This is a genomic window from Granulicella rosea (genome assembly GCF_900188085.1).
Classification (GTDB): domain Bacteria; phylum Acidobacteriota; class Terriglobia; order Terriglobales; family Acidobacteriaceae; genus Edaphobacter; species Edaphobacter rosea.
Map to the genome: position 1 here is coordinate 229,576 of NZ_FZOU01000005.1, position 57,671 is coordinate 287,246.

Consider the following 57,671-nt stretch of genomic DNA (forward strand, 5'->3'; position numbering starts at 1 on the left):
AGAGGCGCGGTTCGATGGCGACGCCGGAGCGCTGGCTCATGCCGATGCTCATGGCGTGGTCTTTGATGTCGATCAGCGCGCCCGATTCGCGGAGGTCGGCGACGATCTTCTCGCGGGCCGCGTATCGCTCCAGGCCGTCGTAGGGCGAGCCGGGCAGGGCGATGTGCGCGGTCTTGTCGAGGATGGTGATGTTCGGCAGCTTGTGGCGCTGGCCGATGGCGAAGTCGTTGGGGTCGTGCGCGGGCGTCACCTTCACGGCGCCGGTGCCGAACTCCGGCTGGGCCCAGTCGTCGGCGACGACGGGGATCTCGCGGCCGACGAGGGGCAGAATCAGCAGCTTGCCGATGAAGGCGGTGTAGCGCTCGTCGTTGGGGTTTACGGCCACGGCGACGTCGCCCAGCATGGTCTCGGGGCGCGTGGTGGCGACCGTGATGGAGCCCGTGCCGTCGGCGAGGTCGTAGCGGATGTGGTAGATCTTGCCGATCTTGTCCTCGTGCGTGACCTCGAGGTCGGAGACGGCGGTCTGCTGCGCGGGATCCCAGTTGACGATATATTCGCCGCGATAGATCAGACCCTGCTCGTAGAGGCGGACGAAGGCCTCCTTCACGGCGATGGAGAGATTCTCGTCCATGGTGAAGTACTCGCGCGACCAGTCGACCGAGGCGCCGAGGCGCCGCATCTGGCTGGTGATGGCGCCGCCGTACTCGGCCTTCCACTTCCAGACGCGCTCGGTGAAGGCCTCGCGCCCGAGCTGCTCGCGCTTCAGGCCTTCGGCGGCGAGCTGGCGCTCGACCATCATCTGCGTGGCGATGCCGGCGTGGTCGGTGCCCGGAACCCAGAGCGCGGTCTCGCCCAGCATGCGATGCCAGCGGGTGAGGATGTCCATCTCGGTCTGGTTGAGCATATGGCCCATGTGCAGGCGCCCGGTGACGTTGGGCGGCGGCAGGAGCTGGGTGAAGGCCTCGGCCTTCTTGTCGGATGCGGCGACGTCGAAGAGGCGCTCGTCGACCCAGTACTTCGCCCACTTCTCCTCAATGGCGGAGGGATCGTAGGCCTTGGCTAGTTCGTTCGGATTCGGGGTCGTCGGTTGCGTGCTCTTCTCGTCGGTCATGGAACCTTAAGCCTAGCATCGCGGAGGGCGATTGAACGAAAAGGGGATGCAGCCGAAGCTGCATCCCCTTTGTTATGAAGCGGCCGCAGTCTAGAGCGGATCCAGCTTCTTCAGGCCCTTCTTCTTCTTGTGCTTGCTGGAGGACTCGTCGGCCTTGTCGAACTCCGGCTTGGCGTTCTTGCCGTTCGCGGCCGGCTTCTGGGCCTCCGCCTGCTTCGTGCCGGCGACGTCGTTGACCGAGCTGGGCGCCTCGGCGGGCTTTTCGATCGCGGGCAGGCTGGTCGTGTTCGCCGGGCCGACTGTCTTCAGACCCTCGTAGGCCGTAGGCGCGGCTGCGGGTGCGGTCGCCGGCGCAGTTGCGGGAGTGGTGATGATCTCGCCGCCGACGCCCGAGCCGTTCGAGTGATCGACACCGCCGCCGCCAGCCGGGACCGTCATGTTGATGCTCGATCCGGTGGGTGCGTCGGAGCTGGGAACCTCGTTCAACTGCAGCGGAGCGGGCGCGACCGGCGCCGTAACGGCTGTGGACCCGTCAGCCGGAGGCGCGGCAGCATCGGGCGCAGCCGCAGCCACGGGCTTGGCCATGGCAGGATTGACGGCTGCCTGAAAGTCCGCGACCACCTTGCGGCTGACCATCGGGGCCAGCGTCGGCTTGGGGTCGAGCAGCGTGGGTTCGCCGATGCGGGCCGAGGTGACGGTGTCCGGACGGTGCAGGATGAACAGGCCGAGACGATCGGTCAGCTTATAGGTGTGGCGGCTGTTCTCCATCGCGATGGAGGCGGCGACCTGCTCCTGCGACGGCACGGGAATCTCAAGGTTCATCGCGGCGAGACGATCGCGCGCATCCTCGACGTGCGCGGCGGCGGAGTGGTCGAGCACGACCTTGCGGTAGGCGTCGGCGGCGTTGCCGTCGTAGATCTGCTCCAACTGGGACCGGGCGGCCTCGGGCAGCGACTTCAGGCTGCGGATGTAGCGCGCCTCTGCCTCGTAGGCGTCGCCCAGACCGATGAGGGTGTCGTCCATGTGGCTGTACTGCGGATAGGTGTCGACGACGGTCTGGTAGCGCGCGATGGTGGCGGCCCAGTTCTCGTGGGTGGAGTAGAAGGCGGCGATCTCACTCTCGCGGGTGGCGAGAACCTCCTGCACGTCGCGCAGCTTCTGCTTGGCCTCGGGCACGAGGATGGAGTTGGGGTAGTCCGTCAGCATGCGGCGATACTCCTCCTCGGCGTGCGTCGCTTTGGAGTAGTCGCGGTCGGGCTTATCCATCTGGCGGAAGTAGATGTCGCCGATGCGCATCTGCGCCTCTGCCGCCTCGGGCGCGTTCGGGAAGAAGACGCGGAAGTCGGCGTACTCGCTCTCGGCCTGAGTAAGAGCCGCGGTGCCGCCCTCGTGGTACCAGCTATCGGCGATGGCGAGCTTGGCGCGCATCTGATACTGCGAGTCGGGGTAGGTGTTCAGCATCGTCTGGAGGTCCAGGCGTGCGACGTCGAAGTGACCCTTCTTGGTGGCCTCGATCGCCTTGTCGTAGAGCGCCTTGTCGGGCAGGGTGGAGTCCACGCCGGCGAGCACGTCGCTCTTGCGGGTCTTCTGCAGGCTCTTCTTGGTGTCCTTGGACTGGACGACCTTTTCATCCTTCTGCTGCTTGCGCTTCTTGCCGGTCGGCGCGGTCAGGGTCTCGCTCGCCTGCGGGGCTGCGTCCGGCGCCTGAGCAGCGGCGGGCGCGGGTGCCGGGGCGGCATCCTGTGCGCGGGCTGCGGTCGAAAGGGCCAGCAGGCCGGCGATGGCAAGGCTTGCGGCGAGACCGGCGCGGCGCGTGGGGAAGAACGAAGCGGTTGAAACGAAAGAAACTGCTGCCATATATCCAGAAACCTCTTCCAGCGCGCAGGGTCTGCGGCCGCCGGTGCCTTTATTTTATCCCGGCGGAGCCGGTTGCGCCGCCGTCTCCGGTGCTACTTCGCCGCCGCGCGCGCCAGCTTCAGAAACTCCTGCGCGTTGGCGATGGTCTTGTCCGGATTGCCCGGCGCGAAGATCGCCGAACCGGCCACAAGCATGTCCGCTCCTGCTTCGACCACCTGAGCGACCGTATCGTGAGCAACGCCGCCGTCGACTTCAATGCGAAAGTTCAGCCCGAGATCCTCGCGCAGCTCGACCAGATGGGCGATCTTGTCGAGCGCGAGGGGCAGAAACTTCTGCCCGCCGAAGCCCGGGTTGACGCTCATGATGAGCACATGGTGAAGCATCGGAAGGACTTCGATCAGCATCTCGACCGGCGTCGCGGGGTTGATGACCACCGCCGGCTTCATGCCGTGGACCGCGATCTGCTGGAGCGTCCGGTGCAGGTGGCGGCAGACCTCCTGGTGGACGCAGAGGATGTCGGCGCCGGCGGCGGCGAAGTCCGCGATGTAGGCGTCGGGGTTCTCGATCATCAGGTGACAGTCGAGCGGCAGCTTCGTGAGCGGCCGGATGGCCTTGACCACGGGCGGGCCGAAGGTGATGTTGGGGACGAAGTGTCCGTCCATCACGTCCACATGGACGATCGTGCCACCGCCGCGCTCGGCCGTGGCGATCTCTTCGCCGAGGCGCGCAAAGTCCGCCGCCAGAATCGAAAACGCAAGCTCTACCATGCTGAACAGTCTATCAGCGGCCGGCCGAATGCAAGACGGAAGCGGATCCTCGGCGAGAAGGACAAACCAGAAAAGCAGCGACAAGGCTAAAAACAAGCAGGTCTGCGGCGATTGGCCGGACAACTTAGAGTGATTGGAAAATCCATCGCAAATCGAAAGCGAAAGTTGCGACATCTCATGTTTGGACAGGACGGTGCGGGTATGATCCTCTAAAGATTTCAAATCATATCTGACACCGCAATCATTTCAAACCCGACATTCGCCGGAGACCAAGAATGCAAGTCGAATCACCCCACGCGCAGGCGAGCTACGCCAACGAGCTGGAAGGCACCAACGTCCGAGCGATGTCCATTGCGACAACGCTCTTCTTTATGTGGGGCTTTCTGACCTCGCTGAACGACATCCTGATTCCGAACCTGAAGGGCATCTTCGACCTGAACTATACGGAGGTGATGCTGGTCCAGTTCGCGTTTTTCTCGTCGTACTTCCTGTTCGCGCTGCCGGCGGGCAAGATCGTGGAGCTGGTGGGGTATAAGCGGACGATGATCATCGGGCTGTCGACGATGACGGTCGGCGCTCTGATGTTCCTGCCGGCCTCGCGGGTGCCGTCGTTCCCGCTGTTTCTGAGCGCGCTGATCGTGCTGGCGGCGGGCATTACGGGGCTGCAGGTGGCGGCGAATCCGTATGTGGCGAATCTTGGACCGCAGCGCACGGCGTCGAGCCGGCTGAACCTGGCGCAGGCGCTGAACTCGTTCGGTACGTTCCTGGCGCCGATCTTCGGCGGGCTGGTGATCCTGTCGAAGCCGGCGGCTGTGGGAAGCGCTCCGCTGACCGGCGCGGCGAGGGCGGCGCAGCGGGTGCAGGAGGCGGCGACGGTGCAGCTTCCGTATATCGGCATCGCGGCGACGCTGGCCGTGCTGGCGATCGCACTGGCGCTGGTGAAGCTGCCGCCGATGAATTTCACCCAGGACCTGCGTCCGGGCGAGGCCAATCCGGGGACGGAGGACAAGCTGCGCAATCATCCGCAGTTGTTTCTCGGGGCGCTGGGCATCTTTCTGTATGTCGGCGCGGAGGTGGCGATCGGCAGCTTCCTGATCAACTACTTCCAGATGCCGGAGATCGGCGGCCTGTCGGCGAAGACGGCGAGCTTCTGCGTGTCGCTCTACTGGGGCGGCGCGATGCTGGGTCGGTTTGCGGGCGCGGCGATTCTGCGCTTCTTCTCGACCGGCAAGGTGCTGGCGGTCGCGGCCGCGGTGGCCGCGCTGCTGGTGATGACCTCGATGCTGAGCTACCACATGACGGCGATGGTCGCGATCATCGCGGTGGGGCTGTTCAACTCCGTGATGTTCCCGAGCATCTTCACGCTGGGGCTCGAAGGCCTGGGCCCGCTGACGGGTCGCGGGTCGAGCCTGATGGTGGCGGCGATCGTGGGCGGAGCGATCGTTCCGCTGCTGCAGGGCAAGCTGGCGGACGGCTCGCTGGGGCTGCACCATGCGTTCATTCTGCCGGTGCTCTGCTATGCGTATATCGCGGTGTTCGGCTTTACGCGGAGGCCGGTGGCGCTCGAAACGGCTTAACAGGCCGAACGCAAATACGAAAAGAGACCACGGATTTCAGGGAGGAGCGGATTCGATCCGCATTTCTCCTTGAAATCCGTGGTTGTCGTTTGGGCATGGGTGGGTGGGGGAAGCAACCTGAGCCTTCATTCGTGCAACTATCCTCGTAGGCCGTAGACTACGTGTAGACCACCAAGTCAGCGCGAAGAGCTTTCCATCCATGCAGGTCTCCGGACTGCACCAGCCCTCTCGACGAGCGGAGTGAATGAACGAATCGCAGGCAAAGCAACAGAGCCCCTGGAGCGAGCGGTTGCGCGCGCTGCGCAATATGCCGCCCGTGCTGGGCATACTTTGGGATTCGGGCAGGGCCGTGGTGACGTGGGGGCTGATCCTGCGGGTGCTGGTGGCGGTCGCGCCGTTCGGCATCGCGAAGGTGGCGCAGTACATCATCACGGACATCGCGGCGCATCTGCGCGGACAGCCGCTGCCGGCGAACTTCTGGCAGATCGTCGGGGCAGAGGTGGTGTTGAACGTCGCGCTGGGTCTGCTGACGCGCGCGGTGGACTACTCGGACTCGCTGCTGGCGAATCGCTATACGCAGCATGTGAGCGTGCGGGTGATGGAGCAGGCGGCGCGGCTCGACCTGACGACCTACGAGAATCCCGTCTTCTACGACCGGCTGGAGCGGGCGCGGGTGCAGGCAACCGACCGGCTGGCGATGATCCAGCAGATGGGCCGGCTCTTCCAGCAGGTGATCACGACGCTGGTGTTTTCGGTGGCGCTGGTGATGGCTTCGCCGTGGCTGGTGCTGCTGCTGGCGCTGGGCGTGCTGCCGTCGTTCCTGGGCGAGACGCACTATGCGTTTCTGGGCTATGCGAAGAACTTCCGCCAGACTCCGGCCAAGCGGCAGATGGACTATCTGCGGCAGGTGGCGGGCAGCCGCGAGGGCGCCAAGGAGGTCAAACTCTTCGGCCTGAACAAGTTTTTCACCGATCGCTTTCAGGCGCTGGCCGACCAGATCTACGTCGAGGATACGGCGCTGTCGCGTTCGAAGCTGATCGTCGGCGGGCTGCTGGGGATCGTCGGGACGCTGGGTTACTACGGCGCGTACGTGTACGTGATCTGGAAGACGATCGGCGGCAACTATGACATCGGCCAGTTCACGTTCCTGACGGCGGCGATTCAGCAGGCGAGCAGCAATCTGCAGCAGGTGTTTTCGACTGCATCGGGCATCGCGGATCAGGCGCTGTTCCTGACCGATCTGCTGGCGTTCTTCGAGATGGAGCCGACGGTGATGTCGAAGCCGGACGGCAAGCTGCTGCCCGATGTGATCAAGCGCGGCTTCGAGTTTCGCAATGTGACGTTTACCTATCCGGGTACGAATCGCACGGTGCTGAAGGACTTTACGCTGCACCTGAAGCCCGGCGAGCGCATTGCGCTGATCGGCGAGAACGGGCAGGGCAAGACGACCATCGTGAAGCTGATCACGCGGCTCTACGACCCGACCGAGGGGCAGATTCTGCTCGACGGCGTCGATCTTCGCGACTACAAGATCGAGGATCTGCATCGGCACATCGGCGTCATCTTCCAGGACTTCATGCGCTTCGAGATGACGGCGCGGGAGAACATCGCGGTGGGCCGGATCGAGATTCCGCATAAGCAGGAAGAGATCGAGGACGCCGCGCACAAGAGCCTCGCGGACACGGTCGTCGCAAAGCTGGGCAACGGCTACGACCAGATTCTGGGGCGGCGGTTCGAGGGTGGCGTGGAGCTATCCGGCGGGGAGTGGCAGAAGATCGCACTGGCTCGGGCGTATCTGCGCGACGCGCAGTTGCTGATCCTCGACGAGCCGACGGCCGCGCTCGATGCGCGCAGCGAGCTGGAGGTCTTCGAGCGTTTCGCCGAGCTGACGCAGGGTAAGATGGCGCTGCTGATCTCGCACCGCTTCTCGACCGTGCGGATGGCGGACCGGATCGTCGTGCTCTCCGGCGGACGGCTGATTGAAGAGGGCGATCATCGGCATCTTATGGAGAAGGGCGGCGTCTATGCAGGCATGTTCGAGATGCAGGCGGCGAGTTATCGATGAGAGGTTATTCGGGTTCGCCACACGTGCTTCTGTAGCAGGAGTCTGCTTGAGAGCTTTAGCTTGGAGCTATAAGCTGGCAGCCTGAAACGTGATTTGCGGGACGGCGCTCTCGGCTCTGAACGCGAAACGTAGTTGCTTCACCAAAGGGATAACGATGATGGCAGAGACTTCGGAAGAGTTCGCACCGCACGCGCTGACGACGGCGCAGGATCTGCCGGTCGCAGGACTGCCGGAGGCGCCCTCGGTATCGGACGCCGCGTTGCGTGAGCATGCGGATGCGACCGCACGTGGCTGGCATCGCTGGGCGCCGGTGAAGACCGGGGACAAGACGGTGGGCCTGGAGCTGCGTTTGAAGCGGCTCTCGGCTCGGTTGAAGGATCGGCTGGCGGTGTGCAAGGCGCAGGCGACCAAGGAGTTGACGCCGCAACTGGAGCTGCTCGAATCGACGCGCATGATGCAGGCCGCGGTGACCTCGGTGCAGGACAACATCTCCGCGTTTGCCGACCTTCCGCGCATACGGCTCGAGAACGGCGACGACCTTCCGCGCGTGGCGAATCTGTCGGAGGAGTATCTCTCGATCGCGGGCGGCATCTGGTCCGGGCCTTCGCTTACGACGTTTGTGAATCAGGCGCAGGCGCATGATCCTCTGCTGGCGAATGAGATCGCGGTGTTGCCGCAGACGTTGAAGCTGGCGCAGTTGGAGTACATCCTCGACCGCGCGGATGAGGTCTTCGCCTCGGGTGAGATGCCGCCGATCGAGCAGTCGCCGTTCTCGGCTCCGCTGCACAGCATGCGGCGCATGAACCAGGTGCAGTGGCGCAAGGTGCTGGAGCCGATGATCGCCTTCGACGCGATCCTGCGGCAGGATCCCGCGGGCGTCTTCGCATATATGGAGGACGAGACGCGCAACAACTACCATGTGCGCATCTCGGAGCTTGCGCTGCACGCCGACTTCAACGAGGTACAGACGGCGCAGGCCGCGCTCGACCTGGCGCGCGAGGCGGCGGGGCATCCGCATGCGGACCCGCGCTATCAGCGGCGTCTGACGCACATCGGCTACTATCTCTTCGCCGAAGGACTTAGCGAGCTTGAGGATCGCATCGGCTATCACATGCCCGCGGATGTGCGGTTGCGCAGATTGCTGAAGCAGTGGAACGAAGAGGTCTACATCCTCGGCAACTTCTCGTTATCGCTCTTCCTGATCGTCGCGGTGATGCTGCCTCTGGTGCCGAACCATGCCTTCTGGGCGATCGCGGCGACGCTGCTGCTGGCGCTGATTCCGGCGACCCAGGGCGGCGTGGAGGTGGTGAACAGCACGGTGCTGGCGCTGCTCAAAGCCGAATCGCTGCCGAAGCTCGACTATCTGAAGTCCGTGCCCGCCGACGCCGCGACGCTGGTGGTCATTCCCACGCTGCTGCTGCATGAGAAGCAGGTGCGCGAGCTGCTCGAGGAGCTGGAGGCGCGCTATCTTTCCAATCAGGACGAACATATTCACTTCGGCCTGTTGACCGATCTGCCGGACTCGCCCGTGCAACCTCCGCCGGACGATCTGAACCCGCTGGTGCAGTTCGCGATTCATCGCATCGAAGAGCTGAACGCGAAGTACGCGCATGAGTCCGGCGGCGTGTTCCTGCTGCTGCATCGCTATCGCGTCTATAACCAGCGGCAGGGCGCGTGGATGGGCTGGGAGCGCAAGCGCGGCAAGCTGCTCGATCTCAACAAGCTGATACTCGGCGAATACGACAGCTTTCCCCTGAAAGCCGGCCCTGTGCAGGCGCTGCGCGGCGTGCGCTATGTCATCACGCTCGACTCCGATACGCAGCTTCCGCGCGGCACCGCGGCGCGCATGATCGGCACGATGGCGCATCCGTTGAACGAAGGCATCATCGATCCGAAGCTGAAGATCGTGACGGCGGGCTATGGCATTCTGCAGCCGCGTGTGGGCGTCAGCGTGGCATCGGCTTCGGTGTCGCGTCTGTCGGCGCTGTACTCGGGCGAGACCGGATTCGACATCTACACGCGCGCGGTGTCGGACGTTTACCAGGACCTCTTCGGCGAGGGCATCTTCGCGGGCAAAGGCATCTACGAGGTGTCGGTGCTGCACAGCGTGCTGGACAAGCGGTTCCCGCGCAACTCGCTGCTGTCGCACGATCTCATCGAGGGGTCTTACGCGCGTGCCGGCCTGTTGACCGATGTCGAGATCATCGACGACTACCCTTCGCACTACTCGGCGCATACGAAGCGCAAGCATCGCTGGGTGCGGGGCGACTGGCAGGTGGCGCGGTGGCTGTTCAACAAGGTGCCGGACGACTCGCGGCACCTGGTCGACAACCCCATCAGCAACATCTCGCGGTGGAAGATCTTCGACAACCTGCGGCGCAGCCTGGTCGAGCCATTCACGTTCCTGATGCTCTTCCTGGGCTGGTTTATCCTGCCGGGCGGGCCGGTGTATTGGACCATCGTGACGATCGTGCTGCTGTTGCTGCCGGTGGTCTTCCAGCTTGCGTTCAACTTCGGCCGCGCACTCCTGAAGCTGAGCTTCGTGGGCATGCGTGAGAGCGTCGTCGGCTTCGCCGGCTCGTTCGGCTTCACGATGCTGAACCTGACCTTCCTGCCGCATCATATGCTGCTCTCGATGGACGCCATCGTCAGGGCGATCATCCGCACCTACTTCTCGGGCCGGCAGATGCTGGAGTGGGAGACGGCCGCGCAGGCCGAGGCGGGCGCCCGGTCCGGCAAGACGACGCCGGTCGACATCTATCTGCAGGTGCAGCCGGCGATGTCGCTTGCGATCGCGGTGCTGCTGTCGTATCGCTCGGCGGCTGCGCTGCTGTCGGCTGCGCCGGTGCTGATTCTGTGGGCGCTGGCGCCGCTGATCGCGCAGTGGCTGAACGCCGCGCCGCGCAAGCCCGAGGGTCCGCTCGAGTCCGAGGACCGGCTCTTCCTCGAGGCGCAGGCGCTATCGATCTGGCGGTACTTCGCGGAGTTCGGCGACGAGCGCAACCACTGGCTGATTCCGGACAATGTCGAAGAACGCAACATGCACCAGGTGCGCAAGCTGTCGCCGACGAATCTCGGCATGCTCTTCAACGCGCGGCAGGCGGCCTACGAGTTCGGCTTCCTGACGCTGCCGGAGTTCGCTCGCGCGACGCTTGGCACGCTTGCGACCTACGACGCGCTCGAAAAGGTGCGCGGCCATATCTATAACTGGTATGACATCGAGACGCTGAAGGCGATTCCTCCGTTCACGGTGTCGGCGGTCGATAGCGGCAATCTTGCGGCGGGGCTGTATACGCTGCATACGGGAGCGCTCGACCTGATGGAGCGGCCTTATCTTACGGCTGACACGCTGGCTGGCGCGTCCCGCATGCGCGAGGCGGCGAAGCTGCCGGGCGTATGCGACGACGGGCAGTGGATCGAGGCAGAGGCGGCGCGGCGCGATGCGGAGGTTGCCAGCGTCATCGAGCAGTATGCGCCGTGGCTGATGCCGCAGTACGATTCGTATCGGGTTCAGTTACAGATTGAAAAAGACCATGTGCCTGCCTTGCAGGAGGCGCCGGAGCGTGTCTCTGTGTATGCGGAGAAGCTGGCGCAGACAGAACCCGACGGCGCTTTCGTGACGCTCTTGCGCGAGGCGGGGGATCGGTTGATGAAGCTGCGCGCCGATCTGCAGACGATTGCGTCCGAGGCCTATCGTCATGCGGACGCGATGGAGTACGGCTTCCTGCTGCTTGAAAAGCGCATGCTGCTGTCGATCGGCTACGACGGTCCGACGGGCGTCTTGCATGATGCGTGCTACGACCTGCTGGCGTCCGAGGCGCGCATCGCTTCCTTCCTCGCGGTGGCCAAGGGAGACATTCCGCAGCAGTGCTGGTTCAAGCTGGACCGGTCGCATGTGCTGGTGGATGGACGGCCCGCGCTGCTCTCGTGGACGGGTACGATGTTCGAATACCTGATGCCGACGCTGTGGATGCGGACCTTCCCGAATACGCTGATTACGCGGACGCTGGAGTCGGCGGTACGCATCCAGAAGGATCATGTGAAGAACATGCCCTGGGGCATCTCGGAGTCGGGTTTTGCAAAGACGGATTCGATCGGCCGCTATGGGTATCAGGCCTTCGGCATCCCCGACCTCGCGTTGAAGTATGGCGCGGAGGATGGCCCGGTGATCTCGCCGTACTCGACCTTCCTGACGCTGTCGTTCCTGCGCCGCGACGCCATCGCCAATCTGAGGCGGATGGCGGGCATGGGCTGGGTGGGGGCTTATGGATTTTACGAGGCCGCCGATTATACCCAGAGCGGCAGCACGCCGGCGCTGGTGCGGTCGTGGATGGCGCACCACCAGGGCATGTCGCTGCTGGCTGTGACGAACCTGCTGCGGGGAAACATCTTTCAGACGTGGTTCCATGCCAACCCGCGTGTGCGTGCGGCGGAGTTGCTGCTGCATGAGAAGCCGTTGAGCAAGGAGACGCTGCGTTCGCTGGAGAAGCAGACAGCGGTGGTGGCGAGCGCGCCGAAGGTGAGCGACGGTGAGGCTATTGGGGTCGGGCACTAGCGATCAGGTTAGTAGGAATTAGGGCAACGGCAACAAGAACTGTGGTGGAGTCTGCAGGTACAATCGAGCACCATGACGTCCGAGCATAAAGAACCTCTTGTAAAACGGCTGGTGGATCGCAGGCTCATCCCTGCGCTGCTTGCGGTGGCGATCGTCATCGTGATCGGAAACGCGTGGATGGCGTTTCGCTCGGTGCAGGTGCTGCTGGAGAACGAGCAGTGGGTCGAGCACACCTGGCAGGTGATCTACCAGGTCGAGCTCATCATGGGCGCCACGACCGATGCGGAGACGGGCGCGCGCGGATACCTCATCACCAACGATAAGAATTATCTTTCACCCTACTATGCCGCGCTGGAGGAGCTGCCAAAGGACCTCGATGGTTTTGGGGCGTTGACTTCTGACAATCCCGCCCAGGTGAAGGGCCTTGCCGATATGCGCAACGCGCTGGCGGACCGCCTGCTGCTGCTGAAGCAGGGCATTGCGGTGCACAACTCCGGCGATCAGGCGGTGATGAAGGAGTTTGTCAACACAACCAACGGTCACGCCAGAATGGAGCGCCTGCGGCACATCGCGGATGGCATGGAGAACGAGGAGAAGCGGTTGCTCGCCCAGCGTGTATCCGCCATGCACACGGCGAGCGTGCGTGCGCGGATTACGGTCGCGGTAGCGAGTGCGTTGGACTTCCTGCTGATCCTGTTGATGTTCCGGTATTTCGTGCAGGAGCGCCGGATGCGCTTCGCGTCGGAGGATCTCGTGGAGCGGCTGGCGATCGCTCGGCGGCAGGCGGAGGCGAGCGCCCAGGAGGTGCGCGCGCTGAATGCGACGCTTGAAGAGCGCGTGCGGCAGCGAACGGCCGAGCTTGAGACGACGAACCGCGAGCTGGAGGCCTTCAGCTACTCGGTGTCGCACGATCTGCGGGCGCCGCTGCGCACGATCGACGGCTTCAGTCTGGCGCTGGAAGAGGATTACAGCGAGGCGGTCGACGCGGTGGGTCGCGACTACATCAGCCGCACGCGCGCCGGCGTGCAGCGCATGGGGCAGTTGATCGACGCGCTGCTGCGGCTCTCGCGGATCACGCGCGCGACGCTGGAGCGTGAAGATGTCGATCTGACCCGCATGGCGGAGGAGGTGGTCGCCGACCTGCGGCAGGAGAATCCCGGACGCGAGCTGCACTTTACGATCGAACCTGGCATGCATGCGCAGGCGGATCCGAAGCTGCTGCGCGTGGCCCTTGAAAACCTGCTGGGCAACGCGGTGAAGTTCACCGGGCGGGTGGCGGTCGCGGAGATCGAATTCGGTTGGGACGAGGCGCAAGAGGCCTGGTTTGTGCGGGATAACGGCGCCGGCTTCGATATGTACTACGCGGAGAAACTCTTCAACGCCTTCAACCGTCTTCATGGGGACAAAGACTTCAAAGGCTCAGGCATCGGGCTGGCGACGGTCGCTCGCGTCATTCGCCGTCACCTCGGACGCATCTGGGCCGATAGCGTCGTGGATCATGGCGCGACATTCTGGTTTACGTTAGGATAACCCCATGGCTGAAGACGTACGGCTCATCCTCCTCGTCGAAGACGACCCGGATCACGAACTGCTGACCATTCGGGCTCTGAAGAAGTCGAACATCGCCAACGAAGTGCGCGTGGCGCGCGATGGCGAAGAAGCGATTCATCTGATCTTCGGGCCGGAGGGAATTCGCCCGCAGGTGATTCTGCTGGACCTGAAGCTGCCCAAGCTGGACGGGCTCGAAGTGTTGCGGCGCATCCGCGAGGACGCGGAGACGCGCACCCTGCCCGTGGTTGTGCTGACCTCGTCCGACGAGGAGCGCGATGTGGTGCGCAGCTACCAGCTTGGCGTGAACAGCTACATTCGCAAGCCTGTCAATTTCACCGACTTCGCGGAGGCCACCCGCCAGCTTGGCATGTACTGGCTGGTGCTGAACGAATGTCCGCCGAAGTAACGGGACGGGCTCTGCGGGTTCTGCTCGTGGAGGACAATGCCGACGACGCGTTCCTGCTGGAACGCCATCTCCGCAAGCAGGGTTTCGCCCCGGTGATGGTGCGGGTGGAGACGCTGGCGGAGATGGTTCAGGCGCTCGATCCCGCCAACCTGCCCGACGTGGTGCTGGCCGACTATAACCTGCCGAAGTTCAGCGGTCCGGCCGCGCTGCAGATGTTGAAGTCGGCGGGCTACGATGTCCCATTCATCATGATGTCCGGCGCGGTCTCGGAGGAGACGGCGGTGGAGTCGATGCGCGCCGGCGCGCACGACTATGTGACGAAGCAAAATCTGGCGCGGCTGGTTCCGGCCCTCGAGCGCGAGCTGCGCGAGGCGGCGGCGCGGCGAGACCGGCTGGAGGCGGAGCTTGCCCTGCGCGCAAGCGAGGCGCGCTTCCACCGGCTGGTGGAGGCGATGCCGCTGGGCCTGCTGATCGGCGATGCGCAGGGCCGCATCGTCTACGCCAACGTTGCGCTGGAGCAGTTGTTGGGCTACGAGTCCGGCGCGCTGCCGGCTCTGGGCATTCCTCTGGGCGCACTCTGTCCCGCGCTTGGGATGATGAGCGGATTTGTGACGAGCCCGACGGACACCTTCGAGGCCATCTGCACGCGCAGCGACGGGCAGCCGGTGGAGGTGTTGATCGGCGTGGCTCCGCTGAATCCCGGCGCGGAGGCCGAGGAGCGCCAGATCGCCGCGTTCATCGCCGACCTGACGCTGCAGAAAAAGAGCGAAGAGGTGTTGCGGCGGACGGAGAAGCTGGCCGTCGCCGGACGGCTCGCAGCGTCGATCGCGCATGAGATCAACAACCCGTTGGAGGCGGTGACGAACTGCCTTTACCTGGTGGGCGCGACGGATCTGCCGGACGAGGCGCGGCAGTTTCTGGAGCTGGCGCAGAACGAGTTGAACCGCGTCGCGCAGATTACCGTGCAGACGCTGCGGTTCTACCGCGGATCGACGAGGTCGAGCCTGACCAACGTACACGATCTGCTGGAGACGGTGCTGACGCTGCTGGACTCGCGCCTGCGGCGGCAGCACGTGGAGATCGAACGTCGGCTGGGCGGCGACCCGGAGATCGTCGCACAGGACGGCGAGATTCGCCAGGTGCTGGCGAACCTGATCGGCAACGCGATCGATGCGCTGCCCAACGGCGGACGCATCCTCCTGCGCACGGCCGCCGGATGCGACTGGAGTCCTGAGTCGCCGGGCAGGCCGGGCATTCGCATCACGGTCGCCGACACTGGTATCGGCATGAGCCCGGAGACGCTGGGCCGGATCTTCGAGCCGTTTTTTTCGACCAAAGGCATCACCGGCACCGGGCTTGGCCTTTGGGTTTCGCACGAGATCGTCGAGAAGCACCACGGCAGTCTGCGGGTGCGCAGCCGGGAGGCGACGGCGGATCGTCCCGGCGGCACGGTCTTCACGCTCTTCCTGCCGGCCGCATCGGAGCAGAGACGATCCAATCTGTAACCCGTTGGGGGGATGGGCGTGTCTGCGGGGTGCGATTATCGTGGAGTTTGGTGAATCATGGCGCTGAGTTCCATCGAATCCGGCGAGCTGGTCGCGAAAGAGGTTGCGCGGCTTGAAAGCGGCACGTTTCGTTGGCTGCGACTGCCGGCGGGGCTTGAGCAACGCTATGAAGAGGTGACGGCGCCGGTGCGTGCGCGTCGCATGTGGCTGGAAGGCCTGTTCTGCGTCCTGATCTATAACTCTTTTCTGCTGTGCGACTTCCTCCTGTTTCCGCGGGAGTTCTTCCACTTCTTCATCGTGCGGGTCTGCCTGGCGACGCCACTGGGCCTGCTGGTGGTGTGGAAGGTCAAGTCCAGCCCCAGCCGGCAGGTGCGCGAGTCGTTGATTCTGTTCGCATGCGCGATCTGCGCGGTAAGCACGCTTTATCTTTACTCGAATATCAACGCCGTCAGCTCCGCCTTCGCGGTGACGGATCTGCTGCTGATCATGCTTTTCACGAATGCGGGCATCCGGCTGAAGCTGCTTTATGCGACGGCCTCGACGGCGATGTGCGTCACGCTGGGAATCGGGTACGTGGGCGTGGACCGTTGGCTGAGCGGCCCACAGAAGGTGGAAAGCCTTACGATTCTGCTGGCCGGCGCGGTGCTCTCGCTGATAACGAACTACGGGGTGGAGCGCGGCGAGCGGTTGAACTTCCTGCTGCGGCTGCGGTCGGAGATGCAGTCCGAGGAGCTGGCCGAGGCGAACCACCACCTGCGTCAGATCTCGAACGAGGACCGGCTGACCCGGCTTTCGAACCGCCGGCACTTCGAGGAGGTCTATCGGCTGGTCTGGGACCAGGCGGTGCTGCGTTCGACCTGCGTATCGGTGCTGATGATCGATATCGACAACTTCAAGCTGCTGAACGACACCTACGGCCATGCCTATGGCGACGCCGTGCTGCGGCGGGTGGCGACGCTGCTGGGCGAATCGCTGCGGGTACGGGGCGACTTCGTGGCGCGGTATGGCGGCGAGGAGTTCGTGGTCGTGCTGCCGAGCTGTTCGGTCGAGGCGGCGACGATGGTTGCGGAGCGCATCCGCAAGCTGGTCGAGATCGCCGGCAGCCCGGCAACCGATCCGGACCCGAATATCAAGCATGCATGGTCGACCGTGAGCTGCGGCGTTGCCACGGGCTGGCCGCGTAACGGGGTCGAACGCGAAGAGCTGATCCGGCTGGCCGACAGCGCGCTCTATCAGGCCAAGGCCGAGGGGCGGAACCGGGTCTGCGTGGCCGGTGAGGTGCTGGCTTCGGCCACATTCGCGCCGGGCAGCCTGTGATGCGCTGCGGACGCTGGGACAAGCACCTTCTGTAACGGACCTATGCCAGACAAGGGCAATCAACAATAGAGGCGAAACGCTGGTCCTTCGCTCCGCTCAGGATGACAGACGGTTTGGCTGGTGGTTCATGGCCGGGCGCGGGCGATTGCTAGATGGACTCCAGCACACTCTGCTTGGTCGTCTCGGAGGCCATGGCCCGCAGGCCTTCGAGCGACAGCGGTCTCGCATAGAGGTATCCCTGGGCGAAGTCGCAGCGCAGGTCGCGCAGCACGGCCGCCTGTGCGGGCGTCTCGACGCCTTCGGCGACTACGTCGATCCGCAGGCTGTGCGCGAGCGCGATGATGGCGGTCGTGACGGCGAGCGAGTTCTGGTCGTCCACGCAGCGCGAGACGAAGGACTGATCGATCTTCAGGCGATCGATGCGGAAGCGCGTGATGTAGGACATGTTCGAGAAACCCGTGCCGAAGTCGTCGATCGCGACCTTGACGCCCAGCGCCTGCACGCGTTCGATGATCTCGAGCGATTCCTCCGAGTCGCGCATCAGCAGGTGTTCGGTGAGCTCGACCTCCAGGCTGTTGGCGGGCAGGCCGCTTTCGAGCAGCGCGCTTTCGATCATGGTCTGGAAGTCTTTCTGGTGGACCTGCCGGGGAGACAGGTTGACGGCGACGTTCAGGCGGCGGCGCAGGTCGAGCTGCAGCTGCGCGATCTGGTCGCAGGCGGTGCGCAGCGCCCACTCGCCGATGGAGACGATGAGGCCGGTCTCCTCGGCGACAGGGATGAAGTCGCCGGGCATGACCAGTCCGAGCGCCGGGCTCTTCCAGCGAATGAGCGCCTCGACGCCGGTGAGCTGGCCGGTTTTGAGCGAGACCTGAGGCTGGTAGACAAGGTAAAACTCGTCCCGGTCGAGCGCGGTGCGCAGGGCGGATTCCAGCTTCAGTTTGTCCATCAGCTCGCGGCCCAGACCGGGGGTGAAGACGGCGAGCGAGTTGCGGCCGAGCGCCTTGCTGCGGTACATGGCGACGTCGGCGTGGCGGAGCAGCTCGTCCGGCTCGATGGAGTCGGGGAACATGCTGAGGCCGATGCTGGCGGTGACGGCGATCTCGTGGTTGCCGACCACGATGGGCGCGGCGAGCGCCGCGATGATCTTGCGGCCGACGGTCTCGGCGTGGGAACGGCTGCGCAGCTCCGTCAGCAGCACCACGAACTCGTCGCCGCCGTAGCGGGCGATGGTGTCGACCTTGCGCAGGCAGCTCCGCAGGCGGTTGGCGACCTCGACCAGAATGGCGTCGCCGGCCTGGTGGCCGAGGGAGTCGTTGACCCGCTTGAAGTTGTCGAGGTCGATCATGAGCACGGAGAAGAGGCTCTGGAAGCGTTTGCCGCGCTCGATCGCGACCTCCATGCGGTCGCGCAGCAGGGAGCGGCTGGGCAGACCGGTGAGCGGGTCGTGATGCGCGCGGTGATAGATGGAGTCGCTGAGCTGCTTGCGCTCGCTCAGGTCGTGCGCGATGCCCATGAGGCCGATGACCGCGCCGGTCTCATCCTCCACCGCGCTGACGATCAGTTGCACCAGCAGGCGCGAGCCGTCCTTGCGGATGTAGCTCCACTCGTTTTCGTCGGTGAGGCCGAGCAGCGCCTTCTGGCGGAAGACGTCGCTGTTGGCCGAGACGGGACGCATCAACTCCTGGCTGAGGGTGCGCGCGCGGCGGGCGATCTCCTGCTGGTCGTGCAGCAGCGCTATATTATTGCCGATCAGCTCCTCGGCGCCATACCAGAGCATGCGCGCGGCGGCGGGGTTCACGGCCGTGATCGTGCCGTCCAGATCGGCAACGATGATGCTGAAGGGCGAGCTGGAAACGATGGCCTTATTGAAGGCAAGCGCGCGCTTCATCTCCTGGTTGGCCTGCTTCAACTCGCTGAGGTTCGCGGCCGAAACGGCGACGCCGTCCTCCAGCTTGACCGCGTGGATGCGGCAGAAGGCGGGAACGCCCTTCGAGCGCAGGGTGGACGCGGTCGTCTCGACGACGAGAGGACGTCCGGTTTCGACGACCGAGCGCAGTTGCGCCATGCGGCCATCCTGATAGACGTTGGGGAAGAGCTCGCCGAGGCGGGCGCCCAGCAGACGTTCGCGCGGCTGGCCGATCATCGTCTCCGCGTTGCGATTGATGAAGGTGAAGCGAAAGTCGAGCAGCTCGCCCGTGGCGTCGCGCACGCTTTCGAACATGAAGATGGCATCGAGACTGCTTTCGGTCGTGGCCGCCAGTCGCGCTTCGCTGGCCGCGCGCTTGGAGGCCAGACGCGCAAGCCGCTGGATGCCGCGGAAGTAGACCGGCAAACCCAGCGCCGTGAGCGCCGCCGCGGCAGCGCCAAAAATCTGCAGCAGGTTGACGACGACGAGGGGAACCTCGCCAAAGCTGCGCGAACGAGCCATGTGCCCGAGAATTTCGGCCACAAGCGCCACGCCGAAGGCCCCGACGACCCAGTTCGAGGGCAGCAGTTTGCGATTGCGATAGAGAAAGACCGCCAGCGCCAAGGCCAATGCGAGATAGGCCATCCAGGCCAGCATCTCCTCGGTGCGGTGTACGCGCGGGTTGACCGGTCCGCCGAAGAGACCGCCATCGCGCCAGCCGTCGAAGAGAAGCCGGGCGAAGATCATAAGGCCGCCAGCCGCGCAGGCGAGACGGAGCAGCAGGGTCTGATTCCGAGTTATGAATTGCCTCATCCTGAAACTCATATGTACCTCGGAAGCTCATATGGGGCAGGCTGGATTCCTGCGCTGGATGCGTCAGGTAACCCTCCTCCCCGTGGCGGACCGGGCTGAGGCCGGAGGTTCAAACAATTCCAACGACCCTTACAGCATTACCAAAGTTACGGCAGCTTGAAAAGGTAAATCGCTTGTGTTGCACAAAAAACGATGCAATCGGCGCCAATTTCCGCACTGTTCCTGCTGGAAGTTCGATCATACAACGGTCGCTGCGCGAAATGGACGAAGATCGGCGCGGTGGCTGGGGTCGCTATGTATGACGAAGGTTACCTTCAGTGTGATCTGCACAGCGCAAGACGCGAAATTCTCGCAACCTTTATATAGACACCATAAAGACAGATGCCGGGAGAGCCGGCCAATAACTCCGACCGTCTCTACCCGGTTTGCTTCGCCTATGCGTTCGCCCGAGCCGCCGCCTGCTCGAACTCACGGATGTATCCCACGACGGCCTCGCTCCAGCCATCGATGTGCGTCCACGGCCCGTAGCCGACGCCGTTCCGCGCGCTGGCTACGTTGATGATGTACCCACGGCCCTTCGGCGCGGGCACACGGTCGTGCGACTGCTCGTCCGTGATGACCACGATGCGGTCGTACCGCTCGCGGACCTCGGCCAGCGCGGCGCCGAGGTTGGTCCCGCCGTGCGGCTGGCTGATCTCCATGGCGTCGCGCAGGGCGAATCCACGGCGAGGCGGCACGGCGACGGCGCCGATGGAGAAGGTGTAGATGCTCACCGTCTCGGCCAGCTCGCGCAGCAGAACCGCCAGCCCGTAGGCCGCGTCGGTACGGAGCATCTCCGACCGCGCGGAGAGCGGGTAAACCATCGAGCCGGAGACGTCGACCAGCAGCACGGTGTGACCCGGCAGACGATCCGCATCGCCAAGCGAACGGAACATCGCTCGCTCGAGCGCCGGCTCCCACTGCGGCGCGTACCGAGCCGCCGCCAGGAAGCGGAACGGCAGCACGCGGTCCGTCCGCATCTGGTCGAGCGCCTCCGTCACCAGCTCTCCGGGGACGTCCGCGGCCTTCATGTTGCGAAGGTTGCGCAGCAGCGCCAGAGCTCCGAGCCTGCGCTCCGCGAGCAGCCGCTCCCAATGCATACGCTTGTCGCCGCCGGCGGACAGTGCGACCTCCCAGGTGTCGGGCGTCGCAAGCTCGCCGGCGATCAGCCGCTTCCACAGCGCGGCCTGGGCGGCGTCCACGGGCTTCGCGTGGCAGAGAAAGAGCACATCGCGCAGACGCACGGCGTGGGCGCGGTCGTACTTGGCCAGCGCGTACTCGTCGAACTTCGTGAACGCAGCCGCGAGCCCTTTCTTCACTTGTCCGGAGAGCGGCGTCTTGCCCTCGGCCCAGTAGATGGCGAGGAACTCGGCGAGCTCGTCCGCACGCTGGATGACGTGCGCCAGCGTCTGCGCGACCAGCGCGCGATGCGTCGTATAGCGCGCCATCTCACGCACCAGCAGCAGCGGGACGTGGCGCAGCTTCATCGCCGTACGCGCCTCGACCGCAAGCGCGGCCACCTTCGCGGCCTCGACCCGGGGAACGAGCTCGCGGATGCGAGCCGCGATCGTCTGGCCGCTCTCGTAGAACTCGCTCTCCCAGAGCATGCAGGCCAGCACGCTGCGGCGCAGAGCCGCCTCGTCGGTGATCGTTGCCGCCGGCGCGCCCTCATGGGTTCGGAGCTTCGCAAATACATTCAGCTTCAGTACATTCAACTGCATCACGCACCTCCTGCGTCACTTCACTTACAACCTTTGTAAAAAATGGCCGGGGAATAAACGAGAGCGGTAGCCAGCTACCTGATTTAAGCCGAAGCTCTCCTCAGGGCAGGAATCGAACCTGCTCCTCCGCCAACAGGCGGCGCTCTACCGATGATGTATCCGCTCTCTGCGCCACCGGCGCTGGAGTTAGTCGTCGTCCTCGTCGGCTCCGACGGTAACCTTCGTGATAAATCCTGAACCGACCTTGAAGCCGCGCGGCTTCGGCTCGCCGGGACTTACATGAATGGCTAACTTCTCCATCTGTTCCCAGTTCGGACGATTCTTATCGTAGTAACCCGAGCACTCATGGACAGGAAACGGCAGCACCAGGTTCGGATGAACGTCGGTGCAGATCGAAACCATCTCCGACTCGCGAAAGCCGGTCATAATATGCGCGCTCGTACATGTCCTGCACAGGGACTCCGAACCAACCGGAGTACCGCCTTTGATATAGGGTCTGCCCATCGCTCACCTTTGTATCTCCGGCTAAGAGCCGGAATGTAAGTGGCCGGGGAATAAGTCGAACACAGTACGTTAGGCGCTCTACCAACTGAGCTACACAGAAGGTTCTCCGTGGCGGGACTCGAACCCGCGACCACCCGCGTGACAAGCGAAGTAACTGTGCTCTGCGCCACCGGCCAGAGGGAATTTCCGCACAAAGAGTTCGCCCGGGAACAGTCGAAGAGAGACCAGATCACAGACAGACTATCCACGGAATCCTGTGCTTCGGGGCGACGCCCCCATCCCGTAATATCGTTGCTGCGGCAGGCCTTCCGAGCCTGCTTCTCTGGTGGATTGGCGGAGGAAGTATCTCTCTTCTTTCACCACGGGCGATCTGCTTACGTTCGGGATTGGGCGCTCAGGGGCTTGAGGGGTTCGAACCCTCAACTTACGGATTGCTCCGTGAGTTCAGCCAGAGAAGGAACCCTGAGCTACGCCACGAACGGGCGGATCTTGGCTAAGGGAACAATGGAATACAGGCTTTTAGTCGATTTGCAGTCGAGGAACCTGTACTCTTCGCCACTCAGCGAAATAAACTGTGCGTGCGATGTGCGTAGGATCGTCCGCGGAGACTTAGGACCAATAGAACTGGAAAGCCCGGCGATCGCCGCAGAGAGGTGTCATCTCTGGGGACCTACGCAACGTGTTGTGCGAATTTTTATTCATCGGGCAATCTCCTACGCAGGTGTAACTTTGCCACGGTTCGCTTCATAAAAGCAAGTTATTTTTGTATCAATCGCAAAAATATCTATAAGTTGCTTTCGACTTACTCGTCTTGGATGGACGCCGACGCCAACACAAGACCGCCTGGAACGTGATTTTTTCCACCAGCCGTTCTCGTGGTACGCTGTGTCACCTCCTTCGAAGGATAGAGGGAACAGGCCCCATGCGACGACCGCCTACCCTGGTTCTCGTGGCTCTTCCTACCGCACTGCTTGCGGGGGCCATCGCCTTTGCCTTCATGCATGCGCAGCATGTTCTTTCTCGCGCCGGGGTAACGGCTGCGCGGCAGCATCTCTCGGTCTTCGAACTGCGTACGCTGGACCCGGCTGCGATGGCTGCGGCCAACCCCGGCTTCGAGCCGATCGCCGCACCGGCCAGCTTCGTCTCGGGCGCGTTCTTCCATGGCGATCTTTACCTCAGCGGTCCGGCTGGGCTCTACGATTACACCCCCGAAGGCGTTCTGCGCCGCGCGTGGCGCACAGGGCTCGATCTGCCTGCGGCGCCGCTGGGCGCGCTGGCGGTTGGCCGGCTGCGCGGCGCGTCTGACCGGCAGTTGCTGATCGCCACGGCGGGGGAGGGTGTGCTGATCCTCGGCCTCGACGCGCGCAATTCGCCAGAGTGGAGCCAGTTGCGCGCCGAGGATGCGGAGCTGCGCGATGTGACCGCGCTGCTCCCGCTGCCAACCGGCGAACTGCTGATCGGCACGCATCGCCACGGGCTGCAACTGTATACGGGGACCACGCTCGAACCCTTCCGGGCGGAGGTTGCGGGGCTCAATACGGCTGCGCTGCAGGTCACTTCGCTCGCCGCCGACGCTGCGGGCTTCTGGGTGGGGACGCGCAACGCCGGATTGCTGCGCGCGCATGGCGGAACGGTGGAGCATCTCGATACGGCGGCCGGGCTGCCCGACCAGCAGGTGGACTCGCTCGCCGTCGTTGAAGGCCATGTGTATGCAGGCACGCCGCTGGGCGTGGCGGAGTTTGCAGCGAGCGGCGCGGAGACGCGGCTGGCGCGCACGCTGGCGCCCGGGATGTTTGCGCATGCGTTGGAGGCCGGGACGAAGCTGCTGACGGTAGGCACGATCGACCAGGGAGTGCGGCAGGTGGCGCTCGATGGGGCGCCGCGTCTGCGCGCGATTTCGAATGGCTTCGATCAGGCGTCGCCGGAGGAGCCGGTGCAGCAGTTCGTGACGAGTGGAGACGAGACGTATGCGATCACGCAGCATGCCGTGCTGCGCCGAGCGGGTTCGGGCTGGACCACGGCGATCGCCGGGGCGCAGGCCGCGCTGACGGACGGCAACGTCTCGGCGCTGGCGTTTGCGCCGGATGGACGCCTCTGGGTTGGATTCTTCGATCGCGGGCTGGACGTGCTCTCGCCGGCGCTCGAACGGGCGGAACACCTGGAGGACGACCGGATCTTCTGCGTCAACCGGCTGGTGCTGGACCCGCGCCGCCAGACGATGGCCGTCGCCACCGCGAACGGACTCGTCCTCTTCGACGCGGCGGGCAAGCCGCGCCAGACGCTGACGCAGCGCGACGGTCTGATTGCGGATCATGTCAACGATATCGCCTTCACCGCGCAGGGCATGGCCGTCGCGACGCCTGCCGGCATCAGCTTCGTTGACCCCGGCGGCACGCAGAGTCTGTATGCCTTTCAGGGGCTGGTGAACAACCATGTCTACGCGCTGGGCGTGCGCGGCGGAAGCCTGCTGGCCGGTACGCTGGGTGGGCTGAGTCTGCTGCGGTCCGAGGCGGTGGAGCGCAGTCTGACGATCCATAACTCGGGTCTGCGTCATAACTGGATCACGGCGATTGCGCCCGGTCCGGAAGGTAGCTGGATGATCGGAACCTATGGCGCGGGCGTGATGCAACTCGTCGCGGACGGCAGTGTTCGAGCCATGGAGAACGCGACCTCCGCAACCCAGGATCTCATCATCAACCCCAACGCCATGCTCGCGACGAAGACGCACATCTATGCCGGCACGCTGGGTCGCGGGCTGCTGGTGTACACGCTGGCGAACGGCCGCTGGAGCACGTTGACGCAGGGATTGCCGTCCGAGAATGTGACGGCGCTCGCCGAGCGGGAGGGCCAGCTTTACGTCGGCACGGAGAGCGGGCTGGTGCGCATCGCGGAAGGGAAGCTCTCACGATGAGACGTCTCCTTCTCCTGCTGATGCTTGCCTGCGCGGGGCGCCTGTACGCCGATGCCGGGGTGTTGATTCCGCGCGATAAGCAGGCGCCGGACCCGGCGATTCTTTCGCTCGACGAGATGTCGGTCGAGGTGCTGATCGACAATGGCGACGCACGTGTGCGCATCGTGCAGATCTTCGCCAACCACACCAACCGTATCGAGGAGGGCACATACCAGTTCGCGCTGCCGACCGGCGCGACGGTGTCGGACTTCGGCGTGTGGGACGGGCCGACACGCATCCCCGCCGTGATCCTCGAACGCAAGCGCGCGCAGGAGGTTTATGAACGCGCGCGTATGCAGGCGATCGATCCGGGCCTGCTGCAGATGGGCGAGAGCGACGACTCCGACCCGACGCGCACGGCGATCTTTACGGCGAAGATCGTGCCGATTCCCGCGTATGGAACCAAGCGGCTGGAGTTGGAGTATCACCAGCGAGTCACCGCGACCGACTTCAAGCAGGCGTTCGTGCTGCCGTTGAAGCCCGATGCAGGGCAGCAGCAGAAGGCCAGGCGCTTCAAGCTACTGGTTCAGTTACAATCCGCGCACGGAATCGAAGGCTTCCATTTCAATGGAAATCTCTATCCGCTGAATGTAACCAAAAATGAAGCAAATAACGTGGCAGGCTTGTTTGAAGCGGAGAATGTGAGCTTCGACGAGGACTTCAATCTGACCTGGAGCCTGCCGAAGAGCGGCGCCGACAGGCTGGAGCTGCTGACGCATCGCGATCCGGCGCCTCCGCAGCCGCAGGCGGATGAGCACGCGCCGGTTCGTGCGGCGGCGCCGGAGCCGGATTTCTTCGAGGCGCAGATGCTGGTCGGCGCGGCTGCGGCGGCGACGCCGGCGGCCGGCGCCTCGCATACGCGCATCGTGCTCTTCGACAACTCGATTTCGATGCAGTGGGAGAAGCTGGAGCGCAGCTATGCGGCGCTCGAAGCGGTGCTGCACGGCCTGCGTCCGGAGGACCATTTCAACCTGCTGCTCTTCAACCAGGACGTGACAAGCTTCAAGCCGCGGCCGATTCCGGCAAGTGCGGAGAATGTCCGGCAGGCGCTCGACTTTGTGCGGGCCAGCAAGCTGCGCGGCGGCACGGATCTGGCGAAGGCCTTCGCCGCGGGACTGGCGCAGAGCACCGAGGAGAACGGCTCGCTGGTGCTGCTGACCGATGGCGGCTCCGATCGTGGCGAGAGCATCGTGACGGCGAAGATCGCGGCGCGTTGCAATCAGCTTTGGAAGCAGAGCGCGCATCACCCCGGCGTGGATATCTTCGCCGTGGGCGACGATGCGAACCTGCCGCTGCTGCGGATCCTGGCGCGCAACGATGGCGTGCTCGAGTCGGTGAACTCGACGGAGCCTGCGGACTTCAAGCTGCAGTCGTTTCTCTCGAAGATGACGCACAGCCCGCTGGCGGGCGTGAAGCTGCGGACGACGGGCGGAACAAGCCTCGTCTATGCGCTCGACGAGAGCGTCTACCCGGGCTCGTTCGCGCAGTGGGTGGGGCAGTATCAACCTGGCGGCAAACTGCTCGAAGCAGAGGTGGCGGGCAGCCGCGACGGGGTCGCGTTCACGGCGAAGGCCTCGGCCGCGCTGCCTGCGGTCAACGCGGAGCATCCGCAGCTTCCGCGTCTGTGGGCGCAGGCGCGGGTGGATGCGCTGCTCGACCAGATCGCGCGCGAGGGCGAGAGCACGGCCGCGATCGACGAGATCATCAAGCTCTCTCGCCGTTACAAATTCGTGACGCCCTATACGAGCTTTCTCGCCGCGCCGCGCTCGCTGCTGCGTCCGCGGGTGATACGGCCGGGCGACCCGGTGCTGCGCGTGCGCACCGACCCGGCGATCACGTCGGTGATCGCGCTCTTTCCCTTCGGCCTGACCAAGCCGCTGCGGCGCCTGCCCTCCGAAGACTCTCAGGATCGCAACGCGAAGGCCGGCGACGACCCCGCGAATCACCTGTGGGAGACGCGTTTCCTCGCGCCGCCCGAGATGAAGGACGGCACGTACAGCGTGCGCCTGATCCTGCGTGATACGCATGGCAATACCTATCGCGAGGCCAAGACGTTCGTGATCGCGAGCACGCCGCCGACGGTGAAGCTGCAGCTCTCGACCAGCCGCCTGCATCGCGGGCAGACGCTGACGATCAAGGCTGCGGCGAGCCAGTCCACACGCACGCTGACGGCGCATCTCGAAGGCCTCAACCCGATGCCGCTGCACTGGAGCAACGCGGCTGCGGCGAGTGTTGGAGAGCTGACGATTCCGCGCGATATGGCGATCGGACGCTACACGCTGACGGTGACGGCGGAGGATATCGCGCACAATCTCGGGACGCAGGAGGTGGTGGTCGATGTCCTCCCTTAGGCTTTCCTCCATTAGACTGTCTTCTCTGAAGCGCTGGCGGTTCGATCATTGGAGCAAAGCCGCGGCTTCCGTCTGCGCGTCGCTGCTGATCTGCGCGACAGTCGAGGCGAGAGCCGATCTGCCGGGATGGATGCAGCATGTGCTGGGCGCGAGCACGTTCGAAGCGGCGCTCTATCGCGCATTCGATCTGCCTGGCGTGAAGGTTTTATACCCGCGTCCGCCAAAGGAGGCGCAGGCGGAGTTGCAACGGCTGACTCAGGCGGATGCGAAGGCGGAGCTTTACACGCTGAAGGCTCTGACCGATGAGCAGGCGCTCGACTTTGGAGCGGCGGAGGCGGACTGGAAGACCTATGTCGCGAAGGCCGCGGATACCGGGGCCGCGAGGCTGCGGCTCGCCGATTATTACCATCGGCGGTTACAAATTCAGGATGAGGCCAAGACGCTCGCCGAGGCCGCGAACGCACCGCCGGCCGCGGGGGAGCGGTTTACGCCGCCCGTCCGGCAGCGTTCGTGGACGACCTATGAACGGCTCCTGCGGCTGCTGGACGAGCAGGGGCCCGACCGCAATCCGGCGGCGATCGCCGAGGTGTACAAGCAGTGGATCATGCGTTATCCACTTCAGACGACGCTCTACGGGCGGCTGCTGCGCGTGCAGTTGGAGCGCAGGGACTATGCCGCCGCGGAGTCGGTGATTGCGCAGTATAGGCAGGCGCGCGCCGACGATGCGGTCTTCCCGATCAAGGCGACGGCGCTGGTGGAGTACACGCGCGGATCGCAGCAGAAGGCGCTTGAGGTCTACGACCGGAGCTTCCAGCCGCTGTGGCCGCAGGAGCTGGTGGAGTCGTATCTTTCGCTGCTGGAGGCGACGCGCCAGAAGCGCGCCTTCGTGGCCGATGCGCGTGCGCGGCTGGTGCGCAATCCCGACGACCTGAACGCGCTGGCGCGCATCGTCGTCGCGAATCGCGCACAGGGGCAGGCGGAGATCGATGCATGGCGCGAGGGCAAAGACGCGCGCCGGTCGCCGTGGAGCGCGGAGGAGCTGTACACGCTGGCGCGGCTGTGTGGAGATGGGCAGAATGTGCCGGAGGCGGCGCGCTTCTACTTCGCGCTGGCCAGTGCGCAGGGCAATCTCACGGGCGGGGAGAGCGCTGCGCAGGCGGGTACAGCCGCGCTGATTCACCTGCTGCTGAGCGCGCCGGAGCAGCCGATTGCGCTGGGCGGCGGCAACCTGAGCATGTATCGCGACATCGCGACGCTCGACCATGGGCCGGGCTATTGGAACGGTGTGTTGTCGCTCTGGTTGAACGGCGCGACGCCGGATTCGAGCTTTCACGACGAAGAGTTGAAGGCGCAGCCGTACTTTCATCGCACGAAGGCGGCTGAGCTGCTGGCGCAGTTCGACAAGCAGTTCCCGAATGCGCCGCAGCGCGCGGGGCTGCATGCGGAGCTGCTGCATGTCTACGCCAACTATGGCGAGACGGCCTTGACCATCGCCGCCGCGAAGGAGTTTCTCAGCGCGTTTCCAAAGGCCGAGGAGCGCACGGAGGTCTCGGGTCTGCTGGCCGACGCGTACGCGCGGAACAAGGACACGGCCAGCGAGTTCGCGCTCTACGATGCAATGCTTGCCGAGCTTGGCGCGAAGACGGCGGGCATGCCGCTGTCCTCGGCACAGCCCGCGGCTGCGGCGCCCGAGGAGTACACGGCCCCCGCCGCGACCGAGGCCGCCACGACGACGAAACAGGCCGCGCCGCCGGCCTTCGAACTGAGCGGCATTGTCCCGGACGGTCTGCCTGTGTCGCTGCCCGCGGTGGAGTATGGGCAGACGCTCGAGCGCTACATCGGACGGCTGACCGCGCAGGGCAATCTGCCGAAGGCGCTGGAGGTGCTGCGCGCGCAGTTGGATCGCAACCCCGGGGATCCGCTGATCTACGAGCGGCTGGCCGCGTTCCTGCAACAGAACAACCTGTATGCGCAGCAGGACGCGGTCTACAAGCTCGCCATCGACAAGTTCCAGGACGCGGGCTGGTACGATAAGCTGGCGCGTCTCTACCTGCGCGAGAAGAAGCGCGAGGCCTTCGCCGATATCACGCGGCAGGTGACGCGCACCTTCGAGGGCACGGAGGTGGATCGCTTCTTCTCGCAGGTAGGGCAGGGCGGGCCGGATCTCTTCCTGCAGTTGAACCTGTACGCGGCCGAGCGCTTTCCGCATGATCTGACCTTCACGCGCAATCTGCTTGCGGCGTATACATCGAAGCAGACCGGCAACGCCGCGGCCTGGGAAAAGCTGCTGCGTCAGCACTGGATGGACGCGGAGGATCTCCGCGCGGAGTTCTTCGAGTACCTGAGCCGCACGAACAAGCTCGACGCCGAGGTGGCGCAGTTGCGGCAACTGGCGCCGGCGCAGACGCCCGAGGCCAATCCCGCCGCCGCGCGCGAGCTGGCCGAGGCCTATCTGCAGAGCTCGCACTTCGAGCAGAGCGCGCCGCTGCTGGGCTCGCTGGCGGCGCTATACCCGGCGGACGCAACGATCGGCAATCGCGCGGCGAGCGTCTTTCGTTCGCTGGCTTACTACGATCCCTCAGCCACGGGCCGCGCGGTCGCGATCGAGACGAATCTGCTGCAGGCGAACCCCGGCGATACGACGCTGCTGGCCACGCTGGGCGATCTGCATGCGGAGCAGAAAGACGGCGGCGCCACGGACCTTGCGGCGGCCGCGCCCTACTGGCGCCGTATCCCGGCAGTGCACGCGGGCTCGCCCGAGGGGTATCTTGAAGCGGCGACGATCTTCTGGGACTACTTCCAGTTCGACGACGCGCTGGCGCAGATCGCCGCCGCGCGCACACGCTTTCACAACCCCGCGCTCTATGGCTATGAGGCCGGCGCGATCGACGAGGGCCGGCGCGAGATGCCCGCCGCCATCGCGGAGTATACGGCTGCCGCGCTTGCATCGGATGAGCCCGCGCACGCGCGTCTTTTGACGCTTGCCCGGCGCAAGAGCACGCGTCCTCTGGTGGACGCGGCAACGGCCGCCGCGCTGGCTGCGCATCGCGATGCAACGGCTCTGAGCCTGCGCGCCGATGTCCTGGCAGCGCAGCGGCGCGATGCGGAGCTGCCTGCGCTTTTCGATCAGGCCATCGCGCATGCAACGACGGCGGCACAGGTGGAGGAACTCGCCACGCTCGCGCAGAGTCATGCGTTGACGCCGGTCTATGAACATGCGTTGGCCCGGCAGGCGGAGCTTGCCACGGATGGCGTGCAGAGCATCGAGCTGCAGTACACGCTCGCGCGTTCGTACGAGTCGCGACACGATGTGAAGTCCGCCACGCTGGTTATCGACAAGGTCTATCGCGCGAACCCGAAGATCCTCGGCGTGGTGCGCGCGACGACGGACTTCTACGACCGTACCGAGCAGCCGAAGCAGGCGATCGCCACGTTGCTCGAAGCCGCGAAGGCCGCGAATCCAGAGTTCGCGGCGCAGTTCACACTCGAAGCCGCGGACAAGGCCAACACCGCGGGGGACACCGCGCAGGCGCGTACGCTGGCGACCGGCCTGCTGGCACAGGAGCCATACAATCCGCGTTATCTCGCGGTCATGGCGACGAGCTATGCGCGCGCCGGCGACGATGCCGGCCTGCGGGCGTTCTACGCGGCGAAGCTCGATGCGATCAAGACCGCGCCGATCGGTCGCGACGAACGCAGGCAGACGATGGTGATTCTGCGCCGCGGCCTCATCCCCGCGCTGACCCGGCTGAAGGACTACGCGGGCGCGCTCGATCAGTACATCGCCATCATCTCGGCCTATCCCGAGGACAGCGGCACGACGCAGGTGGCGGCGCTCTATGCGCTGCGTTACAGCCGGCAGCAGCAGTTGCTCGACTTCCTGCGGACGACGTTGAAGGCCTCGCCGAGAGACAGCCGCTTCGCCATCCTGCTGGCGCAGGTGGAGACGACCTTCGAGGATCTGCCGGCAGCGGTGACGGCGTACTCGCAGGCCATTGCGATCCGCAAGGACCGCGTCGATCTTTACACCGCAAGGGCCGATCTGCTGGTCCGCCTCACTCGCCTGGATGAGGCGGCGGAGGATTATCAACGGCTCTACCTGCTGACCTACAAGGACCCGGCGTGGATGGTGCGGCTGGCGGAGCTGCGAGCGCGGCAGCAACGTCCCGCCGATGCGGTGAAGGCGCTGGAGACGGCGTGGATCACAGGCCGGCCCGTGGCCGCGGCGAACTCGTTTACGGTGGCGGCGCAGTTGGAGCAGTGGAACCTGTTGAAGGAGGCGCGCACCTACGCGGAGCTGGGCGCCTCGCAGGCGGGCGACGATCTGCTGCTGGGCGCGAACGCCGCGACGTACGCGCGCATCCTGACGCGGGCGGGGCTTGCGGACAAGGCGTTGCGGACGCTTCTCGCGGCCTATCATGCGGCCGATACGAGCGCGCTCTCGCCCGCCGTGCTGACCGCGCAGGCGGAGAAGGAGGGCGTCGCCTCGGTGACCGATGCGGAGTGGCGCAGGAACTTCGTGCAGTCGCGGCACGCGCAGTTGGATACGCAGCTCAGGCAGGGCGTCGACGCCATCGGAGCCGTGGTTCAGACGTACTTCACGCCGGAGCAGAAGCTCGCGTATGCGCAGACGCTCGACGGGCTTCGCGCAACGCCCGCGCCTGGCGTGGACGGCCAGTTTCTGATCGGCGCGGCGGCTTCGGCGGGGCTGCGGGATCGCGAGGCGGACTGGCGGAAGCAGGCGTTGATGGCCTCGGCGTCAGGCTCCCACAATCTGGTCAACCTGCAGCCTTACACGGAGCTGCAGCGGTCGCGGCTGCAGTTCGCGGCGCTGGCGCAGACGCTCGAGGCGCTTGTCGCGACGCGTCCATCGGTGGAGAAGAACGCCATGCGCCAGACGGCTGCGGAGGCCTATCGCGACGCGGGCGATGCCGGCGCGGAGCTGCGGCTGGACCGCGCGCTGGTGCAGAACGGCGATCCCAACGCACGCGAGCGATACTTTCGGCTGCTGCTGCAGCGCTCGCCAGCCTCGCTGACCGCGACCGCCGGGGGCAAGTACGGCGAGCTTGCGGATGCGGCGGCCAACTACGCGCTCGCACATGGCACGGACGCAGCGGCGCAGGCCGCGGTGGCGGCGCGCGCGGCCAATCTGCCGGCGTTGTGGCGTTCGGCGACGACCAGCCTGCTGGGGCTCTATCTGGTTGACTCCACGCCCGCCGTGAACGCGGCGTTTACTCAGAGCCTTGCCGACCGGAGCATCGGCGAACGGCTCGCCACACCGGTCGATGCGAAGACGAATCTGACCGGCAGGACGTGGTATTACTACGCGGGCCGTTACGGCGCGTATCGCATGGCCGTCACCAGCGCGGGCGATGCGGAGGACTTCCTGCCCGCCTCGCTCGAACGCAACCCGGAGTCGGCGCGCGGCTATGCCGCGCTGGGGCGGACGTATGTCGAAGCGGGCAAGCTCGATGCCGGGCTGGGCGAGTTCGGCCATGCGCTGGAGCTCGACGCCGACCAGCCGCTCATGCACGATGAGATGGCTGCGGCGCTGTGGCGCGCGGGGCGCAAGGATGAGGCGATGGCGCAATGGCGACAGGCCTATGGCTCGTTGCTTGCGGTCGAAAACAAGGCCGCGCCGCCGGCGAGCTTCTGGTCGCAGTTCGGCAACATCACCGCGAACGTGGGGCGTCGTGGCCTCGCCGCGAAGCTGCGGCCGGAGATCGACGCGGTGATGACGCCGTATCTTTCTCGCAACGGCAGCTACCGTTCGAACGAGCTGCTGCGCGCCATCTATGAGGCCTCGGCGACGCCCGCGGAGGGTACTGCCTGGATTGCAGCGCTGGCGGTCGCGTCGAAGGATCCGGCTGGCATCCTGAACGATCTTGCCTTGTATAACCAAGTACACTGGCTGGCACCGCAGTCCGCCGAGACGTTGTTGATGCGGCTGATCGAGCTGACGCGCAGCCTTCCCGCAGCCTCGGAGGGCGGCTCGCGCGCGGACGACGTCGCCATGATCCAGCGTAAGCTGATGGCGCTTTATCTGGAGCAAAACGAGCTGGCGAAGGCCGCCGCGCTGCTCGATACCGTGTCTCCGGAGAAGGTAAAGACCTACGACTTCGACCAGTCTCGCATCGTGCTGGCGGCGCGTTCCGGTCGCCTGCCCGCGCTGCTGGATGCATGGCGCGCGCAGCCGGAGTCCGCGCCGGAGGAGCCGGTGTTCAACGGGGCGCTGCGTCAGCTCCAACGCGTAACGCCCGCCTACACGCCGGACGCTGCCGTGCTGCGTACGCTGGAGGAGTTCCTCTTCGCACGCAAGCAGCTTGCGAACTCGCTGGCCGCGACTGACTTTCTCGCGCTGGCGGAGGCGCGGCTGAAGACCGGCGATCTGCCGGGCGCGCTCGACCTGCTGCACCGGCTGGCGCTGCGACCGGCGGACGGCGCCGATCCCTACGCCAACCTTGACTCCGCCGCGGCGCTGCTGGAGTCGTCGCAGCAGCCTGCGGCGGCGATTCCGTTCCTCGCGACACTTTCGCGGAGCGTGCCTTGGAACGCTAGCCTGCGCAGCCGGCTCGCGCTGGCGCAGCTTGCCGCCGGTCAGGACAGGGCGCAGGCGCAGGCCGCGCTGCTGGCCGTGGCTGCATCGTCGGACGCGCCCTACGCGCTGCGCCTCGCGGCGGCGAAGGCGTTGCCATCGGTCCAGACGGCCTCGCTTGGAAGTAAAGAGCTGGAGCTGCTGGCAGGGCGCAGCCACAGCGCCGATGCGGCCCGGCAGCCCTACTTTGCCGCAGCCAGATTCGCCGCTGCCGCCGACCCTGCGAACCGGGAGCAGGAGGCCGCGTTGCTGCGTGAGGCGATTGCAATCGACCCTGCATCGCCTGCTGCCGCACCGGCGCATCTGCGGCTGTTTGTGGTCGAAGCCGAGGCTGGACAGACGCAGGCAGCACTGGCCGTCTTCGCCTCGTTGCAGACGATGCGCTCGCCCACCCAGGCGAGCACGCCCAGTGGCGCGGACGAGGCGTCGGCCGACGCCGATGGGGCGGCGGAGGAACCGGAGGTCTCGGGTGAGCCCGGAGTCGCCGAGCTGCCGCCGCTGGCCGCCGACGAGCCCCTGGCCGCGCGGATTCACCTCGCGGAACTGCTGGCGAAGGTGCAGGAGGATGCGGGCGAGCCGGGCTTTGCGCTCGAGTATCTGCAGGCCGCTCTGCGGTTGGAGCCGGACGCAGCGCGCAAGGCCGAGCTGCGGCGCCGGTTCGACGCTCTGAATGCGGAGACGGTGCTCGAACAACGCAATGCCACGCGGCGGCCCACGATTCACGCAGCGCTCGACCAGGCGAATCTCGTCCGGCCAAGGTTGACGCTGGCCGATCTGGCGCGCGAAGCCGCCGCCGGGATCAAGGAGGCGCCATGAAGCTGCCGCATCTTTCTCGCACAAGAATCGTCCTGACAGGGCTGCTCTTCTCCATCGTGGCCGCGGCGTTTGGATGGCAGACGATCGGCAGGACCGCGCGTCCGGCGCCTCTTGCCGGGATGCTGCCGCAGGGGGCGCTGCTGACCATCGAAAGCCCCGACTTCGCCGCGCTGCTGAACGCCTGGAACGCCAGCCCGGAGCAGGCCGCGTGGCTGAAGTCGGCCAACTACAGCGTCTTTTCGAACTCGCGGCTCTTCGGCCGGCTGAGCGATGCGCAGACTCAGTTCGAAAACGCCGCAGGCCTGCCCGCCGACGCGTCGCTGTTGAAGCAGGTCGCAGGCAAGCAGTCGATCTTCGCGTGGTACGACATCGGCAACCTGGAGTTCCTCTACCTGACGCGCATGCCCGCCGGTCAGTCCGCGCAGACGGCGCTGTTGCAGGGGCGTGCGAAGTGGTCGCGGCGAGAGTCGGCCGGCGTCGCCTTCTACATCCGCAAGACGCCCGCTGGGGCGGAGGGCCCCTCACGCACAGTGGCCTTCGCGACCAGTGGCGACTGGCTGTTGCTGGCAACACGCGAAGACCTGATGGCGCAGGCGCTGCGTCTGCTCGGCGGATCGTCGCAGGAGTCGGTCGCGGCCGAGCCCTGGTACAAGGACGCACAGGCAGCCGATGCGCAGGCCGCGAATCCTGACCTGCACATGGTGTTGAACCTCGATCGGCTTGTGCCCACGCCCTACTTCCGCAGCTACTGGGTGCAGCGAAATATTACGGAGATGGGTTCGTATCGCGCCGCCGTCGCTGATCTCTATCGCGAGTCCGGCCGGTTTCGCGAGGAGCGCGTGCTGATGCCGAAGGACAACCTGCCGGCGCAGGCGAGCGGCGTCAATCTGGGGCAGCTCGCGGCTCTCGCGCCTGCCGGGACCGGCGTTTATCGCGCGACGTCCACGCAGGACGCGGCTGTGGCTTACGCGACGCTCGAAGAGAAGCTGCTGGACCGTGGAGGCAGCATCGGCGCGGCGCCGGTGGGGTCGGACGCGCCCGAGCCGGATGTCGAGGTCTCGCCCACGGGGAGCGCGTCGGACTTCGAGACGCGGATCGACGCGGTGGCCGCTGTCTCCGCGTCGCAGCCGAAGCCAAGGCCGGCGCTCCGGCAGCTCCTCGACGGCGCCGGTCTCGAGGCCAGCCTGACGCTCGATTCCGCCGGCGCCGAGGCCGGACTGTGGATTCCGATTCGCTCCGCCGTCGTGCTGCAGGCGGCAAAGCCATGGGATGAGGCGGCGCTTGAAGCGGCTGTGCAGCAGGATCTGCGCGGACGCCTGACTGCCGGAACGCTGGGGCTGGAGTGGCTGCCGCGCACGGTCGAAGGGCATGCCTTCCACGTGCTCGGCGGGGCGCACCCGCTGGCGCTGGCGGTGGAGGGCAACCTCTGCCTGCTCGCGAACGACCCGGCGCTCATGGCCTCGCTGCTGGCGCGTCTACATGCGTCGCCGCTGGACGCTCCGAACGCAAGCCTGATCGCGGGCTTCGATCATGCCAGCCAGCGCGGGCCGTATCTGCGGCTGGCGGGTCTGCTCGATGGCGGTGGAAACGCATCCGAAGGGGCTGCGCCGGCGTTCTTCCCGGGGACCGTTGGCAGCCTGTCGCAGAGCTTCGCTACGTTGGCCAGCGAGCAGATCGTGGAACGGCCGGACGGCGCGAACCTGCACCAGACCGTCACGTATCAATGGCAGAAGTAATGCGGGTGCTTTCCTTCCACGCGCTTGCGCTCGCCATTCTGCTCGCTCCCGGCATCGCGCACGCGCAACAGACGCCGCCCGCGACCGTCCGCATCTCGGTGTTCAGCCTCTTCCATCCGCGCGACCTCATTCTTCATCCCATTGTGGGGCGCTCGCTTGCGGTCCGGCTCGACGGGCAAGCGCGTACGCTCCGCCGGCAAGACATGTTAGCCATTCATGCCGACGGGACGTTGCTGCGTATGCAGATCGCGGGCGAGCCCATCGTCGCGCGCACGCTGACAACGGAGCGTGGACAGAGCTTCGAGCTGGAAGTTCCAGGCAAGCTACGGCGGCTCTATCGCGGGACGCTCACGCTGGCGGCCGGCGAGACGCTGCAACCCATCGTGACCATGGAGACCGAGGTCGCCGTCGCGTCGATCGTGCAGGCGGAGTCGCCGCCGGGCGCGCCGCGCGAGGCCTTGAAGGCGCAGGCCATCGTCTCGCGCTCGTATCTGCTGGCGAACCTCGCCCCGGCCCGCGCATACGACGCGACCGACACGACGCGCGATCAGTTTCTGCGCTCTCCTCCGCCTGCCGGAAGCCCCGCTGCGGAGGCCGCGCGCGCCACCGCCGGGCAGGTGCTGCTCTGGCAGCCTGAGGCCGGCGCGCCGAAGCGGATCGTCTCGGCGATGTACTCGCGCAGTTGCGCTGGGGTGACGCATACGCTGGCGGAGATCGGACGCAGCGGCGAGGCGGGGTACCCGTTCTATGCGGTGCGCTGCCCGCTGCATGCGGCTCACCCGGAGCTCTGGAGCAGGGATGTCGCCGCGCCCGCGCCGAAGACCGAGCAGGAGCGGATCGCGTACAACCGCGAGCATGGTTGGGAGTCGATCCCGTCCACGCCCTCATCGCGATCCGGCACGACGGTGCAGGGAAGCGGGCAGGGTCATGGCGTCGGCCTGTGCCAGACCGGGGCGGCCGACCTCGCATCGCACGGAGCCACGGCGGCGCGAATTCTCGCGCTTTACTTCCCGAATACGATCATGGGGCGCCCAGGAGCTGCGTCTCCTGCAGCAGGTCCACCATGGATTGATAGAGCCGGTTCTTCAGCTCGAAGCGGTTCTCCGCGCGGGTGACGTAGCGGACGATCACGTCGACGCCGCTGGCTGCCGGGCGCAGGTCGAGCGTGGGTTGCGCGCTGAACTGGCTCAGGCTGTTGCGTTCGACCACGCGCTGCCACTCCTGCTCGGCCTGTGCGACGTCCTGCACGGTCGCCTCGGTCACGAAGGCGCGCACCTTTTCGAGCGCTCCGGCGGAGGCCGCGGCGGCGGGGATGCTGAGCCGGATCTCGTCCCACATCCACTGTCCGGAGGTGGAGAAGTTGAAGTACTGCCCGCGAATGGCGAAGCCGTTCAGGAAGGTGACCCGTCGGCCGGTCGGGTGGCCGTGCGAGGTCCAGTTGCCGGTCTCGAGCAGCGATGTGCGGAAGAGGCCGATCTCCAGCACCTCGCCGCCGATCGAATCGATCTCGACCCAGTCGCCGACGCGGATGCCGTTCTTGCCCATCAGCACGAACCAGCCGCAGAAGGCGACGATGAAGTCCTGGAAGACGACCGTCAGACCGGCGGTCGCGAGACCCAGGATGGTCGGAACCTGCTCCGGAGGGCCGAAGACGATCAGCAGGATCAGCAGCAGGCCGACGAACTGGATGGCGACGTCGAGAATCGTCTGCAGCGTATGGATGCGGCGGCGGTCGGTGGCGACGCGGTGCAGCACCAGCCGCGCGCAGTGAATCGCCAGCACCGTCATCAGCACGACAAAGGCGACCCAGGCGAAGGAGACCATCAGCATATGGTCGACGATCCTGTGTTGCATCCAGACCTGCGCCTGCCATCGCCGGTAGATCTCGGCCAGACGCTGCTCGCATTGAATGCGGTCGTCGAGGATGCTCATCATGGAGCGCTGCGTGGCCAGCGCCTGCAGCATGTGGACGCGGGCCGCGCCCGTCTGCCCTGTCTGTTGTCCCGTCTGCTGCGAGAGGCCTTCGAGCGAGTCGTGCTCGGCGGCCATCGGCTTCACCTCGGCCAGCGCCTCCTGTTCGGCCTGGGCCAGCAGCTCGGCGCGGCTGCGCTGGTCGAACCACGCCTGCGCGCGGCCGAAGAGCGTGCGATAGCGCTTGGCGGAGATGACGGCGATCTCGCCGTTCGCCTGCTCCTGCGCCTCGTGCTTCTTCATGGCGGCCTCGTGCGTGGCAAGCTCCTGCTGGACCTCGGCGCGGGTGTCGCCGGTGGCGCGAGCCAGATCCTGCTGGGCGTCGGCCAGCTCGTTCTGGTCGAGCGTCAGTTGCGCCTTCGCCACGTCCAGGTCGTCGCCCGCGGCGGACTCGGTTCCGGCGTTCTTCGCCGCCGCGGTCAAGCTGTCGACCTGCGTCTGGTCGGTCTTCACCGAGGCCTGCAGGGTGGCGACCTTCTGCTCGAGGTCGAGCGCGCCGCCATGCAGCTTATGCGTCTGGATCGTGGCCTTGCGCAGCGCGAGCGCAAAGGCCTGATCGACCTCATGGTCGGCCAGCCGCGCGGCGTCGCGGGCCAGCGCCTGCTCCTCGGCGGAGACCGCGAGCGGCTCCAGCGCGGCGATGGTCTGCCACGGCCGCTGGTCGACCAACTCGGCGGAGGCGCCGCCACGCCGCGCCGGCAGATGCTGCATCGCGCTGCGCGTCATAAAGGCCGCCGCCACGAAGATCGCCAGCGCCACGGCGGGCGCGAGCACAAGGATGCGTCGAAGCTCTTTCATTCCACTACCTTTCCGCTACGGACAAGAGACAAGGGCAAGAGCGTAATACGGGGTTCTCTCCACTGCGCTGCGCTCCGGTCGAGATGACGAGTACCTGGGATTGGGAAGACATTGCCCGTCCCCGGGAGATGTCAGATCTCAGACACTACCGCCCAATCCGCGCCGCTGCGGACGTTCATGGCGACGCAGTTGCGGCCGGCCTCCTTGGCCTGATAGAGCGCGCGGTCGGCTGCGTCGATCAGCGCGTCGGGGGACTCGCCGGGCTGTGGAACCATCGATGCGCCGCCGACGCTGACGGTCAGGTAACGATTGGCGCCCTGCGGATGCGGCAGTTGCAGCGCCTCGATGCTCTGGCGCAGGCGTTCGCCCAGGGCCTTGTGCTCGGCGGGCGTCAGGCCGGAGAGGACGATCGCGAACTCGTCGCCGCCGAATCGCGCCGCGCAGTCCAGCGCCGGCCGGTAGTGAGCCAGGATGACCTCGGCGACGGACTTCAGGATGGCGTCGCCCGCCAGGTGGCCGCTGGTGTCGTTGAAGTGCTTGAAGTCGTCCACGTCGACCATCAGCAGGGAGAGCAGGGCGCCGGTCTCGGCCGAGCGCTTCCATTCCACCTCAATGTGCCGGTCGAAGTTGCGGCGATTGCTCAGGCCGGTGAGGCCGTCGATGTTGGTCAGCCGCTGCAGCTCGAAGTTCATCTCCAGCAGTTGGCGCTGGCTCTCGCGCAGCTTGCGGTAGGCGTCGTCGCGCTGCAACTGGTTCAGGTAGGCGCGGGAGTGGTACTGGATGCGCGCGATCAGCTCGATCTCGTCCGGCAGCTTCACCAGATAGTCGTTCGCGCCGGACTGGAAGGCGGCGCGCTTGGTCGCGGGCTCGTCCTTGGCAGAGAGCACGATGATCGGGATGCGCGCGGTGGCGGGTGTGGCGCGGTAAAGCCGCACCAGGTCCAGTCCATCGAAGCCGGGCATGACGAGATCCTGCAGGATGACGGTGGGTTTCACCTCCTCGGCCAGCGCCAGCGCCTCCCGCGCGGAGGAGCAGAAGTGGAAATCCATGTTCAATTGCGTGGCGACCATGCGGCGGATCACCTCGCCGACGATCAGTTGGTCGTCGACCAGCAGGACCATGATGGCGTAGCCATCCTCCGGCGCGGCCATGGATGGGTTTGCGCCCCCGCGTTTTTCATCGAGCAAGCTGTTCATCCTCATCATTTACCCGGTTCAGTATAGTTTGTTGCGCTCCGGGCGGCGGCGCCTCGCATCCGGGAGAATCTCGCCCGAGGTCGAAAAAAGACTGCCAAGAAACGGCGTGACCCCAGTATGATGAGGACACAACTCAGCAGGTATCCGTCCATGTCGAAGACATCCGAGGGGCAACATCAGAGCTTCGGTCTGCGCTGCCGCTGCCGTTCCAGCGCACGGTCCCTTGTACGCTCACGCCGTCGCTGGTTTGAGTCTCCGCTTCGTCTGTTTCGCGTCGTTGTTTATCGTTGCTCGGGTTGTCGACGACGCATTTATCAGTCTGGCAACGCCTGACCTTAGTTTTTGCACGGAAAGAATTTGTGCTGACGGCCCACGGAATGGCGGGGTATGCGCTATGATTTCGCGCGGACCTGAAGTGACTACCGCGCGTCGTCAAAACACATCAGTAAAGGATCAGGCAACCCGTTGATTTCCGTACTCATTCTGACCCGAAACGAGCAGCTCGACCTACCTGCGGCGCTGGCCTCCGTTGCCTGGTCCGACGACGTTCACGTGCTGGATTCCTGTTCGACCGATGCAACGGTCGAAATCGCACGCGCGGCGGGTGCAAGCGTGCATACGCGCGTCTTCGACGACTACGCCAGCCAGCGCAACGCGGGGCTGCGGCTGCCTTTCAAGCATGAGTGGGTCTTCCTGCTGGACGCCGACGAGCGGGCAACGCCCGAGCTTGCCGTGGAGATGCAGCAGGTCGTGCGCAACCTGGCGCGCAACGCCGACGGCTGCGATCCCAATCTGCAGGTCTCCGGATTCCGTCTTCGCCGGCGCGATTTCCTCTTTGGAACCTGGCTGCGGCATGCGCAGATCTCGCCGTTTTATATCCGGCTGGTCCGGCCGAGCCGCACAAGTTACAGCCGCGCCATCAATGAGGTGCTGCATGTGGCGGGCGACGCCGGTCTCTGCGTCAAGGATCTGCAGCACGCGGTCGATCACTATCCCTTCAACAAGGGATTCGCCCATTGGGTTTCGAAGCACAATCTCTACTCCACCATGGAGGCGGAGCTGATCTACCGGGAGCAGGGGCTGCAGAACCCCTCGCTGCGCACCGCATTGACGGAGAAGGACTTTCATCTGCGCCGGCGCCATCAGAAGGCGCTCTTCTACCGGTTGCCTGCGCGGCACGTGGTGAAGTGGGCGTACATGATGTTCTTCCGGGGCGCGCTGCTCGACGGCGGCGCCGGGGTAATCTACGCCACGCTGCAATCGTTTTACGAGTACTTGATCGTGGTGAAGACCGAGGAGCTGCGCCGGGCGGGACAGCGTGTCGAACAGCGCACCGACGCTCCGGCTGCTCCCGTGCAAGTGGTGCATGCCATCGCCGAGCCTACAAGCAGCCACCGGCGTTGACTCCGGCAATCGGAGTGCCCGGCATTCCGATTTCCACCAGGCAGCCTCATCCACATGTCCGACCGTCTACAATCCCATCATGTGCGGAATCGTCGGTTACATCGGTCCTCAGTCAGTCGTCCCCGTCATCATTGAAGGTCTTCGCCGCCTGGAGTATCGCGGGTACGACTCAGCCGGCATCGCCGTGGGCGGCTCGCCCGATCAGCAGGGCCGGCTCGAGTTGCGTCGCGCGCCCGGCAAGCTGAAGAACCTCGAAGCCGTCATCGAGAAGAGTCCCATTCACGGCACCTTCGGCATCGGCCACACCCGCTGGGCCACGCACGGCCGTCCGACCGAAGAGAACGCGCACCCGCACCGCGACGGCACCGGCACGCTGGTCGTCGTACACAACGGCATCGTCGAGAACTACGTGGTGCTGAAGAACGCGCTCATCGCCAAGGGCCACAAGTTCATGTCGGAGACCGACACCGAGATCATCGCGCACGTCATTCAGGACGAGCTCGAACTGGCCGGGAACATCGTCCACACGCCCGACCGGACGCTCGACGTGAACAGCGCCGAGGCTGTCCTGGCTGACTCCGCCGCGACCCCCGCTACACCTGCCATCTCTCTTGAGGAAGCAGTGAGAAGGGCAGTCAAGCGCCTCACCGGCGCCTTCGCCATCGGCGTCCTCAGTGCCCATGAACCGGACAAACTGGTCGCCGCCCGCATGGGTCCGCCCGCCGTCATCGGCATCGGCGAGGGCGAGTTCTTCCTCGCCTCCGACGTCCCCGGCATTCTGCACCACACCCGCAACATCCACTTCCTGCAGGATGGCGAGGTCGCCGTCCTGACCACCGCCGGCGTAGCCATCACCGATTTCAACGGGCAAATGCTCCCATTGAAAATCCAGCGCATCGCGTGGGACCCCATCCAGGCCGAAAAGGCCGGCTACAAGCACTTCATGCTCAAGGAGATCAACGAGCAGCCGCGCGCCGTCCGCGACACCACCCTCGGACGCGTCTCGCTCGAAACCGGCCAGGTCTTCCTGCCCGACATGCAGATCACCGCCGAGGAGTTCCGCACCGCCAGCCACATCACCATCGCCGCCTGCGGAACGAGCTGGCACTCCGGCCTCGCCGGCAAGTTCATGATCGAGCGCCTGGCCCGCCTGCCCGTCGACGTCGACTACGCCAGCGAGTACCGCTACCGCGACCCCATCGCCGACTCCACCGGCCTCGGCCTGCTCATCACCCAGTCCGGCGAGACCGCCGACACCATCGCCGCCCAGCAGGAACTCATCCGCAAAGGCTCGAAGACGCTGGCGATCTGCAACGTCGTCGGCGCCGCCATCACCCGCGCCGCGCAGGGAACCATCACCACCAACGCCGGCCCGGAGATCGGCGTAGCCAGCACCAAGGCCTTCACCGCGCAGCTTACGGCCCTCTTCGTCCTCAGCCTCTACCTCGCGCAGGTGCGCGGCACCGTCACGCCCGAGGAATCCCTCCACTTAGTCACCGAACTCAGCAAGATTCCCGGCAAGATCGAAGAGATCCTCCGCTCGGTCGACGACCAGTGCTGCACCCTGGCCAAATCCTTCTCGACCGCCCGCGACTTCCTCTTCCTGGGCCGAGGCATCCATTACCCCATCGCGCTCGAAGGCGCGCTGAAGCTCAAGGAGATCAGCTACATCCACGCCGAGGGCTACCCCGCCGGCGAGATGAAGCACGGCCCCAACGCCCTCATCGACGAGACCCTGCCCGTAGTCTGCATCGCCACCAAAGACCCCAACGACCCGTCCAGCGTGCTGAAGTACGAAAAGACCCTGTCGAACATCCAGGAGGTCACCGCCCGCAGCGGTCGCGTCATCGCCATCGCCATCGAAGGCGACGAAGAGATCCAGCACTTAGTCGAACACGTAATCCACATCCCCCAAAGCCACGAACTGCTGCTACCCATCCTAGAGGTTGTGCCCCTACAACTGCTGGCCTATCATATTGCAGTAAGAAGAGGCTGCGACGTGGACCAGCCGAGGAATTTGGCTAAGAGTGTGACGGTGGAATAAGCAGGATGCTTCGCCACTAAGCTGATAAACCAGAGTCGGTATCGTCGGGGATCACGTCGACACCAGTCGCTAGAATAAGAGATTCTTTGCGTGCGATCTCTATTTTCTCGTCGCCGACAGTAATACGGATCTTACCCATCTCTGAGTGGAGGGTAAGATCCGGGAGACACTGACCTGAAGAATCTAGAATGTCGGCAATCGGCTCTTTGACGTATTTATCAAGGAAACGAGCCATCGTCTTTCCAGCCGCACTTTCTAAGTGCGCCCATGCAGCTTCACCAAGATAAACATCGCCTTTGGCTTCATGGAAAGCCCCAGTGAGTTCGATTAGCTTGGCATTAGACGTAGGGTCTAAAACCAGCAACACGGGTTTATATCCGCTTGCGGCAACTTCAGTAGGAAAGCTGAGTTCTTCGCCCCAGCGCCCCTGACCCGAAGCCGCTATCGTAACCCTAATCTTGACCTCGTAAGCAGCTTTAATTTCCTCTCTGAGGCAATCGACCTGACGACCTCCTGCTTTTTCACCGAGACGCTTAATCGGGCTGTTCTTGGCCCCGAACGCTACACCCCCGATGCAATGGGCAATAATTGGTTCAAAGAGATAACCTGTTTCTTGTCCGGCGCGATTATCTATATCAAACATCCACTTGCGCCAAAAGAGAAATGCGGCGAGTGCCGGTGTGCCCATGCTGCCGTATTGAAGCAGACCTCTCGGTCCTACCTGATCGGCGGTAGGGAGGGGCTGCGCCATTAGTATTCTGGAATATTTCAACCTCGCCTTATGTAATTTAGCTAGACAAAGGAAATAGCCGTCAGCGTCGGCAACTTTCGCAAGCACTCTTTCGTATATTTCGAGGAAGTCTAGCCCTTTGAGGCGGAGTTTTTCCGGGTTAGGTGAGAAGATGCCTCCTAGATTTACTGCGATCTCAGGAAAGTCTTTGGTTATGTTGAGGTCGCGAGCCAAAACTGTAAGAAGATAGCAGCAGATGGATTCATCGAGAGTGCTGTCGATATCACTTCCGCCGGACGCTCTAATCTTAGTGAGTGCTTGCAGTTGACTTTTAGACAGAGGCAAAGGGGAAGGTCTCCTGATCATATTCGAGCCTTGATTGCATCTTCACAAGGCGAGCGGTGTTGTGCAGCGCGGGACTCATCCCACTAGACATTGTTGGAACGAAGGAAAGTAGGGCTCCTCTGTTATGAAAAGTGCGGGAACTTTCCAAGTCACGTCGAATGCCGCATGCGATTTTGAAGGCAAGGAGAGGCGGAACCGCGTTTCCGATCAGTAGGGCCTGCTCGCTAGCATTCCCGGCAAATTGAAAGTCGTCGTCAAAGGTCTGTAGGCGCGCGCACTCTCGTAATGTAAGGTTTCGATGCTCGGATGGATGCAAGAACTCGGTCCTTGCTCCACTCGTGATTGCTTTAGAAGGCTCGTCTGCCGAGAGACGGCGGATCCCTGCGGGAGCGCCGCCACGCCGTTCCGTCGGTGTTCCGTCTGACACGCGTCGATCCGCCCTTCGGCGATAGCTTTCGTGTTGGAGCTCCACAGGTAAATCTCGCATTGTCATGCCAGCTAATAAATGTTCGGCCCTGGATAGAGCGCTTCCCGTTAGTTCGTTGAAGAAATGTCCTTGTGGATGGCCCTGAGGACTAGAAGTTGGTCTTGGCAAACCGGCTAGAGCTTCCGCTACCGTTGGAGCCAAAGGCAAATGTCTGGAATGGAGATTTGCTCCCGGGGTGCCAAAGGCTGCGTGCGTTGCCTCGGTGAATGTTGGATCCCAACCCAGACCACCGATTGCCACTACCCGCTTTCTGTTCTGTGGAACACCATAATTTGCTGCGTTGATCTTCTTCAAATGAATTCTATATCCAGCGCTCACTAAGGGCTCAATCAATTCGAGTACGTGAGCTCCGCCATTCCCGGTGAGGAAGCCTTCAACATTTTCAAAGACAAATGCGCTTGGAAGTTGCTGTGCAACGATACGTGCAAAGACTCCAACAAGCGTGTTGCGCGAATCATCACTACGTCTAGATCCTGCCGAGGAGAATCCCTGACAAGGAGGTCCTCCCACAATGACAGTAGCGCTTGGAATGTCGGCTGTATTGGCGAGATCCAACTCCAACGCGGGATGGCCAAAATTCTTGCTGTAGGTCCTGACGGCAGCTTTGTTCTTATCAACAGCAAGGATCACATCGAATCCTGCTTTGGAGAAGCCTTGGGACATTCCCCCAGCACCGCAAAAGAGGTCGACGACTTTGAGCGGGGTATCCATTCTCTAATTCTGACATTAAGGTGGGCGGCCTGCTCGATGAACCCAGATATTGGGGCATCAGCATGTCGGGTGCCCCATCCTTCGCGTCTCTGCGAAGGGTGGGACGTACACCGCTTTGTCAGGCGATATACAATTCAGTCCATCCAACGAATCAAATCCCGGAGCCGCAGATGTCCGACTCGCCCCTCACCCTGACCCTCGAAGAGCACGGCGCTACCACGATCATCCACTGCAAGGGCAAGCTCGTCTACGGGCACACCGCTCCGCTCTCCGGCATGGTCGATGCGCTCATCCCGACGCACAAGCACATCATCCTCGACCTCGCCGAGCTGACCCACATGGACTCGATGGGTCTCGGCGCGCTCGTCCGCCTTTACGTCTCGGCCAGGACGCACCATTGCCGGCTCGAGCTGCGCAACCTCGGCGAGCGCATCCGCGAGCTGATGATCATGACCAACCTGCTGCCCGTCTTCTCCATCGTCGGCGAGAGCGGCCTGAAGATGATGTAGCCCGCCGTGGTCAAGTTCGAACACCCTCTACAGGCTCGACCCCGCGCGCCGATAACCTCTTCGGCAGGTTAGCGGTAGGATGAAACGTGGCCGTCTGCATTTTGCGGTTGCGGCGGTACCCTTGCGTCGCGATTCGGCGTCTTATCGTTAAGCAAACAGAGGAGTTCGATTGAGATCCACGATTTTTGCACTCGCCCTGGCGCTGGCCGCCGCCCCTCGACTGCACGCGCAGGCCGCCGTCCCGACGGCTACTCAGTTGATGCATCTCTCGGCGTTCGGCGGCGTGACGGGCACATACACCGGCCTGCAGGGTGGCCGCAATCTTGGCATCACCGCCGGCGTCGATCTCGGCGTAAGCTCGTTCTTCCACTACAAGCCGGGCATCGAGGTGCGGGGTACGTTCCCGGTCGACAGCGGCGGGTACGTCGGCGAGAAGAGCGTTCTGGCCGGCGTGACGCTGGAGCACACGTACTTCCATATCTACCGGCCTTACGTGGACTTCCTCGTCGGACGCGGCGCGCTCGACTACCAGCGAGGTGGCTACCCCAGCCCGGACGGCTACTACTATTACGTGCAGAATCCGTCGAACGTGCTTTCGCCCGGCGCGGGCCTGAACTTCGACTTCAGCCACAGCTTCGCCGCGAAGGCCGACGTGCAGTTTCAGCGCTGGAACACCCCGGTGACGACCTCGGGCCACATCTATTCGAAGCCGCTGACGCTGGGAATTGTCTACAAGTTCGACTTCAACGGCCATCACAAGCACATCAAGCCGTACGTCGAGCCGCGTGTGCCGCCGCCGCCTCCGCAACAGCAGGTTACGCCAACGGCGCTGGAGCAGGCTCCGCCTACGGTTCAGGATCAAGCTCCCCCGCCGCCGGCAGCCACGGATCAGCCGCAGCCCTCGCAGCCCGCCCCGCCGCCGCAATCCTAGCGGAAGATTTTGCCTGCGCCCTGCGACCAAGTACCATAGCTTAGACACGAAACTTTCTAAGCTACGGAGACTTCATGCGCAGGCATCCAGCCATCCTTCTCGGCGTTATCGCCCTGATCGTTGTACCGTTTTCGCAACGCGCGCTCGCGCAGGCGAAGCAGCCCGATGTGGTCGTCTTCACCAACGGCGAGAAGCTGACCGGTGAGCTGCAGACCGCCGACTCCGGCGGCATTACGTTCAAGTCCAACATGGCTGGCGTGATCAAGGTCGGCTGGGGCAATATCGCGGAGCTGACCTCGAGTAAGAAGTTTGCCGTGCTGGATTCCAAGCTGAAGCTGAATCGCAAGGACGCTGCCGCGCTCGTGCCGCAGGGAACCGTGGCGCTGGATGCGAAGGACAAGGCGCTGGTGGTGACGACGCAGTCCGGCGATAAGACGGTGCCGGTCGCAGAGGCCGCTCACCTGCTCGATCCCGCGGCCTTCGACAAGGCGGTGAATCATCCGCCGAGCTTCTTCCGAGGCTACAAGGGCAGCGTCACCGGCGGCGTCACGCTGGTGCGCGCGACGCAGAACTCCAGCACCTACAACGCAGGGTTCAATCTGGTCCGCTCGACGCCGACGGTGGACTGGCTCCCGGCGCGCGATCGCACCACGCTGGACTTCAACCAGTCCTATGGGCAGGTCAGTCAGCCCGGCACGGCGACCGTGAAGACCAACATTCTGCACGGCGATGGCGAGCGGGACGAGTACTTCAGCCCGCGCCTGTTCGCCTTCGGTTCCTTCGCGCTCGATCACAACTACTCCAGCGCGCTGCAGTTGCAGCAGGCGTATGGCGGCGGTATCGGCATGACGATCATCAAGAATGCGAAGCAGCAGCTGGATGTGAAGGGCAATGTGCAGTTCGAGAAGCAGACCTTCTTCACGCTGCCGCCCACCGTCGGTCCGGCCTCGCCGACACAGAACCTGATCGGCTCGCTCTTCTCTGAAAACTACGTTCGCCATCTGCCGAAGGGCATCAACTTCAACGAGTTCGGCTCCGTCTCGCCGGCCTGGAATGTGCTGAACGACTACTCCGCGCACGTGAACGCCGGGCTGACCTTCCCGGTCTACAAGGGCTTCGGGTTCAATGTCAGCGCGATTGACGACTACCTCAACAACGCCCCGTCTGGCAGCAAGAAGAACTCCTACCAGTACATCATGGGCATCACGTACGCGATCAAATAGGCGGCAATGGGTCTGTTCAAGAAGAAGCTGAAGCAGGAACACAAGGTAATGCTCCAGGCAGAGCGCGCAGCCGGCGCTCTGCTGCCGGAGTATCACCGCGCAACGCCGGAGTGCCCGCACCCCGAGCGCTGGCACATGTACGACTCCATGACCGCCGAGGCCGAGGTGCTGGAGTTTCTCCGCACGCTGGTGACGACGCTGAAGCCGGAGCTGATCGTCGAGACCGGCTCATTCCTGGGCGTATCCACCCTGTGGATGGCCGAGGGGATGAAGGCGAACGGTTTCGGCAAGATCGTTAGTTGCGAGTTCGACCCGGTCGTCTTCGCGAAGGCGCAGGAGAAGATCGCCGCATCTGGCCTGGCGGAGTTCATCGAGCTGCGCAACGAGTCCAGCCTGGAGATGCAGGTGAAGGGCACGATCGACATCCTCTTCTCCGACTCCGACATGCCGATCCGCGAGGCCGAGGTGAAGCGCTACCTGCCGCAGATCCGCCCCACCGGCCTGATCCTGATGCACGACGCCAGCTCCCACCTGAAGACCGTGCGGGATGCCGCGTTTTCGCTGGAGGCGGAGGGGCTTGTGTCTTGTATCTTCCTGCCTACGCCGCGTGGATTGGTGCTGGCGCAGAAGAGGGAAGGGCGGAGGTAGCTAACGGTAACGCGTTTATCAGGACTAATCAACGGAGCTTCATGTCCTGGGCCGCAGGCAATAGGTCTGGATGGCGTCGCAGAGTCGGGGAAATCAGTTGACGGTCAAGTTCAACCAAAACACTTCCTACGGCAAGCGCCAGTTTGCGGAACTCGTCTTCCGATTCAACGTCTTTTGCGCGTTCCAGCACCTCTTGTAGCGCAGTGTCGCAGCTCTTGACCGACTTCAACAGTTGACGTGCTTGTTCAGTGTCAGAGAAGAGATTGTTAACATTCTCAGACGTTTCGCTGACCTCTTGCGGTGCGTCGGACTCCCCGTCCAAGAGAACCTCGATCTCAACTTTGTCACCCGGAACAAGAGGAAACCCTCCCCAAGTCGAGTGAGTCGTGTTCGGCTCTTTGGATGTGTCGATGGCGTTCAGCCAAACTCGATCATTCGACTCGGACTCGATACCGTTGCTGAGGTTGACATGTGCTCCAAGCCACCCTCGTGCTGTTAACGAAGCACGAGCTTTCTGCTGACCGTTTACTGCTAAGGAAAGGCGCATAGTCAGATTCTAGTCGCCACGAGCAGGAGTATTACTGCCGTGAAGCCGACTTCTCCCACGTATTAGCCGTGCGGTGTAATCGAACGATGCTTTTGTGTGAAAAGGGGAAAAGAAAAATGGTCGGAATGGAGAGATTCGAACTCTCGACCCCCTGCTCCCGAAGCAGGTGCGCTACCAGGCTGCGCTACATTCCGATCTTATCGGGGATTGTCGAAGGTGGGTGCGGGCCGTTGCTCCCTGGTGCATTCGATCAACTTTTCAGTGACCGTGGCCTGCTGTCCGACTCCCTAAGAATACCAGAGTTTGAGCGGAAAAGGGGAGTGGGAAACGCAGAAAGGGAGGAGCCGAGGCTCCTCCCTTTCATTTACCGCGGTTAAGGGTTAGCGCTTCTTGGCAGCCGTGTGGGGCACGCCGTAGGCCTGGCCATGACGCTTGACGGTGGAGCCGTCGAAGGTCGTGGTCGAACCTGCGGGGAACGTCGCGCCGGCGGGGAGCAGCGTGTCGTCGACCGAGCGTGTACCGGAGGCGCCGGTGCGGAGCTCGATGCGGCTGGCGTCGATACCCTTCTCGGCGGTCAGGTACTGCTGGACGTTGAGTGCGCGCTCTTCGGCGGCGGTCGGCTTCTCACCGTCGGCGAAGTTGCCTACGATGACCAGCTTGGCGTCGGCCTGGCGCTGCATCGTGAGGGCGATGTCGTCAAGGCAGGCCTTGGCTTCATTGTCCACGCGGACGGGGCGCTTCTTGTCGCGGTCGAAGGCTACGCTGCAGAGGTTCTGCGGAGCCGGTGCAGCCGGGGCGGCCGGAGCGTTGACCGTGACCATGGCGGTTGCGGTGGCGGTCTGGCCCAGGTCGTCGACCGTGTTGCAGGTGACCGTGACGGTGGTCGCGGGCAGGCCAGCCGTGGCGAGGGTGGCGGTGGTGTTGGCGCCGCTGATCTGGCCCGCGCTTTCCATGAACGAGTAGGTCAGGGTGCGGTTTTGCGGGCTGACGCCGACGGCGGTGATCACCGAGGTGTCGCCCGAGGTGACGACCGACGGGTTCGCCGCGCAGCTAAGGGTCGGCGGTTCAAACGGCTTGACCGTAAAAGTCGAGGTGCAATCGGCCATTTGCGTCGGCTTGGGGCCCTGCGAGACGTGACCGGTGACGGTGTAGGTTCCGGGCTGTACGCCCTTGGTCATCACCTGCGCGGTCTCGGCGCTACCGGCGATCGTACCGCCGGTGCTGGTCCAGCGGTAGGTCGCGGGCTTCTTCGGGTTCAGGTACATCGGCGTCGCGGTCACGACGAGCGGGTCGCCGGGATAGACGTTCTGCGGCTGCACGGCGCAAGACATGGTGATCGGCGTCGCCGGCATCACATCGCCGAAGCGGAGCACCGCGCCGGCCGAGAGCCGGTAGCCCTGGATCTGGCCGAAGCCGCCGGAGACGTCGGCCGGCGTGACGAGCGGGCCGTAGTTCACCTGCGAGAAGATGAAGTCGCTCTGGATGGGACGGATGGCGAGGTGATCGCCCAGGCCGGGCACGATGTAGTCGAAGCCGATACCGCCCGTGATGCCCAGACCCCAGGTGCAGGGCTGGAAGACCGGTCCGCCGACCTTGGCGCCGCCGACCAGCGCGTGTGCGAAGGGAACGAAGCGACCCTTCTGGAAGCGGACGATGGGTCCGCCCTGCGCGCCGAAGATACAGTCGTCCGGGCCGTGGGGGAAGAAGTTACCCTCGGCCTGGAGGCCGATGTACTTGTTGTAGTAGCCCGCCACGCTGACGACCGCGCCCGGATTGATGGGCTGGTACTGAACGTTGTTGATGTCCGAGTTCACGGGGTGGACATAGCCGTAGCCGCCGTAGATGTCGACGCGCGAGATGCGCGGGCCATCGTAGAAGACGACCTTGCGCGGCTTGCTGGGGGGCGCCGGAGGTCCGGCGGGCGCTGCATCCTGCGCAAGGGCGGTAAGCGCGGAGAGCGCGAGAGTTGCGGCGCATAGCGTGGCGCGAATGGGGTGGGAGAGTCTGAAGTTCATGGGTATTTCCTCCACTTACGGTTGCCGGTTCGGTCTGTCGGTTACAAGGAGTCTGTTGCTGCGGGATGCGGCCCGTTGTGGACCGCATCCCGTGCAGGGCCTAGTTGCTGGTTCCGACCGAGAGGACAACCGAAGTCGATGAAGAGGGCGCCACAACCGTGGTGCTGACGCCCGTTACGTTGATCGTGTAGGTCTTGAAGGTGGTGGTGGGGCAACCGCAGCCCGTCATGCCCATGATGCCGAGCGTTCCGATGATCAGGACGAGCAGGCGCATCTTGTCGAGGCCGAGACGCTTGCGGTTACGGATGCTGAAGCCGAGGAAGCCGAGGCCGAAGAGCATGATGGGCAGCATCGCGGCGGACTGAACCGAGGTGCGTGCATCAGCCTTGGGGTTGAGGTTAGCCGGTGCGATCAGCGCTGCATCGGCGACGGTGGTGGTGACGGTCATGACGGTTGTGGCCGTGCCGCCCGCGGGTACGTTGACGGTCTGGGTCGCGAAGCTGCAGGTTGCGTCAGCCGGCAGACCGGAGCAGGAGAGAGCGACCGGCCCGAAGAAGCCGTTCACCGAAGCGACGTTGATGGTGTAAGGCGTCGAACCCGCGCCGCGCAGATACTGCGGCTGAGTCGGCGAGGTCACGTTGAAGCTGCCCAGGATGGTGTAGGCCAGCGGTGCGCTGCTGCTGCCGGCGAAGGCAGGCGTCGCGGTGTAGGTTGCGCTGATGGTGTGGTTGCCGGTGACGAGGGCGGTGGTGGTCAGGAGGGCTGTGCCAGCCGCGCCCAGAGTCGCCGTGCCGATCGACGAGCCGCCGTCGAAGAAGGTCACCGTGCCGGTCGGGATGCCGCCGGGCGAGGTAACGGTTGCGGTGAAGGTGACGCCGGCTCCGGTGTTGACCGGCGAAGCGGGCGTGCCGGTCAGCGTGGTGGTGGTGGCGGACTGCGTGATGTTCAGCGTCGCGGGTACGACCGTCACGATGTAGTCGGCGGCGTTCGTGCCGGCGATCGTTGCGGTGACCGGGTAGCTGCCGACGGGCGAGGTAGCGGTTGCGGTGGTGGAGACGGTCGCGGTGAGTACGTCACCGTTCACCGCGCCGGTGATGGTCGCGGTAAAGGTGGGGTTCGCCACGCCGTAGCCGCGGCTCGCGGTCGCGGGGGTTACCGTGACGGTGAGCGGAGCGGCGTTGACGGTGAGCGTTCCGTTGGTCGTCACCAGGGTGTAGTTGCTCAGCGCCGTGCCGCTGACCGCCGGGACGATGCTGTAGCTGCCAACCGCGCTGGTCGCGGTCGCCGTCGTGCTATTGGTGATGGTCACCGTATCGCCGTTCACCAGACCGGTGGTCGTGTCGGTGAAGGTCGGGTTCGCGGCGCCGTAGGTGCGGCTGGCGCTAACTGCCGCGACGGTCAGGGGAGCGGCCGTAACCGTCAGCGTACCGTTGGTGGTGGTGATGGTGTAGTTCGCGGCTGCGGCGCCGCTGACCGTCGGGGTGATGGTGTAGCTGCCGACCGGGCTCGTCGCCGTGGCGGTCGTCGCGTAGGTGATGGTGAAGGTGTCGCCGTTCAGCGCGCCGGTTACCGTGCTGGTGAAGGCCGGGTTGGCGGCGCCGTAGACGCGGGTTGCGTTATTGACCGCGACGTTGACCGTTGCGGTGGCCTTGGTGATGGTCAGCGTGCCTGGGTTGACGGTGACGGTGTAGTTGCCCGCGTTCGCGCCCGAGACGGTTGCGGTGACCGGGTAGCTGCCGACCGGCGAGGTGATGGTTGCGGTGGTGGAAGGAGTCGCGGTCAGCACATCGCCGTTCAGCGCGCCCGTGATGGTGGCGGTGAAGGTCGGGTTCGCCGTGCCGTAGGGACGCGTGCCGCTGGAGACGTTGACGGTCAGCGGCGCCGGTGTGACGGTGAGGGTGCCGGGCGTTGCGGTGATGTTGTAGTTCGCCGCTGCCGCTCCGCCAACCGTGAGGGTGATGGGGTAGGTTCCGACCGGCGAGGTGATCGTCGCGGTCGTGCCGTAGGTGACGGTGAAGGTGTCGCCAAGCAGCGCGCCGGAGATGGTGTCGGTGAAGGCGGGGTTTGCCGTGCCGTACTGGCGAGAGACATTGACGACGGCGACCGTGAGGTTCAGAGCCGCCTTCGTGACGGTCAGGGTTCCGGGCGTGTTGGTGACGGTGTAGTTCGAAAGATTCGCCGAACCGACCGTGGTCAGGGTTGCGGTGATGGGGTACGTGCCGGGCGCGGAGGCCTGCGTCGCGGTCGTCGCATAGGCGACCAGGATGGTGTCGCCGTTGACGCCGCCCGAGAACGTGCCGGTCAGCGTGGGGTTGGGGGTACCGTAGGCGCGGGTCTGGTTGTTGACCACGACGGTCAGCGGCGCGGGCGTTACGGTCAGCAGCGTGGTGGTGGAGATGGGCGAGTAGTTGCTGTCGCCGGAGTAGGTGACCGTGACGGTGTAGGTTCCGACCGCCAGGCCGCTGTTCGCCGCCGGGCAGGAGAAGTTCGTCGCGATCGTGCCGGTGAAGCTGCAGAGCGTCTTGCCCGCGACCGAGAAGGCCACGGTGCCGGTCGGCGCTGTGCTGCTGGTGGTGGCGAAGGTTGCGGTCTCGGCGAACGGGCTGCCGTAAACCTCGGACTCAGCCGGGAAGATGGTCGTGACCGAGAGCAGAGCCTGACCGTTTCCGTTCAGGTTGATCGTGGTCGGCGTGTTGTAGGCGTTCGACGAAAGCACCGTGGAAGCGAAGTAGGACTGAGCGGCGGTCGGCTTGAAGCTGTAGCCGATGGCGCAGACCGTACCCGAAAGCAGGGTGGGGCCGCAGGTGGTGGTGGCGGAGTTGACGCTGAAGGCCGAAGGCGTCGTGCTTGAAACCGTGATGCCGATGGTGCTGGGCACCAGTTGCAGCAGGTCCGTACCGATGTTGGCGAAGTACTGCGGTCCGGCGGAGGTCGACGTGCTGCCGACCGGCACATTGCCGAAGCTCAGCGTGGTGGTGTTGGGATAGGTGATCTCACGTACGCTCTTGTTGCCGCTGTCGACGATGAAGACATCGCCGGTTCCGTCGAGCGCGACGCTAAGCGGGCCGTTGACCGTCGCGGCCACGCTGACGCCGCCGTCGCCGGTGTTGCCTGCCGTGCCCGTGCCGATCACCGTCGAAAGGGAGCCAGCCGCGAAGACCGAGTAGACCTTGTTCGCGCCCGAGTCGGCGATGTAACCGTCGCCCGCGGGATCGACCACGATGGAGGTCGGGCTGATGAGGCCGGTCTGCAGCGCCGATGTGCCGGTCGAGGTGGTCGTGCCGTTGCCGGCGTAGAGGTGGATGGTGTTGGTGGTGTCGACCGTGTACACGCGGTGTCCGCCGGTATCGGTGATGTAGAGGATGCCGTTCTGGTCGAGCGTGACGCCGGCGGGCGAGACGAAGAGCGCCGTGTTGGCTGCGACGCTGTCGGCCGCGGCGACCGTGCCGCTACCGGCGATCACGCGATAGGTGCCCGACGCGTAGACCTCGATCACGTTGTGCGCCGTGCCCTGCTGCGAGACGTAGAGGTTGCCGAGCGCATCGACGTAGATGGCCGACGGCGCGGTGAATCCACCGGGGATGGTGACAGGGACGGTGGTTCCATTCGTGGTGAACTCGGTGACGGTGTTCTGGGTTGCGTCGGCGATGTACCAGTTGCCGGCCGCGTCGCTGGCGATGCCGCTCGGCGTGACCAGACCGGCGCCGACCTTGATGGCCAGTGTGCTGGAGCCGCCGCCGGGGGGCAGGATGCGAACATCGGCGGTGCCGGGGGTGGCGCCGATCTCAAGGATGTACGCGTTGCCGCCGGAGTCGGTGGCGACCGCGGTGGGCGAGTTCAGGTTCGAAGCGATGGTGTTGACGATGCCGGGAACCAGCAGGCCGTTCGAACCGGTCGCCATGCCTTGCAGGCCGGTGCTGACCACCTGGCCGCTGATCGAATCCTTGATCGTCAGCGCGGAGTAGCGCTGGCCGGGCTTGGTCGGCGTGAAGCTGACGAAGACCTGGCAGGAGGTGGGGGTGCTCGTCGTGGAGGCCGCGATCGCGCCGCTGCAGGTGTTGTTGACGATCGTGTAGTCGGGGCCGACGGTCGCGCTCAGGTTCGAGGTCGTGTTGACGAGGAAGGTCACGGCGTTGACCAGCGGGCTCTTGGTGCCGACCGGCGTCGAGGGATAGGTGATGTCGTTGAAGATGTAGTTGAAGCTGAGCGAGCGGACGACGCTGTTCTGCGAGTCGGCGATGTAGACGTTGTTGTAGTTGTCGACCGCCAGGCCGCGCGGCTGGTTCAGCGGCACGGTCTGCGAGACGGCGCCGTTCTGCGCGGGAGCGTATGCGCCCGAGGCGCCGGTCGGCAGGCCGCCGTTGATCGTCAGCGTGCCGGTGTTGGGCGTGTAGCGCACGACGTTGTCCGGCGCGGTCTCGCTGATGAAGAGCGCCTGCGTCGCGCCGAAGATGAGGCCGTACGGGCTATGCAGCGCGGTGGCGGAAGATCCCTTGTTGTCGTTCGCGCAGAGTCCAACCGTGGTGACGGGCGCGCCTGTGCCGGTTACCTGGCGGACGCAGTTGTTGCCGGTGTCGGCCACATAGACGCTGCCGGCGAAGTCAACCGCGAGGCCCGAAGGCTTCGACAGCGTAATGCCGTTGGTGATGCCCGTGCACTGCGTCGGAACCAGCGCCGAGAGATTGCCGGCGACGACGCAGGCGGTGAGCTTGTCGGCCGCGGCGGTGTTGGCCGGCGTCACCGATTCGCGCAGCACCTGGTAGTTGCTCAGCGCGGGTGTCGACTCTGTATCCTGAATCGCAATGTAGAGATTGTTCGAGGAGTCGATGACGATGCCGGATGGGGAAGGCGTCGCGGAGGTGGTGGTCACCGTGCTGCAGGTTCCGGCCACGTTCACTAGGTTCACCGTACCGGTGGTGCCGCTCGGCAGGCGGCGAATGCAGTTATGGCCGGAGTCCGCGATGTAGAGGTTGCTGCTGCTGTCGAGCGCCAGACCCATCGGCTTGATGAGTCCGTTGGCGACGGCGGGTGTCGCGCTCAGTGCGACATTGCACGTATCGCCGTTCGTCCCGTTCGCCTCGTATCCGACGAGCGTGGTGATATTGCCGTTCGTATCGATCTTGCGAACGCAGTTATTGCCGGTGTCGGAGATGTACTGGTTGCCGGTCTTATCGACCACAAGAAACGAAGGCGAGTTCAGGCCGACGGCGGTCGCCGGCGGTCCGTAGTCGTTCGTGAAGGCCGGCGATCCATTGCCGGCGTAGACCGTGACGGTCTGCGTCAGCGTGACCGGGGCCTGACCATGCATTGCAACCGGCGCAAGGGCAACAAGAAGTAAAAATGCAAACTGTAAGCAGATGCGGAGGCGTTGGCTGAACGTGACCATGGTAGATACTCCCGGGGTACTGAAACTTTTTGATAAGAACGTGAGTCGTCCTAGTAAGTTGCGGGAAAAAATTCCGGGGTTGTACGCATTTTCTACCCAATCACCCAGGAATTTCGCAGTTACAAGAACTTGAGAATTGGTTGCCCGTGTAAGAATTTTTTTTGCGAGGCTAACTCTTGCCTACATGAAGAAACCTTTATGCAGGATTTGCCTTCCCTTCGTCTCTGCTGTCAAAGTGGAAGCATGATGGAGCGGCGTCAGATCGTGGAGTTGTGGCGCGAGCCCGGTACGGCATCCGGTGTCGCCGGGACGGCGTCGGGGGTTCTCATCACGCTCGTACATGCCGAGGGATCGACCTACCGGCGTCCTGGAGCGCGCCTGCTGACCGCCGCCATGGGTTCGCAGGCCGACGCGCGCGGACTCTACGCCGGGACGATCAGCGGCGGCTGCCTGGAGAGTGAGGTCGTCCGCCGGGCGCGTTGGATGGTCCGCGCCGGGGCCGTGGTCGAGCGCTATTCCATGGCCTTCGACGATACGGCGGAGATTCCCTTCGGGCTCGGCTGCGGCGGCACGGTGGATCTGCT

General features: G+C 64.6%; 32 protein-coding genes and 1 tRNA gene (2 of these 33 only partly in view). 19 read left to right on the plus strand and 14 right to left on the minus strand.

Going from position 1 to position 57,671, the window contains the following annotated elements; all coding sequences use genetic code 11:
* From CHB87_RS15045 to rpe, 3 genes are all read right to left on the minus strand, one after another.
* Positions 1–1,111, minus strand: partial view of a valine--tRNA ligase gene (locus CHB87_RS15045; protein ID WP_089409255.1) — the 5' portion only. It extends 1,658 nt beyond the left edge of the window; the window shows 1,111 of its 2,769 coding nt (coding positions 1–1,111); it begins with the start codon at positions 1,109–1,111; the stop codon falls past the left edge of the window.
* A 90-nt stretch (positions 1,112–1,201) separates the two neighbouring features.
* Positions 1,202–2,968, minus strand: coding sequence for an outer membrane protein assembly factor BamD (gene bamD, locus CHB87_RS15050; protein ID WP_089409256.1), 1,767 nt, complete (start codon positions 2,966–2,968; stop codon positions 1,202–1,204).
* A gap of 92 nt (positions 2,969–3,060) precedes the next feature.
* Entirely contained in the window at positions 3,061–3,735 is a 675-nt protein-coding gene (gene rpe / locus CHB87_RS15055; protein WP_089409339.1) for a ribulose-phosphate 3-epimerase, read from the minus strand.
* A 275-nt stretch (positions 3,736–4,010) separates the two neighbouring features.
* Between rpe and CHB87_RS15060 the strand changes: the two genes are divergently transcribed.
* The 7 genes from CHB87_RS15060 (at position 4,011) to CHB87_RS15090 (ending at position 16,711) form a co-directional block, all read left to right on the plus strand.
* On the plus strand, positions 4,011–5,312 hold the full coding sequence (locus tag CHB87_RS15060) for a sugar MFS transporter (RefSeq protein ID WP_089409257.1): 1,302 nt from the start codon (positions 4,011–4,013) through the stop codon (positions 5,310–5,312).
* A 244-nt stretch (positions 5,313–5,556) separates the two neighbouring features.
* Positions 5,557–7,377 (plus strand): ABC transporter ATP-binding protein, encoded by a 1,821-nt coding sequence (locus CHB87_RS15065; RefSeq protein WP_176441788.1) that lies wholly within the window; start codon positions 5,557–5,559, stop codon positions 7,375–7,377.
* Between the two features lie 154 nt (positions 7,378–7,531).
* Positions 7,532–11,932: a glucoamylase family protein gene (locus CHB87_RS15070; protein WP_245818020.1), complete on the plus strand. Its 4,401-nt coding sequence runs from the start codon at positions 7,532–7,534 to the stop codon at positions 11,930–11,932.
* Between the two features lie 72 nt (positions 11,933–12,004).
* Positions 12,005–13,462 carry a sensor histidine kinase gene (locus tag CHB87_RS15075; RefSeq protein WP_089409258.1) on the plus strand — a complete coding sequence of 486 codons (1,458 nt, stop codon included), beginning with the start codon at positions 12,005–12,007 and terminating at the stop codon, positions 13,460–13,462.
* A gap of 4 nt (positions 13,463–13,466) precedes the next feature.
* On the plus strand, positions 13,467–13,889 hold the full coding sequence (locus CHB87_RS15080) for a response regulator (protein WP_089409259.1): 423 nt from the start codon (positions 13,467–13,469) through the stop codon (positions 13,887–13,889).
* Positions 13,874–15,394, plus strand: a complete 1,521-nt coding sequence (locus CHB87_RS15085; protein WP_089409260.1) for a hybrid sensor histidine kinase/response regulator — start codon at positions 13,874–13,876, stop codon at positions 15,392–15,394. Before CHB87_RS15080 ends, CHB87_RS15085 begins: the two co-directional genes overlap by 16 nt.
* A 57-nt stretch (positions 15,395–15,451) precedes the next feature.
* Positions 15,452–16,711 carry a GGDEF domain-containing protein gene (locus CHB87_RS15090; protein WP_089409261.1) on the plus strand — a complete coding sequence of 420 codons (1,260 nt, stop codon included), beginning with the start codon at positions 15,452–15,454 and terminating at the stop codon, positions 16,709–16,711.
* 148 nt (positions 16,712–16,859) lie between these two features.
* Here the strand turns inward: CHB87_RS15090 and CHB87_RS15095 are convergent, their stop codons facing one another.
* The 3 genes from CHB87_RS15095 to CHB87_RS15105 form a co-directional block, all read right to left on the minus strand.
* A complete protein-coding gene (locus tag CHB87_RS15095; protein ID WP_176441789.1) occupies positions 16,860–19,430 on the minus strand; it encodes a putative bifunctional diguanylate cyclase/phosphodiesterase in 2,571 nt (856 codons plus the stop codon).
* A gap of 434 nt (positions 19,431–19,864) precedes the next feature.
* Positions 19,865–21,190, minus strand: a complete 1,326-nt coding sequence (locus CHB87_RS15100; protein WP_089409263.1) for a TROVE domain-containing protein — start codon at positions 21,188–21,190, stop codon at positions 19,865–19,867.
* Positions 21,191–21,376: 186 nt separating this feature from the next.
* Positions 21,377–21,616: a hypothetical protein gene (locus CHB87_RS15105; RefSeq protein WP_245818021.1), complete on the minus strand. Its 240-nt coding sequence runs from the start codon at positions 21,614–21,616 to the stop codon at positions 21,377–21,379.
* 1,000 nt (positions 21,617–22,616) lie between these two features.
* On the opposite strand from CHB87_RS15105, the gene CHB87_RS15110 reads away from it, so the two are divergent.
* The 5 genes from CHB87_RS15110 to CHB87_RS15130 are packed head-to-tail and all read left to right on the plus strand — an operon-like array spanning position 22,617 to position 37,257.
* Complete coding sequence (locus tag CHB87_RS15110; RefSeq protein ID WP_142988368.1) at positions 22,617–24,605, plus strand: ligand-binding sensor domain-containing protein; 1,989 nt, start codon at positions 22,617–22,619, stop codon at positions 24,603–24,605.
* Positions 24,602–26,995: a VIT and vWA domain-containing protein gene (locus CHB87_RS15115; protein ID WP_089409266.1), complete on the plus strand. Its 2,394-nt coding sequence runs from the start codon at positions 24,602–24,604 to the stop codon at positions 26,993–26,995. Before CHB87_RS15110 ends, CHB87_RS15115 begins: the two co-directional genes overlap by 4 nt.
* Positions 26,982–34,406: a tetratricopeptide repeat protein gene (locus tag CHB87_RS15120; protein ID WP_142988369.1), complete on the plus strand. Its 7,425-nt coding sequence runs from the start codon at positions 26,982–26,984 to the stop codon at positions 34,404–34,406. The genes CHB87_RS15115 and CHB87_RS15120 overlap by 14 nt, the downstream gene beginning before the upstream one ends.
* Positions 34,403–36,142 carry a hypothetical protein gene (locus CHB87_RS15125; protein ID WP_089409268.1) on the plus strand — a complete coding sequence of 580 codons (1,740 nt, stop codon included), beginning with the start codon at positions 34,403–34,405 and terminating at the stop codon, positions 36,140–36,142. Before CHB87_RS15120 ends, CHB87_RS15125 begins: the two co-directional genes overlap by 4 nt.
* Complete coding sequence (locus tag CHB87_RS15130) at positions 36,142–37,257, plus strand: SpoIID/LytB domain-containing protein (protein ID WP_176441790.1); 1,116 nt, start codon at positions 36,142–36,144, stop codon at positions 37,255–37,257. The genes CHB87_RS15125 and CHB87_RS15130 overlap by 1 nt, the downstream gene beginning before the upstream one ends.
* Here the strand turns inward: CHB87_RS15130 and CHB87_RS15135 are convergent.
* Together CHB87_RS15135 and CHB87_RS15140 are read right to left on the minus strand one after the other, a co-directional pair.
* Positions 37,163–38,911 (minus strand): mechanosensitive ion channel domain-containing protein, encoded by a 1,749-nt coding sequence (locus CHB87_RS15135; RefSeq protein ID WP_245818022.1) that lies wholly within the window; start codon positions 38,909–38,911, stop codon positions 37,163–37,165. The genes CHB87_RS15130 and CHB87_RS15135 overlap by 95 nt on opposite strands.
* A 131-nt stretch (positions 38,912–39,042) precedes the next feature.
* Positions 39,043–40,098 carry a diguanylate cyclase domain-containing protein gene (locus CHB87_RS15140; protein WP_281252349.1) on the minus strand — a complete coding sequence of 352 codons (1,056 nt, stop codon included), beginning with the start codon at positions 40,096–40,098 and terminating at the stop codon, positions 39,043–39,045.
* A 474-nt stretch (positions 40,099–40,572) separates the two neighbouring features.
* Here CHB87_RS15140 and CHB87_RS15145 point away from each other — a divergent pair, with 474 nt between their 5' ends.
* The gene (locus CHB87_RS15145; protein WP_089409271.1) at positions 40,573–41,511 is read left to right on the plus strand and encodes a glycosyltransferase family 2 protein; all 939 of its coding nucleotides are present in this window, start codon (positions 40,573–40,575) and stop codon (positions 41,509–41,511) included.
* Between the two features lie 79 nt (positions 41,512–41,590).
* Positions 41,591–43,555, plus strand: a complete 1,965-nt coding sequence (gene glmS, locus CHB87_RS15150) for a glutamine--fructose-6-phosphate transaminase (isomerizing) (RefSeq protein ID WP_089409272.1) — start codon at positions 41,591–41,593, stop codon at positions 43,553–43,555.
* 16 nt (positions 43,556–43,571) lie between these two features.
* Here glmS and CHB87_RS15155 read toward each other — a convergent pair whose 3' ends face one another.
* Both CHB87_RS15155 and CHB87_RS15160 read right to left on the minus strand, forming a co-directional pair.
* The gene (locus CHB87_RS15155; protein WP_142988370.1) at positions 43,572–44,630 is read right to left on the minus strand and encodes a hypothetical protein; all 1,059 of its coding nucleotides are present in this window, start codon (positions 44,628–44,630) and stop codon (positions 43,572–43,574) included.
* The gene (locus CHB87_RS15160) at positions 44,617–45,828 is read right to left on the minus strand and encodes a DNA cytosine methyltransferase (RefSeq protein WP_089409274.1); all 1,212 of its coding nucleotides are present in this window, start codon (positions 45,826–45,828) and stop codon (positions 44,617–44,619) included. The genes CHB87_RS15155 and CHB87_RS15160 overlap by 14 nt, the downstream gene beginning before the upstream one ends.
* 170 nt (positions 45,829–45,998) lie before the next feature.
* Here CHB87_RS15160 and CHB87_RS15165 point away from each other — a divergent pair, with 170 nt between their 5' ends.
* The 4 genes from CHB87_RS15165 (at position 45,999) to CHB87_RS15180 (ending at position 49,139) form a co-directional block, all read left to right on the plus strand.
* A complete protein-coding gene (locus tag CHB87_RS15165) occupies positions 45,999–46,337 on the plus strand; it encodes an STAS domain-containing protein (protein ID WP_089409275.1) in 339 nt (112 codons plus the stop codon).
* A 169-nt stretch (positions 46,338–46,506) separates the two neighbouring features.
* The gene (locus CHB87_RS15170) at positions 46,507–47,268 is read left to right on the plus strand and encodes a hypothetical protein (protein WP_142988371.1); all 762 of its coding nucleotides are present in this window, start codon (positions 46,507–46,509) and stop codon (positions 47,266–47,268) included.
* Positions 47,269–47,342: 74 nt separating this feature from the next.
* A complete protein-coding gene (locus CHB87_RS15175) occupies positions 47,343–48,491 on the plus strand; it encodes a DUF481 domain-containing protein (RefSeq protein WP_089409277.1) in 1,149 nt (382 codons plus the stop codon).
* A gap of 48 nt (positions 48,492–48,539) precedes the next feature.
* Complete coding sequence (locus CHB87_RS15180; protein ID WP_089409343.1) at positions 48,540–49,139, plus strand: O-methyltransferase; 600 nt, start codon at positions 48,540–48,542, stop codon at positions 49,137–49,139.
* 28 nt (positions 49,140–49,167) lie between these two features.
* Here the strand turns inward: CHB87_RS15180 and CHB87_RS21985 are convergent, their stop codons facing one another.
* The 4 genes from CHB87_RS21985 to CHB87_RS15200 all read right to left on the minus strand — a co-directional run bounded on the left by CHB87_RS21985 (position 49,168) and on the right by CHB87_RS15200 (position 57,009).
* Positions 49,168–49,686: a hypothetical protein gene (locus tag CHB87_RS21985; protein ID WP_142988372.1), complete on the minus strand. Its 519-nt coding sequence runs from the start codon at positions 49,684–49,686 to the stop codon at positions 49,168–49,170.
* 117 nt (positions 49,687–49,803) lie between these two features.
* A tRNA-Pro gene (locus CHB87_RS15190) sits at positions 49,804–49,880 on the minus strand.
* 186 nt (positions 49,881–50,066) lie between these two features.
* Complete coding sequence (locus CHB87_RS15195; protein ID WP_089409279.1) at positions 50,067–51,701, minus strand: hypothetical protein; 1,635 nt, start codon at positions 51,699–51,701, stop codon at positions 50,067–50,069.
* 100 nt (positions 51,702–51,801) lie between these two features.
* Positions 51,802–57,009 (minus strand): MBG domain-containing protein, encoded by a 5,208-nt coding sequence (locus CHB87_RS15200; protein WP_176441791.1) that lies wholly within the window; start codon positions 57,007–57,009, stop codon positions 51,802–51,804.
* Positions 57,010–57,330: 321 nt separating this feature from the next.
* On the opposite strand from CHB87_RS15200, the gene CHB87_RS15205 reads away from it, so the two are divergent.
* Positions 57,331–57,671: the 5' portion of an XdhC family protein gene (locus CHB87_RS15205; protein ID WP_089409281.1), read on the plus strand. The gene runs 820 nt beyond the window's last position; only the first 341 of its 1,161 coding nucleotides appear in the window; it begins with the start codon at positions 57,331–57,333; its stop codon lies off the right edge, out of view.

What these genes read in the sequence shown, in the direction of transcription:
- bamD (WP_089409256.1), bottom strand. Translation starts at nt 2,968, where the DNA reads ATGGCAGCAGTTTCTTTCGTTTCAACCGCTTCGTTCTTCCCCACGCGC.
- rpe (WP_089409339.1), bottom strand. Translation starts at nt 3,735, where the DNA reads ATGGTAGAGCTTGCGTTTTCGATTCTGGCGGCGGACTTTGCGCGCCTC.
- CHB87_RS15060 (WP_089409257.1), top strand. Translation starts at nt 4,011, where the DNA reads ATGCAAGTCGAATCACCCCACGCGCAGGCGAGCTACGCCAACGAGCTG.
- CHB87_RS15065 (WP_176441788.1), top strand. Translation starts at nt 5,557, where the DNA reads ATGAACGAATCGCAGGCAAAGCAACAGAGCCCCTGGAGCGAGCGGTTG.
- CHB87_RS15070 (WP_245818020.1), top strand. Translation starts at nt 7,532, where the DNA reads ATGATGGCAGAGACTTCGGAAGAGTTCGCACCGCACGCGCTGACGACG.
- CHB87_RS15075 (WP_089409258.1), top strand. Translation starts at nt 12,005, where the DNA reads ATGACGTCCGAGCATAAAGAACCTCTTGTAAAACGGCTGGTGGATCGC.
- CHB87_RS15080 (WP_089409259.1), top strand. Translation starts at nt 13,467, where the DNA reads ATGGCTGAAGACGTACGGCTCATCCTCCTCGTCGAAGACGACCCGGAT.
- CHB87_RS15085 (WP_089409260.1), top strand. Translation starts at nt 13,874, where the DNA reads ATGTCCGCCGAAGTAACGGGACGGGCTCTGCGGGTTCTGCTCGTGGAG.
- CHB87_RS15090 (WP_089409261.1), top strand. Translation starts at nt 15,452, where the DNA reads ATGGCGCTGAGTTCCATCGAATCCGGCGAGCTGGTCGCGAAAGAGGTT.
- CHB87_RS15095 (WP_176441789.1), bottom strand. Translation starts at nt 19,430, where the DNA reads ATGAGGCAATTCATAACTCGGAATCAGACCCTGCTGCTCCGTCTCGCC.
- CHB87_RS15100 (WP_089409263.1), bottom strand. Translation starts at nt 21,190, where the DNA reads ATGCAGTTGAATGTACTGAAGCTGAATGTATTTGCGAAGCTCCGAACC.
- CHB87_RS15105 (WP_245818021.1), bottom strand. Translation starts at nt 21,616, where the DNA reads ATGACCGGCTTTCGCGAGTCGGAGATGGTTTCGATCTGCACCGACGTT.
- CHB87_RS15110 (WP_142988368.1), top strand. Translation starts at nt 22,617, where the DNA reads ATGCGACGACCGCCTACCCTGGTTCTCGTGGCTCTTCCTACCGCACTG.
- CHB87_RS15115 (WP_089409266.1), top strand. Translation starts at nt 24,602, where the DNA reads ATGAGACGTCTCCTTCTCCTGCTGATGCTTGCCTGCGCGGGGCGCCTG.
- CHB87_RS15120 (WP_142988369.1), top strand. Translation starts at nt 26,982, where the DNA reads ATGTCCTCCCTTAGGCTTTCCTCCATTAGACTGTCTTCTCTGAAGCGC.
- CHB87_RS15125 (WP_089409268.1), top strand. Translation starts at nt 34,403, where the DNA reads ATGAAGCTGCCGCATCTTTCTCGCACAAGAATCGTCCTGACAGGGCTG.
- CHB87_RS15130 (WP_176441790.1), top strand. Translation starts at nt 36,142, where the DNA reads ATGCGGGTGCTTTCCTTCCACGCGCTTGCGCTCGCCATTCTGCTCGCT.
- CHB87_RS15135 (WP_245818022.1), bottom strand. Translation starts at nt 38,911, where the DNA reads ATGAAAGAGCTTCGACGCATCCTTGTGCTCGCGCCCGCCGTGGCGCTG.
- glmS (WP_089409272.1), top strand. Translation starts at nt 41,591, where the DNA reads ATGTGCGGAATCGTCGGTTACATCGGTCCTCAGTCAGTCGTCCCCGTC.
- CHB87_RS15160 (WP_089409274.1), bottom strand. Translation starts at nt 45,828, where the DNA reads ATGGATACCCCGCTCAAAGTCGTCGACCTCTTTTGCGGTGCTGGGGGA.
- CHB87_RS15165 (WP_089409275.1), top strand. Translation starts at nt 45,999, where the DNA reads ATGTCCGACTCGCCCCTCACCCTGACCCTCGAAGAGCACGGCGCTACC.
- CHB87_RS15175 (WP_089409277.1), top strand. Translation starts at nt 47,343, where the DNA reads ATGCGCAGGCATCCAGCCATCCTTCTCGGCGTTATCGCCCTGATCGTT.
- CHB87_RS15180 (WP_089409343.1), top strand. Translation starts at nt 48,540, where the DNA reads ATGCTCCAGGCAGAGCGCGCAGCCGGCGCTCTGCTGCCGGAGTATCAC.
- CHB87_RS21985 (WP_142988372.1), bottom strand. Translation starts at nt 49,686, where the DNA reads ATGCGCCTTTCCTTAGCAGTAAACGGTCAGCAGAAAGCTCGTGCTTCG.
- CHB87_RS15195 (WP_089409279.1), bottom strand. Translation starts at nt 51,701, where the DNA reads ATGAACTTCAGACTCTCCCACCCCATTCGCGCCACGCTATGCGCCGCA.
- CHB87_RS15200 (WP_176441791.1), bottom strand. Translation starts at nt 57,009, where the DNA reads ATGCATGGTCAGGCCCCGGTCACGCTGACGCAGACCGTCACGGTCTAC.